Raw genomic sequence first — 55,557 nt, 5'->3', positions numbered from 1 at the left:
CGAAGCGCTATGGCATCAATGAGTAACGACACCAATTTGTTGCAGGAACGTCAGATTGTCTTCCAAGTGCCAGTTCTCGGCGATTCGGCCATCAGCGATGCGGTAGATATCGGTGGCGATGAAGTTCACTGCCTGCCCCTGCCCCTTCACCCCATTGAAGGTGCCCGTGAAGTGCCCCGTGAAGCGCAGGTGCGACACCACCCGATCACCACTAACGATCATCTGCTGCACTTCGCAATTCAGATCAGGCACGGCGCCGTGGAAAGCCGACGACGCAGCCAGGGGGCCGGCGATGCCTTGTGCTCGACCCGGTGGCAGCGCACGGTCCATGAAGTCGGGCGCCAGCGCCTCGCGGGCCAGCGCCGGATCGCCGGACGACCAGAATGTCGCGTAACGGCGTGCGGCGAGGGTCTGCGCCTGGACCTGTTCAGGCTTGGCGCCGGGATCGGCAATCAGCACTTTGGGGGTGACCAGCGCGGGCTCGGCGGCGAGCGCATTCTGGCTCAGGAAAGTGGCAGTGACAGCGGCGGCCAACAGGCCTGTGATCAGCGAGCGCATGAGGCTTCTCCAGGGGTGATGGACGGGTAATCGCTATAGCCTTCAGCAGTGCCACCGAACAGGCTGGCGTGATCAAGGGCGGCGAGCGGCAGGTCTTGCGCCAGACGCAGTGGCAAGTCAGGGTTGGCAACGAACGGTCTGCCAAACGCCACGAGGTCCGCATAGCCCTTGTCGATGACCCACTCGGCGCGGGCACGGTCATAGTTTCCCGCGACGATGATCGGGCGGGTGAAGCGTTGGCGAATCGCCTGGCGGAATGATTCGGTGAACACCGGCGCGTCGTCCCAGTCCGCTTCTACCAGGTGCAGATAACCAATGCCCTTGTCCTGCAGGTACTCGGCGGCTTCGAGGATCGTCGGCAGAATGTCAGGGCACGTCATGCCACGGGCGGTCAAAAACGGCGCGAGGCGGATGGCCGTGCGTTCGGCACCGACTTCATCGCTGACGGCGTCGATCACTTCCTTGAGAAAGCGCAGGCGGTTTTCTCGCGAGCCACCGTATTCGTCGGTGCGCGTGTTGGAAGTGGTGCGCAGAAACTGGTCGACCAGATAGCCATTGGCGCCGTGGATCTCCACGCCATCAAAACCGGCACGCATGGCCCGGCGAGCGGCCAAACGAAAGTCCTCGACGATCTGCGCGATCTCGCTACGGGTCAGCGCCCGCGGCGTCGGGCAATCGAACATCGCGCCCTGCCCGGTGGCCGGGTCGACTTTCCAGATTTGCCCGTCGAAGGCTACAGCAGACGGTGCCACCGGCAGTTCGCCTTGCTGGAACTCGGGGTGGGACAGACGGCCAACGTGCCACAGTTGCAAAAAGATCCGGCCGCCTTCGGCGTGTACGGCCTGAGTCACGCCGTGCCAGCCTTGCAACTGCGCTTCGTCATGAATGCCGGGGGTAAAGGAGTAGCCCTTGCCCTGTGGCGAGATCTGGCTCGCCTCGGTCACGATCAACGCTGCCGATGCACGCTGGGCGTAGTACTGAGCGTTAAGGGCGTTGGGAATGTCACCCGGCTGGCTGCTGCGGGCGCGAGTCATGGGGGCCATCACTACCCGGTGAGGAGCATTCAGGCCGGCGAAGGTGATGGGAGTAAACAGTGTCGAGGGTGTGGTCATGGTGAACGTTTCCTGAGCCAATGAAAGGTGATGGGCTCAGTGTGCGATCAGAGATTCGATTTGATAATTAGGCTAATCTTTGATGGATTTTCAAAAATACTGGAAGAATCATGGATAACCTTGAAGCTATCCGCCTGTTCGTCGAGGCGGCTCAGCTGGGTGGGCTTTCTGCCGCAGGCCGCAAGTTGGGCCTGTCGCCTGCCGCCGCCAGCGCGCGACTACTCAAACTTGAGGCCTCGCTCGCGACTCGCTCGCGACTCGCTTGTTTGAGCGCACGACGCGTCAGTTAAGACTCACCGATGAAGGCCGCCTGTACCTGCAACACTGCCGCCAGGCGTTGCAGTCGCTGGACGATGCCCGGGCGGCGCTGTCGGCGGAAAAGAAGGAAATTCGCGGCAAGATTCGCGTCTCCGCCACCTCGGACTTCGGCCGCCATGTGCTGCGTCCCTGGCTGGATGAGTTCACCACACGCTACCCCCAGGTCGTCCCTGCGCTGCTGCTGTCCGACTCGCTGTCGCACCTGATTGCCGACGATGTCGATCTGGTCATCCGCTTTGGCGTGCCACCGGACAGCTCGTTGATCGCACGACCGCTGGCGGCCAATCGCCGCGTGCTGTGCGCCGCGCCGAGCTATTTGAAGCGCAAGGGCACGCCCACCCATCCCGCTCAGTTGGGCGACTTCGATCATATCGTTGCCGGCCAGACCGGGTGGTCCAGCGAGTGGCGACTGCAGTGTGGCGAGGAATCACTGCTATTCAAGGTGCCTTTAGAGGCTGCGCGCGAGACCAATGACGGCGCCGTGGCCCGCCAATGGGCCATCGATGGCCACGGCATCGTACTCAAGTCGATCTGGGACGTAAGCGCCGACCTTGCAGCGGGTCGCTTGAGTCGGGTGATGCCCGACTGGCATTCGACCGAAGCGCCCGTACACGCCCTGTATCCGCAAAGTCGCTATCTGGCGCCACGGGTGCGAGCCTTGCTGGACTTTCTGCGTGAACGATTCGAAAAAGCCTCGCGGGAGATCGTTGATGCTGATCGGCATGCATGACCGTATTAATGGCCACGCCAACCGGATTCGCATGCTGGACCGACTCCTCACCTATGCCCGCTCCCACAACGACGTGTGCTTTGCCCGCAAGGACGAGATCGCTCAGTGGGTACTAGCCCATCGCGAAGACACGCCGATACTGGATCGCGGACCTGCCAGCATCAGTGGGTTGCCGGGAGTCTGAGCCCTCACTGACGTGAGGCCAGCCACTCGCGAGCGGCGATCAGCGGGTCCAATCCTTCCTTGCGAATGGCATGATCGATCCGGGTGACGACGGAGTTGCCCAAGTGCAGGTCGGCCAGGATCGCCAGGGTCTGCGCGCTCAGTCGTGGTTCGGCGTCGCGGCGTATCAGCAACGTCGCATCGTCCGCGCCACCCAGCAGCCCCATAGGTTCCTGTAATGCGCGAATACGATAGCGATGATGCAGGTATTGTGGGTGCCACAGCGGCACCACCAACCAGCGCTGCTCACGGACCGCCTGCTCATACCCGTCGAAACACGCCGCTTCGCTGCCTGGCTGAAAGTGGTAGCCCGCCTGCACCAGCCCGTAGGCCTGCACCATGGCCTGAGAAAAACGACTGATGCCCGCGCCTGGGTTAATGCCTTGCAGAGTTCTATCCATGCGCGCCAGCACCTCAGGCTTGAGGAGGTCGGCGATTTCACTCACCGCCGATTCGGGCACATAGTCTGGCACGCCCCAGATGCAGTAAGGCTGGTAAAGCACCCCAAGCTTGCGGGTGCCGCCCATCAGAGGTTCAAGGTACGCGCCGTGGCTATCCGGTAACCAGGCACTCACCAGCAGATCGAACTCCTCCTTGCCGAAGCGGCGGAACATTTCCTCATGGGGGAAGGCCGAGACGACGACCTCATGCCCTTCACGCTCCAGGATCGCCTGGACTACCGCCGCGCTGGCTTGATGAAAGGACAGGTCGATGTAACCAAGACGGATTGGTTTACTCATGTTGGCTTACCTGTAGTTGAGCCGCCTCAAGACGATAGACGCGCACCGGCCACTGGATTTTCGACTGACCGTTGTGAAACATTGCCGCACGATCGATCTGCGGTACCGGCAGGTACAGCCTGCCCTGCTTATCCAGGGTAGGCGCGTCGACCCAATGCAGGCGGGCGTCCACCAGAATGGTCTGTATTTGGTGATCCGGCGTTAGACGACGCAGGGCATTGGCCGCCAAGTCAGTGAAATACAAGTTGCCGCTGGCGTCCATGGTGGTGCCGCCCACTGGAGGCAGGTCGGCCCAGGACTTGACGTGCTGCTGCAACTGCTCGGGCGAAAGTGCAGGGTCGTTCAGCCTGCGCGTTTCGACGCGTGACCAAGGCCCTTCTAGCGACGCGAAATACAGCCATTGGCCGTCTGGACTGACCTCCAGCGGATCGGATTGCACATGCAGCGGCTGGCCATCTGGGGTGCGGACGGTTTCGCCGTCAACCACGATGTCACGGTCAGCCGGAGCGCGGGTGGACGGAGAATTGTTCAGAACTCGGCGCATTTTTCCGGTGCGCAGGTCGAGGACCACAAGGCCCGGCTCACCGGCGTCAGTCAGATAGGCATGGCTGCCAGCGAAGCGGATGTCATCGATATAGCTGTGAGTTCGGGCAATGTCGGCGGGAAACGGCAACACCCTTGTCACCTTGCCGCTGGCCAAATCAATGCGCACCAGCTTGGCCGCCCCGGGAATCACCTCACCGCCAAATCCAGTCACGCCAGCATCGACCACCCAAAGGCCCCCGTGCTGGTCACGGTGGATCGCGTTGACATTGACGAAGCGCCGGGTCGGTGAGACCGAATCACTAGTGGTATTCCACGCCGCATCCGGGTAGGGCTGCGCCTGCCCCTGCTGATCGACCACCGCCAGGGAAGCGCCGCGTGAGCCCGTCCAGCGTGGCCCCGCCACATAGACGCGACCGTCATCACCCACGGCTACAGCGTTCCAGATAGTGTCATTACTTTGTGCAACGACTTGCAAAATGGGTGGCGTGGCAGCCAGAGCAAGCGGCATAACGCTGGCCAGCAGACTAAACAGGACGGGACGAAACCCTTTCATGGGAGTGCTCGAGGTGGTGGAAGTCGTGCTATTTTCATTTACATCGAAAAATAGAAAAACAACCACATTACACAAACACTTTCTGGATTTTGACGAAAATGCTACGACTCGACGACCTTCTGATTTTCGTCCAGACCGCCGAGGCCGGCAGTTTTTCTGCCGCAGCCCGGCAGATGGACCTCACACCTTCGCTGGCCAGCAGCTGCATCCAACGTCTGGAACGGGAGTTGGACGCACGCCTGTTCGTGCGCTCGACGCGGCGCCTGCGGCTGTCGGAAGACGGTGAGCGCTACCTGCCCCATGCCCGCAGTATTCTGGCGGCAGTGGAAGGTGGCCAGCACGTATTGGCTCAGGAGCGCCGGGAAATCAGCGGCACTTTGCGTCTCTCGGCCCCCTCTGATTTCGGGCGCAACGTCCTCGCACCCTGGCTGGACGAATTCCAGCAATCACATCCGGGGCTGTCGCTACATTTGCGGATCAGCGACCAGAACGCGGACTTTTTCCAGCAATCGCTGGACGCGGTGATTCGCTACGGTGTGTTGGCCGACTCTGGCCTGGTCTCGCTGCCGCTGGCACCCGGCAACCTGCGTACGCTGTGTGCCGCACCGGCATATCTGGAACGCTTTGGCACTCCGCAGACCCCAGACGACCTGCGCCAGCACAATTGCCTGCGCTATGTGATGGGTGAGGTTACCCACGAACGGTGGAGCTTTCAGCTGCCCGACGGCGCGCAAACGGTAACGGTCACCGGCAACCGCGTCAGCGACGATGCCGACGTAGTCAGGCGCTGGGCGGTGGCCGGCCTCGGTCTGATCTACAAGTCACGCCTAGATGTATTCGCCGATCTCGAGGCTGGCCGGTTGGTAGAAATCTTTCCCACCACGTATGGAGAGCCGGCCCCGTTGCAGTTGGTCAGCTCTCATCGTACTGCTGTGACACCGGCGCTGCAGAAACTGCGGGAGTTCCTGCAGTCCTGCTGCCAGGACAGGGTGCCTGCTCCATTAGTTTAGGTACGACGATATTTCCAAATATTTTGATAATTCATCAAATAGCAGGCCAATTTTCAAACCCGCAACCCTTTTGCACAATGGAGCCACTTCATCGAAAGAGCTAGGTATCCCCATGCACCTGGATCACGCAAACAACGACATCCAGCCTTGGGTGCATTTGGCGGCTGGCTTGATCATTGAAATTGTCGTCTCTCACTAACTAGCTCCAACATCAAAAGGAAACAAATTATGAATGATTTAACCCATGCAAAAATTCTGATCGTTGGCGGTAGTTCGGGTATTGGCGCCGCTACTGCACAAGCGTTCGCAGCACGCGGTGCGCAGATAACCATCGCATCACGCAACCAGGCCAAATTGGACACGGTTGCAAACAGCATTGGCTCGAGCGTCCGTACCGTAGTGTTAGACACCACCGATGACGTAGCCGTGAGCGCGTTCTTTTCCAACGCGGAGACATTCGATCACGTCGTGATCTCAGCGGCGCAAACACCGGGTGGACCAGTGCGACAACTCGCACTGGACGATGCGTATGCCGCCATGAATAGCAAGTTCTGGGGTGCCTACCGCATTGCACGAGTCGTCAGTATAAAAGCGGGAGGATCTCTGACATTCGTTTCAGGCTATCTCAGTGGCCGTCCAAGTAAGTCGTCGGTGTTGCAAGGCGCGATCAACGCCGCACTGGAGGCGCTGTCACGAGGCCTGGCATTGGAACTGTCGCCAGTCCGTGTTAATACGGTTTCTCCCGGGCTCATTGCTACGCCGTTATGGTCGAAGCTGTCCGATGAGGCTCGCCAATCCATGTACGACAATGCCGCAGCGCGCCTGCCCGCACAGGTGGTGGGTCAGGCAGAAGATATCGCCAACGCTATCGTCTATCTGGCCAGCACGCCCTATGCAACAGGTTCAACAGTACTGGTTGACGGCGGCGCAAGCATTGCTTGAGTGAGTAGCCGCATCTTCCTTTTTAGGCCCGACATCGATGGCGTCATTAGCAGTGTTTTCACGCAGCTAGAATCGAAAACGGTCATTTCGCCCGTCGGCATTTCTAGTCCGCGTTACGGATTGCACATGTCACCAAATCCAGCGCGTCGCCTGCCCCTAGCTGTGAATTAATATTCAGGTACATCGACACGTCCTTCCGCTACCGCAACCATCTCCGGTGATAACGGTTTGTTCTTAAGCAGCAATGCCAATACCAACGCGAGCCCCATCATTGCCGTTGCGCCTTGGAACACTGAGTGAAAGGCGACAAGGATCAACTCGGGACTTGTGGCGTGAGCCATACCACTCGCCAGAACTGCGCCAAAAGTTGCGGCGCCAGTGGCACCACCCAACGTTTTGAAAAAATTCAGCGCACCCGTCGCAACCCCAAGATAGCGATACTCGACAGCGTTCTGCCCGGCCACTACGACAACCTGTATGAAGAACCCCAAGCCGATACCAATGATGGTCAAGATGAAAATGATGGGCCAAAGCGCAGTAGTGAGATGCACCCGCCCCAACATGTATAGCCCTGCCCCCGCAAGCAGCGCCCCCAAAATCGGGAAAGCTCTGTACCGACCAGTGCGTGAAATAACGACCCCAGTCACGGTCGTTGCGACAATCAGCCCTAGCAGTAAGGGAACAATACTGCTGCCAGAGACCAGGGCTGATAACCCGAACACTGTTTGCAGCATTAACGGCACAAAAAGCATGCCCACAAACAACGTTGCCGTAGATAGAAAAAATAGCGCTGATGACACAGAAAATATGGGGTTGGCAAAAAGCACCAGGGGCGTGATCGGCTCAGCTGCAGAGCGCTCGAAAAGCAGGTACGTAACGAGCGAAATCAGGCTGACAGCCGCCAACCCGAGTATCTGCCATGACCCCCATGCAAACGCGTTCCCTCCCTGAACCATGACAACCAGAAACGAGGTGGTGAAAAGAATCGAAAGAAGCGCGCCCGCAATATCCAATCGGTGTGTGCTTGTGCGAGCGGGCAGGTGTAAGCGGGCGGCAATCATGCAGAAGGCCAGCAAACCGATTGGCACATTGATCAAAAATATCCACTGCCAACTCCAGTGATCAACAATCAACCCACCCAGCACCGGCCCCAGGATAATTGCTATGGCCGGGACTATCCCCAGCGTGGCCTGATAACGCGCGCGCTCCCGTGGCGAAACCAGATCCCCGATGATTGCCATGACCAAAGAGTTGAGACCTCCACCGCCTACGCCTTGCAATGCACGAAACCCGATCAACCACAGCATGGTTGGCGCTAACGAACACAAAGCTGAACCAGCGACGAAGAGCGCGACGGCGACCTGAAACACCTTTTTCCGACCATACATGTCGCCAAGCTTGCCAAAAATAAGTGTGCTAATGGCGCTCGTGAGCAAATAGGCCGTTACGATCCAGGGAGTGTTTACACTATCGCCGAGCTCCTCGCTGATCCGGCCTAAGGCCGTGGCGATAATGGTCTGATCAAGGGTGGAAATGAATAACACCAACATCAACGGCCATAGCACGGCAGAAATGACGCCCCTTGTCGCGGGCGGTATTGCATTGATAGAGCGGGAGTCTGCGCTGGGCATATCAGTTTTTCTCAAATTGAGATCTTTCAAACCTGGGCCATCCCACCGTCTATGGCGAGAATGCTGCCCGTCATATAGGACGAATCAGCACAAGCGAGGAATAGAGCAGCACTGGCGATTTCCTCAGCGTTTCCCCAACGCTTCATCGGCACTGCGGCGCAGACGTAGGCATCCACGTCAGGTTGCTCATAGGCTCCCTGTGTCAGAGGGGTCTTGATGGCCCCGGGACTCAACACGTTGAACCGCACACGTCTGAGGGTCAGTTCTTCATCGTTGGCAAATGTACGAGCCAGGCTACGCACGGCCGCCTTGGTCGCCGCATATAACGGGTCACCCCATCGCCCCATGTCCGCGGCGGCCGATCCGGTCAGGATCACAGAAGCGCCATTCGCAAGCAGTGGCAGCGCCCGCGCGACAGTGAAAAACACACCCTTGAAGTTGAGCCCGATCATGGAGTCGAACGCAGCTTCGTCCACCTCCCTCAGTGGTGGATTGTGTGAAGTTCCAGCATTGGCAAACAAAACGTCGATATGACCATGACGCTCCGATACGGCGGCCATTACGCGGTCAATATCGGCAACGCTGGATACATCGGCCACCACACCTGAGGCTCTCGGTCCGATGGTGAGCAACGCTTCATCGAGTTTTGTGGCATCGCGTCCAACGATCACCACCGATGCCCCTTGCGCATGCATCAGATGCGCTGTTGCCAAACCAATACCGCTGGAACCACCAGTTATCAGTGCGACTTTGCCAGAGAGTTTGAGCAGCGTTTCTGTCATGAAATGATCGTCCATAGAAGTAAGTCATCATTTGATGACTTTAATATCACACGACGAATTTGCCAATGTCAACGACTGATGACAAGATGATCCAATGAACCCAAAAAAACAGTTAACCGCCTCCGACCCGAATGCGCACACGCTGCAACAAACTGTTCGTGCACGAAACGCTTCGCAAACACGACTGCGCATTCTCAGTGCCGCGCGGCGATGCTTTTCATGCAAAAGTTATGAGAATGTTGGCATACGGGAGATTGCCGCAGAGGCAGGTGTGGATGCTGCGCTGGTAAGCCGCTACTTTGGTGGTAAGGAGCAATTGTTCGCCGAAATCATTCAGGGGGCCTTCAACGTTGAAGAGCATTTGCCTACTGACCTGAACGGCATCGGTGCATTCTTGGTCGAACAGGTGCTGAACGATGAACCTACTCCTGAGGATGACGGCTTCAATCCGTTGAGTCTGCTATTGCTGGCCGCGGCAAGCCCCGAGACCTCAACCGTCGTATCGAATCGTTTCCAAAAAGAGTTTGTACAACCGTTGGCACAAACGTTGGGCGGCAGAAACGCCAACGTGCGAGCTGCGTTGATAGGTTCCTATGTGATTGGACTTGCCACTATGCGGCATTTACTTAAATCACCGGATCTCGCCCCCCCCTTGTTAGACGAGTCTGTGACATTGGTGATTAATGCCATACAGTCTTGCGTTGCTCACCCGCCTGAGTCGGACGGAAATTTCGACAATGTTGCGTCCAAAACCAGGAACTGATTGCCTAGAGTTTTTCGTAGACACAGATAATCGTCTGCTCTGGGTCCGGTCTGTGTAAAAACACCGGTGATTGTCTAGCCTTTTGATCCCCGAGATCGTATCGGTGGCGGGCGTGAAGCGATTCATCGAAGGTGAGACTCGGACGCAAGTGACGCTGCTGCCGGAGTGCCTGGACGATATGAGCTTCCAAGTGAGCGGCCGCTTCACGCCCTGAGGAATTCAGTCAAGCAAGACCGGGATCATCCCATGTCTTTCGCCAGGGGTCGCGTTCAGTCACGGACACTTTTTTGACCGCGCACCTGGAGCCATGAGCTGGCAAGGGGTATCTATTTCGAATGCCTGACAGCCTTGAGAAGGCTGGATGCTACCGGTGTTGTCGCTGGGCTGGCGACCATCGCCCTCACCATCTGCTGCCAGAAACCTTCGTGACGGAACCAATACAATTCCCTCCAACCGGAGTGGTGCAACTTTTCTGCAAGACTTGTCATCTTTTATCATCTTTTCTGACTAGTTCGGCCGCTCCCTCTTGCAGAAAAAATGCATAACTCAATGATTTATAAAGCCACGTATTCTCATCTTTTCCGAAGGCCTACAGCTTGTAGTGCTGGACGCACTCCAGCTCGGCGCGGTTCAGGCCACCCGCAGCAGGTAGAGCACAGCTTCAACAATCTGCCGATAGCTCCACACCGGCTGCGGGTTGGAAACAGCAGCACGGGAACCGCCCATTCGGCATCTGTCAAACCGACTGGCAAAAGCCAGCCACTTCGAACATAGTGCTCGCGGCGGCATCGGGCCACATGTAATCCTCCGTTGAGGCGCCGCAACACCGAATGAATTACTAATGGCTGATATCAGCCAACTTCTTTTTCGGTCACGCTCTAAGCCAAGGCGCCAAAGCTTGACCCTGATTCAGCGTTCAAGAGCCAACCCAATCAACCACTCCATGGTCGAGATCCTGATCGATGTCTTTCACCATACACTGGCTCTCCCGCTCGCAGGACATCGAAGAGAACATCTGGCGCCGCTGCTTCAAGGAAGGACAGAAAGGTCTGTTCTGGTTCCGCACGCTGGAACAGTCGAAGCTTGATGACCAGTTCCGCTTTCTGTACGGCCTGCTGCTTCGCGATGGAGAGCCGGTGGGTATCGTCCCCGCATTCGTCTTCGACTTGCCGATGAAACTGGTGGCACCTCCGGCTCTGATGCGCGTGCTCGACCTGGTAGCGGTTGGGTGGCTGCGGCGGCTGCGTTATCAGCGCACGTTCTTCATCGGTAGCGTCGCCGACGAAGAGGGGGCCATCGGGCTCGATGCGTCTGTGAGACTGGCCGATGTGGCTTTGCTCATTCACGAGGCGGCCAGGGCCAAGGCCAACCAGCTCGGCGCGCCGCTGTTGACCTGGAAGGACTTTGAGCAATCCGCGTGCGCGGCCCTGGACCCCCTGGCCGCCTCACGCCGGGCGTTCCGCATGGTGTCGTTCCCCGGCACCGTGGTGCCCATCCTACCAGGCGGCTTCGAAGCGCTTCTTGCCAAACAGAAGTCCTCGCGTCGACACCAGATGCGCAAGAAGCTGCGGCGTGGGGATGAAGGCGGCCCGGTCGTCGTCTCTGTCGTCAGCCAACCTTCGGATGAGGAGCTGCAAGAGTTGTTCGCCCTGTTCCAGCAGACCTACGAAAAGGCGACGACCCATTTCGAACGGCTCAGCATCGACTATTTTCGAGCCATCGCAGCATGCGAGGAGGCCGTGTTCGTGGTTCTGCGTGGGGAGCCCAGTGGGCGGGCCGAGGCGTTCATGCTGATGCTGAAGCAGGGCCCCCGCCTGATCAATCAGTTCATCGGCATCGACTATATGCTAGGTGAAAGCAGCTTTCTGTATTTTCGGCTGTTCGCCGCCGCTTACGACTGGGCGGCCACAACCGATGCGAAGCTGCTGCATTCGGGCCAGACCGGCTACCGCCCAAAGCTCGATCTGGGCCATCAACTGCTGCCTTTGTGGAACTACGTCCACCACCGTAATCCGCTGATAAATTACCTCTTTGCCCGGGTCTGCGCTGACGTGTCCTGGCGCACGCTGGATCCGGACTTGGCGGTGTACCTCGATGCGCACCCCGATGTCATCGAAAGAGCAGCGCTCGAGCCGGGTGACGGCAATGTGTATTCTTCCGGTATGAGTGCTATCCCCACCAAATGAGTATCCTTTCCTATCTGCTACTGGCGGCAGCCATCGTATTGGAAGTCGTCGGCCAGCTCTGCTTCAAGCACGGGCTCGCCAAGATCCCGCAAGACGACTCGGGCGATGGTCCCCTTGCATTCTGGGGTGCGGTCCTCGGCAATCCCTGGATTGGCTTGGGCGTCGCAACCTATACGCTGGAATTCGCCGTGTGGCTTGCGGTGCTGACGCTGGCACCGCTCAGCCTGGCCTTTCCGGTACTGAGCCTGAGCTACTGTGGCGTCGTTTTCGCCAGTCGCTTCATCCTTGGCGAGAAAGTCGGCCTGCGAACCATTTTGGCAATGGGACTGATCGCAATCGGAGTCGCCATTGTTTCCGTCTAGAGGCCATCCCGGATGAACCAAGCTTCCGCCCCCAAACCCGGCTTGCTCAACACGCTTACGCTGTGGGCTTTGCTGGTGACGTTCGACACCTCGGTGCAACTGCTGCTGAAAACGGCCGGCAACCGGTTGTCGGAGCCTGAGGTATCGCTCGGCTGGATCTCCAGCGCACTGGCCTCGCCGGTGGTGTGGATCGCCATCGTCTGCTACATCGCCACCTTCGGGCTATGGATGCTGATCCTGCATCGGAGCAGCCTCAGCCTCGCTTTTCCCGCCACGGCTCTGACTTATGTCGGTGTCATTTTCGGCTCGCGCTGGCTGCTGAGTGAACAAATCGATGCGCTGCAGTACTTTGGCGTCGCGCTGATCGTCTGCGGTGTTGCGATGCTGCGCGAAGAAGGTCGGTAGTCGGGTTGGCGCAATCTGCGCACGTATAAGCGATAGCCGGTTCAGGCGCCGACACTGTTGCAAAAATCAGCTTCGGTTTCCACGGTAGAAAAGCACGCGTCGGACATTGAAATCCGCGCCCTAACAAAAATAGTAGATGCCCCAGCAGATCATCTGGCGCGGAGGCAATATTGGGCGTTACAGCCAAGGTTTCCCCGATCCGCTCGATCCGAGTTACCAGCTGAGTTCTTGCCGGCTAGCGCAACGGGAAAGCTGAAAGCCGAAGAGACTCTTGACCGAAGGCTCCGGCACTCTGGATGTCTTTCGACGTTCGACCGACGATGTGCCGCGTCATTATTGATATTTATTGAATAGTGAAGCCAATCCTCGAGTATTTATCGCCACCTGTTGACATGTGAATCTGGCACCACATTCAGAACGCAGGTGCACCATGAACACCACCACCCAAGCTCAGACCCCCACTCGCCAGGTCGCCATCGTCACTGGCGCTTCCCGTGGGATCGGCGCACAGATCGCCAAACGCCTCAGCGCTGACGGCTTTGCAGTTGTCGTCAACTACGCCAGCAGCGCCAATGAAGCCGATGTCCTGGTTGCTCAACTTAACGCTGAAGGCGGCCAGGCCATTTCGGTAAAGGCTGACATCGCCAGCGTGGCCGACGTTCGTCGTCTCTTTGAAGAAACCGAACAGCAATTGGGCAAAGTCGATGTGCTGGTTAACAACGCTGGCATTCTCAAGATCCTGCCGCTGGCTGAAACCAGCGACGAGGTGTTCGACCAGACGTTCAACATCAACGCTCGCGGCACCTTCAACACCCTGCGCGAAGCGGGTGCACGGATGAATAACGGCGGTCGCATTGTCAACTTCTCCAGCACCACCCTGGCGCTGAACCTGCCGGGCTACGCCGTTTACAACGCGACCAAGGCGGCAGTCGAAGCCTTCACCCACGTGTTCGCCAAAGAACTGCGTGGTCGCAACATCACCGTCAACGCTGTCGCACCAGGCCCGGTCGCCACTGAGTTGTTCCTGCATGGCAAGAGCGAAGAGCAGATCCAGCAATTTGCCAAAATGCCGCCACTACAACGCCTGGGGCAACCCGAAGACATCGCCAACATTGTCTCCTTCCTTGTCGGTCCCGACGCTGCCTGGGTCAACGGCCAGATTTTGCGCGCCAATGGTGGTCTGGCCTGAGCCCTGCCTGGGCGATGTTCATCGGTGTTCGGTCACGGGATAGGTTACCCACACGCTGTAGCACCCACTGTATCGCCCGACCTTAACGAACAGGCGCGGGTTAAAGCGCGGAGCAAAATCTCACCCGCATTACCCGCGCAAACATGAAAGGAGCAGCAGCCATGAAACACGTCATCGTAGTCACGGGCGCATCCAGCGGTTTCGGCGCACTCACCGCACGCTCATTGGCCCGCGCGGGCCATACGGTCTACGCCAGCATGCGTGAGACTGAAGGTCGCAACGCCTCGCAGGTGGCAGAAGTCACCCGCTACGCTGCGGAACATCAGGTCGATTTGCGCAGCGTTGAGCTCGACGTTGCTTCCAGCGATTCGGTGGACGCCGGCATCGCTAACATCATCAAGGCGTGTGGCCGGCTGGATGTGATCATTCATAACGCCGGGCATATGTCGTTCGGCCCGGCGGAAGCGTTCACCGCTGAGCAGTTCGCCCAGCTATTCGACGTAAACGTATTGAGCACTCAGCGCGTCAACCGCGCAGCGCTCCCCCAGTTGCGCAAGCAAGGCAAAGGCCTGGTTCTGTGGGTTTCCTCGAGCAGCGCCCGAGGCGGTACCCCGCCTTATCTGTCACCGTACTTTGCCGCCAAGGCCGCGATGGATTCATTAGCCGTGTCCTACGCCTGTGAACTCACGCGCTGGGGTATTGAAACCTCGATTATCGTGCCTGGTGCGTTTACCAAGGGCACTAACCACTTCACCCACTCCGGCTCGCCAGCTGACAAGGAGCGTGCCGCAGAATATGACGTGGGTCCTTATGCCGGGTTGCCCGAACAGAGCCTCAACGGCCTGGCCGCACTTGAGCCTGAGGATGCGGACGTGGAAGACGTTGCCCGCGCGATCGTTGAAATCGTCGGCATGCCTCACGGCAGTCGCCCCTTCCGTCGTCATATCGACCCCTCCGAAGATGGTGCGGAAATCGTCAACGGTGTGGCTGATCGGGTGCGCGTCGAGATGTTCCGTCGCATAGGCCTGGAAGACCTGCTGTACGTCAAACAGTCGGTTTGAATCAGCCTCACGTTTCGCAAGGCCGCCTGTCACGGTGACGGGCAGCTACGCGGAAATGCATCTGGATTTCGAGGGATCTCTAGTGATCGACAAACTACGCACTTTGCGTGCATTCGCTCTACTGACTGCCTTTTTTTCCCTGGCTGCGTGCGGGCAAAAAATACAGCATGGCGCCGATACAGCTTACGAGGACAGCATCATGAGTCCTTCGGTGACCTACCTGCACCTGCTGCGTCATACACCCTTCTTTGTGGACCTCGACAAGGAGCAACTACGCTGGGTGATAGACCACTCCCACGAGTGGCAAGCCCAGCCCGGAACCGTCATCACCCGTTACGAGCAGGGAGCACCGGTGACAGATGACATTTGGGTACTGCTCGATGGCGGCTGGCAGGTTGAAGCTGACGGCGAGGTCTATCGAGCCGGTCATGCGGACCCGGGTAAATGGTACAGCGCAGCGGATGTCGCACACCCGAGCCGGCTAGTGGCGACCGAGACCAGTTACGTGATGCGGATCAAGCGCAGCGAGATGCAACAGATGTTGAATGAAGGCTTTGCCTTCAACTCACACCTGCAAGCGGGTAGCACCTACTACCGGAAACTGTTCCCCGCGCAGCCCTGAGCCATGTTGTGGAGCGACACCCGATGTTCAATGCCGATCCAGCGACTCGGCTTCGAAAACTTCCCGATAGCGCCCCGGTGTCATGCCAAACCAGCGTATGCAGGCCTTGTGAACGCTGCTTTGATCACGAAAACCCAGCAACGCGCCGATGTACTTCATGCTGCGCAGCGAGTTACGCAGGAAGTTATGCGCGAGCATCAAGCGCGCCTCATCGTGCAGCAGCGAAAAGTGCATGTCTTCATTGCCCAGGCGCCTTTGCTGGCTGCGGGCGCTCACCCCGACCACCTGGGCGATTTTGTCGAGGTCGCTGGGCACGCCTTGGGCCAGGCGCTCGGACAGCACCCGGCGGACCCGCGCAGTCATTGAGCCATTGAGTCGCTGGTTCAACCGTGTGCGCGCGTATTCGACATGCAGCACATCCAGTGCCGGGTCGGCGGTGGGCAACGCAATCGAACAATCCTCGACGCTGAAACTCAAGCTGTTATACGGCGCGCCAAACAACAGATTACTGCCCAGCAGACGTTTCAGCCGCGTGGTATCGGCGGGCCCCTTGGCCACCTGGTGCAACTGTGCAAGACCCTGGCGCCTTGCGTGATCATCGAGGGCATTGAGTCCGAAGCCGACCGGGCGCTTGCCATCGCCTGTGGCAGCGAGTGGGGACAGGGTTATCTTTTCGGTCGTCCGCAGATCGATGCCCTGGGTGCGCGGTGTCTGGTGCAACCGGTATCGGCATAACCAAATGGCCGAGACACTGATACCCACCGCTTCAGCCAACAGCGGCATCACCTTCAGTACTTCGCCGATCAGCTCCAATCCAGGGCCGAGGTGCTTGATTTGAGTTGGCGCGATGATCTCGGTTCAGAATGCTTCCTTGAAAGGCCGCAAATCCAGCTCCTGGGTCCAGGCGCTGCGCGGTTGAGTATGCAAATACCAATAGGCGTCGGCGATGTCTTCAAGTCTTAGCGACCCGTCTTCGCCCAGCTGTTCCAGACGTTCCGGCGCCCGACTGCGCAGCCGCTCACCGTCGATACCACCATCGATCACCACATGCGCGACATGCACGTTTTGGGGTCCGAACTCTCGGGCAAACGATTGACTCAGGGAGCGCAACCCGGCCTTGGCGGCCGCAAATGCCGCGAACGGTGGTTTACCGCGCAACGACGCCGTGGCTCCGGTAAGCAGCAAACTGCCGCCACCGTTGTTGAGCAAGGCACGGGTGGCCTCGCGTCCGAACAAAAAACCGCCCAGGGTCGAGGCGCGCCACGTCTGTTCAAATAGCTCCCCACTGAGTTCCAGCGTCGGTGCCGCTACTGCATTGCCGACATTGAAGATCGCCACTTTAAGCGGCCCTAATCGATTGACCTGCTGGCTGGCTTCAATGACCTCGGCTTCGATACCCGAATCCGCCAGAACGGCGACGGCACGCCCCCCTGCTGCCTGGATATCCTCGACCACAGCTTGCAACTTGTTCAGGCTTCTACCACTGACCGCGACCAGGTAACCCTCGCGTGCGAAACGTCGGGCCAGCGCGGCCCCCAGTCCGGACACTGCACCAACGCCGGCAACCCAGGCCACGCCCTCAACTCGGGACTCAGACATCAATCACCTCTTCTCATGGGACTCGTGGCCAACAATCTACCTACCGCAGCATGCGAGGAATAAGAATATCGGCATCTATGGTTATGCCTGCGGAAAACGTGTGGGCTTTCGGCACGTATCGGTGGCTTAACCATAGTCCCAACCGTTATTTAGAACTGCTGTTTAATTCCCCTACTCTCTGACCGGATCCGATAGAGAGAGAATTCATCCATGCACATCCGGTTCGCCTGGCTCCTGCCGGCGCTGATCAGCAACCTTCTGGTGGTTAACGTCGCGCTTGCGAAACAAGCGCCTGTCTACCCGGAGCAGATCAGAGTCGGTTATCAAAAGGGCAATAGCCTGGTCGTCTTGAAAAATCGCGGCACGCTGGAGAAGGCCCTCGCCGCTCATGGCGTCAAGGTGATCTGGCGTGAGTTCGCCTTCGGTCCGCCATTGGTAGAGGGCATCAACAGCGGCGACATTGACATCGGTTTCGTCGGAGCAACACCTCCCGTGATTGCTCAAGCAGGCGCGGCGCCGGATGTGACCTACGTGGGCTACACCGAACCCTATCAAGACAACTACGCGATCGTTGTCCCCAAGGACTCCAGCGCGAAACAATTGGCGGACCTGAAGGGCAAACGAATCGCTGTGGCACGCGGCTCCGCTGGGCAGTACTTGCTGATCGCCGCGCTTGAACAAGCGCAGCTCAAGCTGAGCGACGTGGATGAAGCCTACCTGGGCTACAGCGAAGGCCGCGCGGCGTTTGAACGCGGCGACGTAGCGGCCTGGGTGGTGCCTGATCCGCGCCTGGCCGACACCGAGTTGAACAGTGGCGCTCGCCCTATCGTGACCGCACGCACCCTGCCCATTCAGTACAGTTTCTATATCGCCCCACGGCCTTTCGCCAAGCGTTACCCCGAGACCCTGGCCATCGTGCTGCAAGAGCTGGACGCCACTGAGCACTATGTACAGACCCATGTGGGCGAGGTAGCCCAATTGCTCAGCGACGACACCCGGATACCGCTGCCTGTTTGGCAACGTACGCTGGCACGACAGCCCTGGGGCGTGCATTTCCCGTTGAGCGACACAGTGATCGCCAATCAACAACAGGTGGCCGACGCTTTTTATCGCAATGACCTGATCCCCAAGCCAGTGCGTGTCGCCGACGCCGTTGTGAATATTGAGGCTAACCCATGAGCAGACAACTACACCTCGGCGCCTTTCTGATGGGGGTTGGACACCACGCCAGCGCTTGGCGCGCTGCCGGGGTCGACCCTGCAAACCTGACCCGCCCGGCTTATTACAAAGCCCTGGCGCAGACGGCGGAACGCGGCAAATTCGATTTTGTATTTTTCGCCGATCGCCAGGCCTTGTCTGACCGCTACGGCAATAACCTGCAAACCAGCGTGCGTTATCTCACCAGCCCGCGCCTGGACCCGGTAGCGTTGTTGGGACTGCTGGCAGGCGCAACCTCACATATCGGTCTGGCGGCTACCGCGTCCACCACCTTCAATGACCCGTTTGCCCTGGCACGGACTTTCGCCACGCTGGATCATCTGAGCGAAGGTCGCATCGGCTGGAATATCGTCACCTCCACCAATGACGGCGAGGCGCTGAACTACAGCCGTGATCCGATTCTGGATCACGAAGTTCGCTATCGTCGAGCACGAGAGTTCGTCGAGTTGGCGCTAGGTCTGTGGGATAGCTGGGAAGATGATGTGTTTATTCACGATAAGGAAAAGGGTGAGTTTGCCAACCCGGATCGCGTGCATTACCTGAATCACAGTGGCGAATTCTTCGACGTGCGAGGACCGCTGAACGTGCCTCGTTCGCCCCAGGGCCGTCCCGTGTTGATCCAGGCGGGCTCATCCGACACCGGGCAGGATTTCGCGGCCAGCGTGGCAGACGTTATCTTCACCGCCCAACCTGACCTGGCAAAGGCTCAAGCGTTCTATAGCAACGTCAATCAGCGGCTGCTGGCCCAGGGACGAGAAGCCGGTTCGTTGAAAATCATGCCTGGGGTCATGCCCTTTGTCGGTCGCAGCCGGGAAGAAGCGCAGGAGCGTTTCGCTGAACTGGAAGAAAAGGTTCATCCACTGGCGGGATTGGCATTGCTGTCGGACAGCATGAACCACGATCTGTCGATTTACCCGCTCGACGAGCCGCTACCCGACGTTAAGGATATTCGAGGCAATCAGAGCCGTTTCAAACTGGTTCAGGAAGTCTCGCAACGTGAGGGCCTGACCTTGCGCCAATTGGGTAAACGGTTCGGCGGCAGTCGATCACATCGCGTGCTGGCCGGTACCGCCAGCAGCATCGCCGACGATCTGGAACACTGGTTCACCAGTCATGCCTGCGACGGCTTCAACGTCATGCCGCCCTACCTGCCTGACAGCCTGACTGACTTTGTTGATCAGGTGGTCCCTGAACTTCAACGCAGGGGCTTGTTCAGGCGCGAATACCAAGGAACAACGCTGCGCGAACATTTAGGACTGACAAGGCCATCGAGTCGCTTCAGTCAAAAAAACTGACTCAGCACGGGGAGGCCAATGCCCGGCGAAACCTTGTGGTTTGCCGGGCTTGATGCTCAGGCGCTACTGCTGCCCGAAGTGCTGATTCTTGAGCGTCGCACTGACGCGCTCGCGTCCATTCAACGTCTTGATGCTGCGCAAACGACCGATGGCCTGCTCAGACCAACTCGGGGTGTCCAGTCCCTGCTCACGGTAGAAGCCGGCGATGGTCTGGTCGTAGGTATCGATCAGCGTTCGTTCATGGCTGTGGCTGTACACCTCACGGTGCAGAATGGCCGATTGAGGCAGTCGCGGTTTCACTGCTGCGGGTTTTTCGGGATCCGCATAACCTACACACAAGCCAAACACCGGAAACACCAGCGGTGGTAATTGCAGTTCATCAATCACCGCTGCCAAGTCGTTGCGCAAGGCACCGATGTACACCCCGCCCAGCCCCAGCGACTCCAGCGCCACTACCGCATTTTGCGCGGCAAGCGCCGCATCGATGCTGGCAACCAGCAGACTGTCCAGATACGCCGGCGCCTCCAATTGCACGTCGCGGCGTTGGGCCTGACGCTCGATGCGCGACAGATCCGCCAACCACACCAGCAACAGCGGCGCCTGAACGATATGTGCCTGGTTGCCGGCCAACACAGCCAGACGCGACTTGCGCGCGGGGTCCTCGACCGCGATCACGCTCCAGGCCTGCAGATTGGAAGAGGTGGCGGCTGATTGTGCGGCCGCGAGCAACGTGTCCAGAGTGCCTTCAGGCAAGGGCGTGTCGAGGTAAGTGCGGACACTGCGATGACCGACCAACGATTCGATGACGTCATTCCAGAGAGCGTTAGGTTGAGGCTGGTCAAGACCGTAGCGTTGATGCGATGAGGAAGACATGCTGGTTGCTCTTTTCAAGGTGAGGACCATGCGCCGGTTTGAAACCGGACGGCAGTGGCCACAGAGGGCAAAAGTTGGTTCAAGTATCGCCGCCCCGGCACATCGGCCAACAGGCTTCGGGTGTAATCGGTTGCCGGAGACTCGAAGATTTGCTCGCAAGTACCCTGCTCCGCGACCTGTCCATGGCGCATCACCACCACGTGATCGGATATCTGCCGGACCACCGCCAAATCATGGGAGATAAACAGGTAACTCAAGCCGAGGCGCTGTTGCAGGTCCTCGAGCAACAACAGGATTTGCGCTTGAACCGAGGCATCCAGCGCAGACAAGGGTTCGTCCAGCACCAACAGTTCGGGCTCAAGTGCCAGCGCCCGGGCAATGGCTACTCGCTGCCGCTGGCCTCCGGACAACTCACCTGGGCGACTGTGCAGCAGGCGTGCGGGTAACTCGACCTGCTCCAGCAGCGCAGCGGCGCGCTGCCGACGCCAGGGGGTGTCACCGACCGCAAAGGCTTGAAGCGGCTCAATGATGATTTGTTCCAGGCTGAATCGAGGATCAAGCGACGCGTAGGGATTTTGATAGACCACCTGAATCCGACGGCGCAGAGCACGCCAGTCAGCGCGTGATGGCTGGGTAATGTCCTGTCCGTCGAACCATACCTTACCGGCGTCGGCACGTTCGAGCCCTAGAATCAGCCGTGCCGTGGTGGACTTGCCCGAACCCGATTCGCCCACCAGGCTGGTAGTGCCACGGGCGGCAACCTTGAACGAAACGTCCTTGACCGCCGCGGGTCCAGGATGGCGCCAGGACGAGAAATCCTTGGTCAGGTGTTCCGCGACCAACAACGGCTGCCCTGCCAGCGACGACGTAGCAGGTTGCCGCTGCTGGGGTGTATTGCGCAGTCTGGCGGAGGTCAGGCTCGGCGCCGCATTGAGCAACTGCCGGGTATAAGCATGCGCTGGCGCATCGAAGATCTGCCGAGCGTCGCCGCTCTCGACGATCCTGCCCTGATGCATCACCAGCAAGCGGTCGGCACGATCCAGCGCAACCCCGAGATCGTGGGTGATCAGCACCACGGCCGTGCCTCGCTCGCGGGCCAGCGCTTGCAATCGATCGAGTATTTGCCGTTGCACGCCCACATCCAGAGCGCTGGTCGGCTCGTCAGCGATGATCAAGCTGGGGGCGTTGGCTAACGCGATGGCAATCAATACCCGCTGACGCATTCCGCCGGACAGTTCATGGGGATAACGCCGGGCGACACGTTCTACATCCTGCAAGCCTACATCACGCAGCAATTGTAAGGCGCGTGATCGGGCGACCGTTCGAGCAACACCGTGGACGGTCATTGCCTCATGCAGTTGGCTGTCGATGCGCTTCACCGGGTCCAGCGACAGCGCTGGGTCCTGAGGTACAAAACCGATCTGGCGACCGCGAATGCCCTGCCATTGACGCTCGCTCGCGCCGACCAACTGTTGATCGCCGAGTCGAATACGCCCGGATTCGATGGTCGCGTTGCCCGCCAGCAAACCGACCAGCGCGGCAGCAGTCGTCGACTTGCCTGAGCCTGACTCCCCGACGATGGCCAGCAGTTCGCCCGGGTGCAGATGGAAGCTGATCTGGCTGACCCCTTCGATCCGCCCTTCGCGGCCTTGATAGCCGATGCTCAGGTCCGTGACTTCAAGCAGCGCAGCGCTGTGTGGCTCTGTCGTTACCGCGCTCATCGTCGTACTCCATGTCGATCTTGTAGTGCACGGGCAACCTGGTTGGTCGCCAACACGACGGCTGCCACTACCACCCCCGGCAAGGTGGTGTACCACCAGGCGGCAATCATGTAGTTGCGGCCTTCGGCAATCAGCAGGCCCCATTCTGGCTGCGGTGGTGGCGCACCGAACCCGAGAAAACTCAGTGCCGAAACGGACAACACTGCGCTACCGAACTCCAGGGCGGCCAAGGCCATCACTGGGCCTGCGGCATGCGCAAGGATATGCCGGCGAATAATGGACCAGGGCCCTGCACCACAGGCCGCAGCCGCTTCGACGAAGGTACTGGTGCGCCAGCGCAGGACCTCGCCCCTGACCAGTCGGGCAAAGGTCGCCACCGAAGACAAACCCACCGCCAACGCAATATTCACGGTGCCAAAACCAAGAACGGTGATCACCGCCATCGCCAACAGCAGCGACGGAATAGCCATCAATACTTCAACCAAACGCATCAGAATGGCGTCCAGTGGGCCGCCGAAAAAACCGGCGACTATGCCCAAGGCGATACCTGCGACCAGGGCGATCAGTACCGCCAGAGCAGTGGCCCGCAGTGATAACGACGCACCGTGCACGGTTCGACTGTAGAGGTCGCGCCCGAGGTGATCAGTACCGAACCAGTGTTCAACGGACGGCGCCTGCAAAGCGTGCGCCGGCACACCCAGCAACGGGTCGTAATGACTGAACACGCCGGGCCAAACGGACCAACTCAATACCAACAGCAGCACGGCGACGCCGAGTGGCAACAACGGGCGGCGTAACAGCAGACGCCCGAGTGCGGCGATTTTCCTGCTGCCCGGCAACCCCGTGGACGCCACCGTTACCGGCACGAAAAATGCCTCGCTGGGTCCTCTGCTCATCGCCCCACCCCCGATCTAGCAACGCTCATGCGCGGGTCAATCAGCGGGTACAGCACGTCAACCAGCAGATTCACCACGACAAACATCGCTGCCGCCAGCACCACAATGCCTTGAACCAGCGGAATGTCTTGCGTGCTCACCGCGCCTTGGGCCAGACGTCCAATGCCCTCGCGGGAAAACACCGTTTCGGTGACCACTGAGCCTGCCAACAGATTGCCCACGATCACCCCCGACAAACTGAGCACCGGGACGGCCGCGTTGTGCAATACATGGACCCGCTGCAAGCGTGCGGCACTCAACCCTTTAGCGCGCAAGACCTCGACAAACGGCTGCTGCAGGGTTGCCGCCATTGAGCGCGACAGCACTTGGGCAATTACGGCGGTGGTCGGAATGGCCAGCGTCAACGCCGGCAAAACCAAAGAGGCTAAACCCTGATTGCCCATCGCCGGAAACCAGTGCCAGCCAAAGGAAAACCCCTGTAGCAGCAACAAGCCGATCCAGAACGTCGGCAACGACACCGACAATGCAGGCACCCCCAGCAACAAGTCGCGCAACCAGCGCAGCCGGATCAGGCTGGCCAACATCGCCAAGCCCACACCCGCCAGCAACGAAACAGCCAACGCCAAAAAAGTCAGCGCTGCGGTCGCTGGCAACGCCTTGACCAACGCCGCTGCCACCGGTTGCCCGGTCTGGATCGAACGGCCCAAATCAAGGTGCAAGGCGCTCCATAGTGCGATGCCGTACTGCACCGGCAAGGGTTCGTCCAAGTGGTATTGAGCCCGCAACGCCGCCACTTGCTGTTGATCGACGACACTCTGTTCGCCGCTCTGGTTGAGCATGATGCTGACCGGATCACTGGGCAGCGCATACAGAATCAGAAACGACAAGCTGAACGCCGCCCACAGCACGAACAGCCCTTGACCCACCCGCGACAGCAGATAAACAACCGTATGCTGCAACGCTCGTGCGCGCGAATGGGCAGCGCTGGCGGCAACCGATGTCGTCAAAACCGGAGTGTCGCTCACGACGGTTTCCTCACTCATGGCTGCAACCAGGTGTCGAACAGTTGTAACCGCGACGACGCTTCGTAATGCAGGCCTTGAACTTTTTTGCCGTGGCCAAGAACTGTCACTAACTCGATCAGAGGAATGGCATGCCCTTCTCGCAGCAACGCTTCGCTGGCTTGATCAATCAGTGCCTGGCGGCGGGTTGGGTCCAGTGTCGCCGCCGACTCGCGCAGCAGCGGATCGATCGCTCCCGGTTGACGCTCATTGATGTTGCGCCCCGGAGACAGGAACACTGTGCGCAACACATCAGGGTCGGCACGGGTCAGGTTGAAAAACGTCAGGCTGAAATCCCCGGAAGCCTGGAGGGCCGTCACTTGGCTAATGGTCGATTTGTTCAGCCGCAAATCGATCCCAACCAGACGCAGCTGCTGCTGCACCAACTCCAGAATCGGCGTTGACTGCCAGTAGTCGAGGCGAAAGGATAGACGCTGGCCATTTTTGCTGCGGACCCCGTCTGCGCCCACCTGCCATCCCGCGTCGTCGAGCAGCTTGCGCGCACCTTGCGGGTCGTAGGCCAGCAATGCCGAATAGTCGTGATAGAACGGCGTGCTGCTGGCCAACAAGCCGGTCACCGGCTTTTGTTCGGTGGAGACGATACTTTGTAATTCGGCGCGATCTATCGCCTTGTTCAGGGCCTGGCGCACCGCTATTTCGGCAAGCAGTGGGGTCTTTTCATTGGGCGCCAAGTTGAACACCACACCGGGGTTTACCCGACTTAACAGGGTCAAGCCCTGGGCCTTCAACGTTTTCTCATCTTGCGGCGCAACGCCGGTGTTTACGTCGATCTGCCCGGACAGCAAACTGCCAAGGCGTACGCCGGACTCGGGAACGATAAGAAAATCGATGCCGTCCAGCCAGGCTTTGCCCTGATGGGTTGCCAGTGAAGACGGCCAGGCGTAATCCTCCCTGCGTTGCAGTTTTACACTCTGGTTGTGGACGAACGACTGCAGCACAAACGGTCCCGAGCCGATCAATTGACCCTGGCAGCGGTCAGCGGGCGGTACCGCCAGTGTGGTCGGCGATAACAGCCCCAGACTCATGGTCGACGTGGCTTGCAGGAACTGCGCGTTGGGTTGCTCGAACGCGACCACCACGGTGTGAGTGTCGGGGGTCTGGATCTCCTTGAGCCCAGCGAGGTAGGTTGCGCCCAGAATCGAGCGAGCGCCCAAGGCCACGATGCCTTCAAAGTTGGCCTTCACCGCTGCCGCATCCAGCACCTTGCCGTCACTGAACGTCACCCCCTCGCGCAGGTGAAAGGTAAAGCGCCGATAGTCGTTATCAACCTCCCAACTGCTCGCCAACCAAGGCACGATTTCGCCCTTTTGCGGGTCTTGATCAGTCAGTGAATCAACCAACTGTCGGCCGGTGTTAAGTGCGGTGTTATTACCGGCTTGTTGAGGGTCGACGCACAGCGGGTCACCGTCAAAAGCGACCTTCAAAATACCGCCGGAGCGAGGGCTGCCCACAACGCCGGACGCGGGTTCGTGATGCTGATCGCCACAGCCGGCAACAAGCAGGGCCAGCAGCGTCAAAGTGAATAAGGGCAGACGCCGGGCAGTGCTGGCGTTCGACATCAGATGAGGATAAACAGACATTCTGAAAAAGCGCTCCTGGTACGGATCAGGTTGATTGCTGATACCTCCACCGGGAAAGGGGTCGGTTTTAAAGAGCTTAAGCCTATAAAAACCATGGGTGAAATGCTTAATGGTTCTATACTAATTATGTTTTTTATTAATTTTATTTAAAATAATTATTACTTGTTTGCACTTTGAACGATTTACATCCGGCAATAAGAAGCGCCCCCCAAGGGCGCTGCTATGGAACGGTGCGCCTTACCGTCGAGCGTTGCGGTTAGGGATATGCGGCAGGCCTAGATTTTCCCGCAGGGTGCTGCCCTGATACTCGCGGCGGAACAACCCGCGGCGTTGCAATTCCGGCACCACACCGTCGGTGAAATCGCTGATGCCCTGATGCAAGCCTGAAAACATGACGTTGAAGCCATCCGCCGCGCCGCTCTCGAACCACTCCTGGAAGTCGTCGGCGATGCTCGCGGGCGTACCGATCAGCACCCGGTGGCCGCCAGCGGTCAGCTTGTTGAACAACTGACGGACTGTCGGCCGCTCGCGGCGGATCAGGTCGAATACCAGCTTTTGCCGGCTTTTGTGCGTGTTGGTGTCGAAGGTTTCGGGTGGCAACGGCACCAGCGAGTCGAAGGGCAACTCGGACAAGTCATAACCCAAGCTGGTAAAGCGCGAAATGGAACGCAGAAAAGACACCGGGTCGAGCAACGCCTGCGAGCGATCGTATTTGGCCTGCGCTTCGGCTTGGGTGCGCCCCACAATCGTCGAGACACCCGGCAGGACTTTCAGATGCGCCGGATCACGCCCCAGCTCCCGGGCGCGCTGCTTGATCTCTGCATAGAACGTACGGCCCTGTTCGACGGTGTGTTGGGCGGTGAAGATCAGTTCCCCTGCCCGAGCTGCCAGCGCCCGGCCGGAATCCGAGGACCCCGCCTGGGCAATCACCGGGTAGCCCTGCACCGGCCTTGCCGCATTCAGCGGTCCCTTCACTTGAAAGTGTTTGCCGTGGTGATCAAGCACGTGCATTTTTTCCACATCGAGCCAGGTTCCGGAAGTCTTGTCTTGGACGAAGGCGTCGTCTTCCCAGCTGTCCCAGAGACCGGTGACTACGTCGTAGAACTCTTCAGCCCGTTCATACCGATCCGCGTGCTGCACGTGGGCATCGAGGTTGAAATTCTCACCGCCCCCCAGTGACGTCACCAGATTCCAGCCAACCCGACCGCCGCTCAGGTGATCGATGGAGGCGAACTTGCGGGCAATGTTGTATGGCTCGTTATACGTGGTGCTGGCGGTGGCGATCAGGCCGATGCGGCGAGTGGCCAGGGCCAACGCAGGCAATAACACCAAAGGGTCCCAGCGCACGCTGTTGGGCCCTCGGGCCAGCGCCAGCGGGTCCAGTTCGATGTTCACCGTATCGTTGAAAAATACCGCGTGAAAGTGTGCCGCCTCGAGTTTCTCGGCGATCCAGCGAAAGTGCTCGAAGTCGCGAAACGAATCGGTGCCCGCCTCGGGATGGCGCCAATTGGAACCGGCGATGCCGGAACTGGGTATGAACGCGCCGAGGATTATTTGCCTGTCTGTTGTGCTCATGTTCGATCCTTGTCAGAAGTTATAAGCCAGGCGCGTGTACCAAAAGCCACCGTAGGGATCGAACGGCGAGATGCTGCCGAATCGCGGGAAGCCATTGATGTCACCTTGGGGAAAAGCGTTGTTGTCTGCCCTGACGTTGAACAGGTTATTGGCCCCCACCGCGACGGTCAGGTCTTTGGTTAGCCCGTAGGCGATGTCCAGATCGGTGAGCCATTTGGCGCCATAGGTGACGTCGTAGGTAGGGTTGGTGTCGCGGGCAGTGACTTTGTCGTAGCGCGTCACCGACGTATTGATGTCGAACTTGCCGATGTTCCAGTCGCTGCTCAGGATCAACTTGGTCTTGGGGTTGGCCACGGTCAGGTAACCCTGAGCCACGCGATCGAACAGCACCAGATTGCTACCGGCCGCAGTCAATGCAGCGGGCGTGGACTTGATGCTGTCCAATTGGGTTTTGTTGTAGTTAAACGCCAGGCCATATTTCACGTTGCCGTATTGGCCATAATCGACTCGATAGTCGGTGACCAGATCAATCCCTCGGGTGGTGGTGTCAGCGGCGTTGGTGAAGTACTTGAGTTGATACCCTGGCGCGAAACCTTCAGCTTGAAGGATTTGGTCAACACCCTTCCCCGACAAAAAGCCGGTGAGTGCAATACGGTCTTTGATCGCGATCTGGTAAGCATCCAGGGTCACGTTGGCCTGTGGCACGGGTTTATAGGTAAAACCGAGGCTAAGGTTTTGCGACTTCTCCGGGGACAGATCCGTTGCGCCCAGGGCTTTGGCCAGCTGCGAATCGACGCGCACGGTCTTAGCCTGGATGAACTGAGCGACACCATTGACTGTGTTGTATTGGTTGGAGGTCTGGGCGTACACCGATTGTGACAACGACGGTGCGCGGAAGCCGTTACTCACCGTGCCGCGAATGGCGAAGGTCGGGGTGAAGTCGTAGCGCAGCGCCAGTTTGCCGCTTCGGGTATCGCCTGAGCTGTCGTCGTACTTTTCGAAGCGTCCGGCCACGCCAACGTAGAGTTTTTCGGTGGGGTTGAAACCTAGATCCACATAGCTGGCGTAACTGTTTCGACTGGCTTGCCCGGCGTCGTCAGGCGTCAGGGTGATGGCGCCCTGAGCACCAACGGCCGCCGGCTGACCAGCCAAGGGTCCACTTGGGTAGATGTAGCCACCATTGAGATAAGACAGCTCGTCATCGGACACGGTCTTGTAGCGCTCGTGGCGATATTCCAGACCCCAGGAAACTTGCATTGGCTTGGCCAGCCCCACTTCGAACGCACGGGTCACGTCGAGGTTGTTGGTCCACTGATCGAACTCACTCGTATAGGTATTGAAATGCGTGGGGCTGCTTGGACCCAGCGACGCATTGAGCGTGTCATCCGCACCTGAATGGCCTTTATCCCGGCCGAAGGTCGAGCTCAAATCCCAGTTCCAATTGGCCGCCAGTCCTTTGGCACCGGCAGCGACCTGATAGTCGTCCTCCTTGAGGGTATAAAAGGGAGCGGTGCCGTCCGGGTAGATTTGCGGAATGATGTTGGTTGAATTCGGACGTCGGAAGTTCTGTCCGCCGCGGGCATCGCGCTGGCTCAGGGTAGAAAAGGAGTACAGCGTCAGGTCGTCGCTGAGTGGCAGCTCGGCGTTGTAGCCCACGTTGATCGCCTGGATTTTCGGCAAGCCGTTTTTTTGCACGTCCTTGTCGGCGGTCGCCTCGCGGGGATCCGCAGAGCCATCGGGTTGTTTGTAGTAGAACGACCCGGTCGCATCGCGGGCACGTACAGCGGTTTGCTGTGACTTGGCGTCCAGGGAAAGGTTGAAGAAGCCATCGTTGGGTAGCGACAGGCCTTTGTTCAGTGTCTGCCGGATCGTTCCGCCGTCGCCTTTGTAATACTCCCCATAGGAGGTACTTACCGACCCACCGTTGTCGTTTTGCTTGAGGATGATATTGATCACCCCCGCAATGGCGTCCGAGCCGTATTGCGCCGAGGCACCGTCACGCAGGACCTCGACATGATCGATCGCGCTGATCGGTATCATGTCCAGGTCAACCGGGTTGGTGCCGTAGGCCGCTGTGCTATCGAGGTTGATCACGGCACTGTTGTGGCGGCGCTTGCCATTGACCAGCACCAATACGTTAGAGCCGTTCAGCCCTCGCAGACTGTAAGGCCGGGCAATACTGTCGTTGGACGTGCCCGAGGGTCGCTGGCTGAAGGACGGCAGGGTTTTTTCCAGCGCCGTGCGCAAACTGGACGAACCGGTCTTTTCCAATTGCTGGGCACTGATCACATCGATCGGCGCCGGGCTGCTGGTCACGGTCCGCGCCTCACTGCCGCGCGAACCCGTCACAATCACGGCATCGAGGGTTTTATCGTCGTCGGCGGCCTGAGCGGCCGACAGGGCGTAGCCCGCAAATAACAGCGGTGCCAAAGGCAGGTAAGAAATCGATTTCATATCATTCAACTGTTCAAAAGGTCAGAGAAGTCACCGGACCACAGCGGTCGAACATCGACAGGCCGAGGGATCAGGTGATTTTCATAAAAGGTGTCAGCCACGTGCTGCTGTGAGGCAATGCCGCTTTCGCTTACCGCGACCAGACGGGCGGGTTGGCTGCGCAACCTGAATTGCTGGAGATAGAGGCCACGATCAATGCCCGTCAGCGTTTCGCTACGTTCGGCCCAGCGTTCAGGGTGTGCATTGACCCAGTCCCAGGTAGCCCGCTCGCGACGCAGAAAGTCGGCAACCTGGCTGCGTCGTTGCGGGTCATCCAGCACGCGTCGAGTGGTGGCGATCAGGTAATTGCCGGTGCAATAGCGATGGCTGTTTTCCAGCACCTCGCCCCCGCTCTCGCTCGCCTGAAGGACGCTGATCCCACCGGCAGCGAGGGCATCGATGTGGCCGCTGCGAAACGCCGTCAATGCGTCCTGCATGGGCAAGGGCACGGCCTCGACGTCGTCAAGGGACAGACCGTTCTGGCGCAGCATGTTGAGCACGAAGTAATGGGTGTTGGTGGCGCGCACATAGCTGATTTTCTTGCCCCGCAGGTCGGCAACGCCATGAATCCCCGCGTCCTTTCTGACGACGATGGCACTGTCGTTGATGTCGGCCTTGTACCGCGCAACAATCACTAACGGCACACTGGCAATCGAGGCAAAAATCGGCGGAATCTCACTCATGTAGGCGTAATCCAGACTCCCGCTGTTCAGCGCCTCAAGGACCAGGTTGCCACCGCTAAGGTCAACCCACTCCAGCGGGTACGGGGTATCCGCCTGTCCCGCAAGATCGATAAACGAAGCAGCCGAGCCTTTGTAACGCCAGACCCGCAAAGCACCCGGCTGCAGCGGCGAACGGTGAAACGGCAAAGAGCCGAGCACACCGCCTGCGGCCAGCGCCCCCGCGCCCACCAACAGTCGCCGACGAGAAAGAGAAACCATACGCCGCTCCCTACTTCAGTAAGTCGGGCTCTTCGGCCTTAATGCGATCCCACAGCGGCAGGAAGCTCAGCCAGCTGAACAGCTCACCGCGCGCCTTGCTCTGGGCCGTCACCGGATCGGCCGGCGGAATCACCGGGACACCCGCCGCGCGCGCCAACAAGTGCGAACGGGCGACATCTTCGGCAATGATGAATTTCCAGGCGGCGCTCTCGACGCTTTCTCCCACCGTCCACAAACCGTGGTTCTGCCAGACCAACAGGCTGTTGTGGGCAAAGGTCTTGACGAACGCCTGGGAAACGATGTCGCGGTCCTGCTCCAGGCTGCCGTCGGACTTGCGCAAGTCATGGCGACGGAACAGCACCTGGTCCTCGGTAAAGGCGCCGGCTTCGGCGGTGATTGGATCGAACAGCTGTCCCAGAGAGGACCAGGTACGGCCGTAAAACCCATGGAAATGGGCAATCCCCACCACCTCTGGACGTGCCTTCTGCAAGTCGTAATGCAGCTCCAAAGCGCTGGTATTCAACAAACCGGTGCCTTCTACCACCTGCCCGTTACCGTCAACTCGCAGCAGATCGGACACTGATATCTGCGAGAACGGAACGCCCAGCGGGTTAATCCAGTAGTGGTCGGTTTCGATCGGGTCGCGGGCTGTAAAATGCCCCGCCAGGCCGACTTCGAAACCGTAACGGGCAAACAGTCGATAGGCAGCCGCCAGCCGCTGCTTGCGGTGCAGACGCTCCTGCAATGGGTCGGCGAAACGCGGAATTTCGTTGAGGGTCAAACGATTGTCGTGGTGCGGCAGGCGTTCGATGCTGGAGGCAAAAGTGTGGGCTTCGCTCATGTGGATCTACCGATAGCAGTGCTCGATTCGTCGAGCTTATTTTTTCCCGGCGAGCGCATGCGGCACTCATTACTGGAGTGGCGGCGTCGCAAGGGTTTGATGTCGCCAGAGGTGGCGTCGGCAGGATGGGGTCAGGTCTTCATGGTCAGGGTCCCTCGCAAATGATGGGTGACGCTTAAAGGCTCTCCTCCACCGTGCGAGGGGTCGGGTCGAGCGCTGTGTTTCAGGGTTCAGGGTTTCAATCAGTCCGCTTCAGACGGCCAATGCCGGCTGAGACGCTTCGTGTTCGGCGTTACGCGCCGCAGTATGACGATTCACCGGCACTGGCAAGCCCAGGTGGCCGCGCAGGGTGTCGTGGGTGTATTCGCTGCGGAACAGTCCGCGTTCGCGCAGGATCGGCAGGACCCGATCAGTAAAGGCGGCGAATTCGCTGGGGGCGCCGATCCGCAGGTTGAAACCGTCCACCGCGCCGTCGACAAACCAGCGTTCGATTTCATTGGCCACGGTCAACGGTGAACCGACAAACGAGGTGAATTGCCCGGCAAAACGCAACGCGGCCTGGCGCAGCGTGAGGCCTTTTTCGCGGGAGACATTTTTGATGTGTTCGGCATGCCCACGATAACCATTGCTGCCCAGATCGCCCAACTCAGGAAAGGCTTCGTCCAATGGGTATTGCGAGAAGTCGTGGTAGTTGAACGGCCGCCCCAGTTGCACCAGCGCCTTGTTCAGATCGAGCTCGCCATGGCGTTCACGTTCGATGGCACGGGCTTCTTCATCCGTGTCGGCAATGATCGGCGTGATGCCTGGCAGGATCGATATATGGTCGGGATTACGTCCCGCCAACTGCGCACGACGCTTGACGTCCTGGTAGTAGTCGCGGGCGTCCTCGAAATTATCCACCCCGGCGAAAATGCCTTCAGCGTAACGGGCCGCCAACTCACGGCCCGACTCGGAAACACCTGCCTGGAAAATCACCGGTTGACCCTGACGGGAACGCGCAATATTCAACGGGCCGGTCACCGAAAAGAACTCACCCTGATGGTCGAGGCGATGTTGACGCCGGAAATCGAGAAACCTGCGGGCGCGCTTGTTCCTTGGGAAAGCATCGTCTTCATAGGAGTCCCACAAGCCCTGAACCACGTCCACATGTTCGGCGGCGCGACGGTAGCGCTCGGTGTGGTCGATGTGTTCCTCGCGACCAAAGTTCCCGGCGGCGCCCTCCAGCCCCGTGGTCACCACGTTCCAGCCGGCACGACCGCCACTGATCAGGTCCAGCGACGCGAACTGGCGGGCAACGTTGAATGGTTCGGTGTAGGACGTGGTGAGCGTTGCGACCAGACCGATGCGCGAGGTTGCGCCAGCCACCGCCGACAGCAGAGTCAGCGGTTCAAGGCGATTCAGGTAGTGCGGCGCAGAATCAGCGGTGATGTAGGGGCTGTCGATGATAAACACCAGATCAAACTTGGCCGCTTCAGCCTGCTGTGCCTGAGCGCGATACCAGTCAATGTCGACGCTGGCGTCGCCGGGAATTTCCGGGTGCAACCATTCGTTTTGCGAGGTGCCCACCCCCGTCAGGATGGCGCCGAATTTGATCTGCCGTGCGTTGGACATCGTGAATTTCCCCAAGGAAGGTCAAGCAGGATTGTGTGGTCTGGTTAGAACACTAATCGTCTGAAACCGCCTTGTGAAATTCTTTATAAGCATAAGTTAATATGCGTTTACTTTATTTGTAGTTGATAACACCATCATAAAAAAGCATATTAAATCTAAAGCCGATGGGGGCCGGTCTCGCCCCCCACACTGCTCTGCTCAAGCGCTTAGCCGTCAATTATCGCTTTGCGACCAACTCTCAATATCCCGCACCAGCTCGGTCAAATCGCGTTTACCGCCGTCATGTTGCGCCGCGACATTCCACATCTGGCGCGCGGCACTTCCCAGCCACATGGGCACGCCCAATGCCTGGCACTCCTCGACTGCGAGGCCGATGTCCTTGCACACGCTACCAATGGGGAAACCAAAATCGAACGTACCCGGCAGCACGTGCTTGGGGAATTTATCCAGGGTGGCGCCGTTTTTGCCGCTGCCGGCGTTGATCACCGACATCATGACTTCGGGGTCCAGCCCGCCCTTTACTCCGGCAACGAAGGCTTCCGAGGTAATGGCGAAGGCAGTGGTCGAGAGCATGTTGTTCAGCAGTTTGAGCAACTGTCCCTGCCCCGCCTGTTCACCCACCACAAACACTTTGCCGAACACATCGAACAACCCACGAACCTCGGCGACCGCTGCGGGCTTACCCGCAACCATCATCGCCAGTGTGCCTTTCTGCGCACCGGCCGCGCCGCCGCTGACCGGGGCATCGACGGTTTCGATATTGCGCGCCAACAGCCCGGCCGCCACTTCCTGTTCTGCCCGCGAGCCCACCGTCGACAGGTCCACCAGAATCCGCACGGCGCTGCCTTCGACGATACCCTCCGGGCCCAAGGCGACTGCCTTGAAAATCGCCGGATTGGGCAAGCTGGTGAAGATGATTTCAGCGCGGTCGGCGACTTCACGGACGCTCTTGGCCACCTGCGCGCCCAGCGCTGCCAGCTCTGCCAGCGCGACAGTGTCCTTGTCGAAGATCACCAGATGATGGCCGTGCTCGAGCAATCGCCGCGCCATCGGGCGCCCCATGACCCCTACTCCGATGAATCCCAGCAATGTGTCGGACATATCAGTTCCTCATGAATTCAAAAACCAGGGTGCCGCGTAGCCAATCGACGGCTGGCAGCAACCAAAATAAATGCTCAGCGGCCCGCGGCGAGTAGCATCAGGGCACCGGCATCTGGCGCCTGCTCCAGCGCCCACAACGCTTCGATCAGCGGCCCGACGGCACAGCTCGATCGACCGTATTCGGCGAGGTCGCGCAATTTGTTTTCCAGATCCTGATCACTGAGCGGCGCCGCGAGGCTGCCACGGGAAACATCGACTTTTCGCAACAAGACCTGGCCCGACGTCAGAAACACCCGCACCTGCGCCGCTTCCACCGGGTAGTCGGGGTTATCCACAAACACCAAGCGCGGGTACAGCGCGCGCAGCACCGGGTCAGCCACGGCTGCGTCACTGAACTGCGCCAGCCCGGCCTTCCCGGTGGTCAAGGCCACCGCAACAGCGTGTTGCGCACTGACTTGCGATTGCCGTCCTGAACCAATGTCAGGACGGTCGGTTCTTCCCGGAGCAGCGGATGGCCCGTCAGTTCAACCCGTACCACCTCGTCCATCGACCAGCTGCGCTCACGGGACAGCGCGAGACAGGCCTCGATCACCGGGTTCAACACCACGCCACAGGGATAGGGTTTGTAGGTGTTGGCCAACAGCGCCCAGCGCCCGCCCAGCCCTTCACTGACTTCGCGAAAATCCGGCCGGTCGCCCATGACGTTCAGGAAACCTCGCTCGCCTTCCAGCGGTCGTTCCGGCCCCGAAAAATCCGCGTTGGCCAGCAACGCCGAGAGCAGCCCGTTACGCGCCGAGTTACCCACGCCGATGCTCTTCGACATGCTGCCCAGGGTCTCCACCAAACCGGAAGACTGGGCGCTGGCATTGCCCATGGCCCAGACCAACTGCTGCGCGTCCAGCCCGAGTACTTTCCCCGCCCCGACAGCGGCGCCAAAAACCCCACAGGTCGAGGTGATGTGCCAGCCACGCTGGTAATGCCCAGGGGAAATCGCCATGCCCAAACGGCACTCGACTTCGACACCCAGTACGAACGCCAGCAGCAACTGTTCGCCAGTCAGGGCCATGGTTTCGGCCAAGGCAAACAAGGCTGCAGCCACCGGTGCCGTGGGGTGAATAATGGTTGGGATATGGGTGTCGTCGAAGTCGTAGACATTGGCACTCATCGCGTTCAGTGACGCCGCGTTGAGGATGTCGGTGCGCTCGGGGCGCCCGATCAGGTGCGCCTGTTGTCCCGAACGAAAACCCTCGAACAGGTGGATGGCTTTGAGCACATCCGGATCGCCGCAGCCGGCGAGGCTTACCGCGAAGTAATTCACCAGCGCACGCTTGGCTTCATGCCGCACCACTGCCGGGATATCCGCCCAATGGGTGCTCTCGATAAACTCTGCCAGTGGGCGGGTCAGGCTCGGTGCCGCGTGGTCGCGTTGAATCGGGTCTCGGTTCATGGTCATCCCCCTCAGCTCGCCAGCCAACCGTCATCCACCGGCAAGGTCGCACCGGTAATGGAGACTGCCGAGTCACTGCACAGAAACACGATCAGGTCCGCGACATGTGCCGCGTCGACGAAGCGCCCGGTACCCTGTTTGCCAATGAGGAATTCACGGGTAGCGGTGTCGCGATCCAGTTGCTTGTCTGCCATCAGCGCGCTCAGCCGGCTTTCGATGTTCGGGGTGAGTACCGAGCCGGGGCACACCGCGTTGCAAGTAATGCCCTGCCCTTGGGTTTCTACCGCAACCGCGCGGGTCAGCCCCAGCAGCGCGGTTTTGGTGGTCACGTAGTCCACACGGTTGGCGATGGCGCGGGAACCGTAAGCCGACGACATATTGAAGATGCGCCCGTAGCCGCGTTCGCGCATACCGGGCAGCGTGCGCTGGATAGCGCGAAACGCTGCCGTGAGGTTGACCGCCAAGGCCTGATCCCAACGCTCGTCGGGGAAGTCTTCGATAGTGGAAAAATGCCGAACCACCGCGTTGTTGATCAGGATGTCGATGCTGCCGGTGAGGGTTTGCGCGGCGTCCACCAGCGTGTGTACGCCCCTGGGTTCGCTGAGGTCGGCGTAAACATAACTCACCGATACGCCATGCTGTTGCGCCAGCGCCTGACAGATCGGAACCATGTCCACTGACGACTCAAGCCCGTGCAACACAATATGGCAGCCGGCGCCTGCCAGGCCTTGGGCCATGGCCAGGCCAAGGCCGTTGGAGGAGCCGGTGATCAATGCCGTTCGGCCTTTCATTGCAGCCCTCCCGCACGACCGATACGCACGGCGAACGACGGATCTTCAGGGTCCACCGGCGCAAAGCGCGTCATCACGTCAGGGTCGTGCCCCGGAATCACAACCGCACCAGGACACTCCACCAGCCACTGACGAATCTGTTCATAGCCTTGATACATCGCGGCGAGGCTGTCGAGCACGGCGAACGGGCGGTCGCGTTCCAGTTCTTCGTAATAGTGAATGGCGTCCGAAGCGAGGATCACCGGCCCATCAGGCATCTCCACCACCACCGCCAGTTGCCCCGGTGTGTGCCCGCCTACTTCATACAATTCGATCCCCGGAATCAGGGTGTTTTGCGGCGCGTCGAGGAAGGTGATGCGCCCGGCGTCGGCCAATCCCTGAATGCGCTGGATATCCAGCGCATCGGTATGGTGGCCGTACTGTGGTCGCTTGCCCATTTCCGTGTTCCAAAAATCAAACTCGCGACGGGACATCACCACTTGCGCATTGGGGTACAGGTCGAGGTTACCCGCGTGATCGTAATGGGCGTGGGTCAACACCAGTAACTTGACCTCTTTCGGGTCGATACCGAGACGGGCCAAGGCATCTGCCGGGGCGACGATGGGCTGACGCTTGCGGGCAATCGCGGCTTCGGGGCTGAAGCCGGTGTCGATGATGATGGTCTGCTCGGCGTTGCGGAAGATCCAGAAAAAGTAATCCATCGTGATCTCGGCATCCGGCTCTTTGTAGGCGCGAAAATTGTAATAACACTCGCTTTTGGTCGTCTGCCGAGTGCCGTAGCGGACGATGATCACCTCGGGATCGGTCCAATCCGGATTGACTGTTTTCATCAGTGGCGTGTTCATGTTCGGGCTCCGTGTAAAGGCAGATTCAGGTATTCAGTTCAGCAGACGGCCGCTCGACCACCGGCAATCCCGTGGCAATATCTTCCAGCGAACGGTTCTTGGTTTCCGGTCCGATGGCGCCGACGATGACCGCCTGCAGCAACAAGGTTCCGGCGATCAGCGTCACCACGCCGACGATGCCAAAGCCGCCGAACACCGCAGCAATCGCGTACGGCACCAGGATGTTCACCCCTCGGCCGATGGCATTGCATAACCCCGCGCCGCGCAGGCGCAGTTCGGTCGGAAACAGCTCGGGCACGTAGCTGGCCACGCTCAGGGACGACAGCACGTAGATACAACAGGTGATGGCGAAGCCCGACGCGATGATCGCGGTCTCGGACTGGGCGAACGGATAGGTCAGGCCAAACACCACGCCCACCAGCGAAAAAACAACGATGCCCCATTTGCGCCCCAGCCGTTCGGCCAGCGCAAAGGCGATCAGCGAACCGAGTGGCCCGCCGGCAAACATCAGGGTCGTCAACCCCAGGGAGTTGGAGACGCTGTGGCCCTGCTTCACCAGGAAGGTCGGAATCCAGCTGACGAACGCATAGTTCACGGTGAACAGCGCCACCAGTACCGTGATGCCGGTGATGGTCCGCGCCAGCAGTCGCCGCGAGAACAGATCACTGATCCGCGCAGGCGCAGCCTCGACCGTCGGCAAAGCGTTAGCCATCAACGCCGGGGCAGGCGTGGTGACACCGCAATTGGCTTCTATCCTGGCGACGATTGTTTCGGCTTCAGCATGACGGCCTTGGGAGGCGAGCCAACGGGGCGATTCAGGCATTGATTTACGCAGGAACCACACCACCAGTGCGCCGACCCCGGCGATGGCGAACATCCAGCGCCAGCCGTACTGCGGAATGATCAGCCAGCCGAGGAACGTCGCCAAAAACAGCGAGGTGTTGATGATCAGGTTAAGGATGGTGCCAAAGCGTCCACGCCACGCCGCTGGAATGAACTCGCTCAGGGTGCCGTAGCCAACGACGATCTCCGCGCCCATGCCCACGCCCATCACCAGTCGGAAGAAGATCAGCCAATAGATCGACGGCGACAGCGCTGCCGCAATCGAGGCAAATCCGTAGATGCCGAGGTTGAACTGGTAAGTGAAGCGCCGCCCGAAACGGTCGCCCAACACACCGGAGAGCCAGGCCCCGGTCATCATGCCGATGAACGTCGCGGAGACGAACGTGGCGTTGAGTGCCAGGGTCGATTCATTGTTATTGATCAGCGCGGCGAGCACGGAACCGGCGATGTAGATATCGAAGGAGTCGAAAAACATCCCGGCCGCGATCAGCCCGAGCAGACGGTAATGAAAGCCCGACAGTGAAAGTCGGTCCAGGCGTGCGCCAATGCTGGCTACTGTGTTCATCTGTTTTTCCCACGCTTTTATTGTTGTAAGTGAGGTTCTGCAAACAGGAAACGCAAACAGGATCACTGCTGCTGGTGAACGGCCTCATCGAACGCCAGTTCCAACATGGGCGCCGCCGTCAGTGCACCATGGATGCCGATCACACTGACAATCTCGAGCATTTCCATGATCTCCTCCTTGGTCGCGCCGTAGCGCAAGGCGTTACGCATGTGCAGCTTGAGGCCTGGAACGTAGAGGTGGGTGGCGGCCGCATCGAACGCGCAATAGATCAACTCCTTGATCTTTGGCGCCAGCACACCCGTGCGCCAAGGCACCGACGAGAACTCGACATAGGCGTCGAACAGCTCCGGATCGAGTTCCAGCAACCCCTCCCACGACGCATGCCAATAGCCGCGATTTTTCACGAAGCTGTCCTTGAGCGCTTCGCGTCGAGCATCCAGCGCCGGCGGACCGTTGCGCAGGCCCTCCTCTTCCAGCACCTCCAGCAACACCGGCACGCCGACGTTGGAAGCATGGATGCCAACGGTGCTGATCAGCTCCAGCACCTCCATCAATTCTTCACGGGTCGCGCCATGGGTGATCGCGATTCGCAGGTGTTCCTGGATGCCCGGCGCATACAGGTGGGTGGCCGCAGCATCGGCGGCAATCGCCATGAACGCCTGCACCTTGGGCGCAAGATGGTTCTTTTTCCGAGGCACAGCGGCGAACGCCGAATAGGCCTCGAGAAAGCCGGCATCCAGCTGCAGGATGCTGTCCCAGGCAGCATTCCAAGTACCACCCGCTTCCACGAATGCCTGTTTTGCCTGTTGTTGTTTTTGGGTAAGCATTGGCCGGTTCCTTTGTGAATGTCAGGCGTCAATCAACCCGCTGAGCGCAGGTAATCCTGATCAGAGACCGCTTCCTGCCAAGTGGTCGCGCCGATCGACGTCGCCAGATGAACCATGAAGTTGCGGGTGTTGGCGCCGTGCCAATGCCGCTCGCCGGGGCCGATCCACACCGTGTCGCCCTGACGAATGACTTGCGGCTCACTGCCCTCGACACAGATCCAGCCGCTGCCGGCGCTCACATACAGCGTCTGGCCGTGCTCATGAAAGTGCCAGTAAGTGCGCGCGCCAGGGTTGAACGACACGTTGTTGATGGTCACGCCGTCAGTCGCCGCCATCACCGGATCGGCCCAGACCACGCCCGTGAAAGTCGACGTCCGCTGCTCCGAAACGGCACCGCTGGAATTCCCGTGATTCACCTTCATACCTTGCCCTCTGTTGTGCGTTCATGCAGCCGTATGCCGCCGGACATGTCGCCAATGGCGTCCACCACCCGGTTGCTGATTTGATCGCCATAGCCCAGGGCCACTTGCAGGCCGAAACTGGCCAGCGGCCCAGACGCGTTGAGCGATGCGACGCCCAGTTCACGCGCACGCTCGATATAGAGCACCACGTCTTTGCTCATCAATTTGCCCGTCAGCCCGCCTTCCAGATAATTGCCGTCGACGATGTACGGAAAACGCTTTTGCGTGGCGAAGTTCACCCCGCTGCTGCTATTGAGTACATCGAGCAAGCGGTGCAGATCGAGGCCGGCTTTTTTGCCCGCCACCATCACTTCGGCGGTCGCGGCGAGGCTGACTGCATTGAGGAAGTTATTCAGCAGTTTGGTGGTGTGCCCGGAGCCGCTTTCGCCCATGTGAAACACCTTGCTGCTGATCGGGCCGAACACCCAGCTCAGCGACTCGACGGTCGCTGCGTCACCGCCCACCATCAGGGTCAGCACGCCCTTCTCCGCTGCCGCCGCGCCCCCGGAAATACCGGCATCGATGTACTGCACTCCGCGCTCGGCGAACAGAGCGCTCAAGCGCAAGGTCGAACTGGCAGCCGCCGTGCTCAGGTCGACGATCGTCTGGCCCTTGCGGCAATGCTGCAACAGACCGTCATCGCCCTCGACCACCGCCTCGACCACCTTGCTGTCGGGCAGCGATAACAGAATGACCTCTGCCCCCTCGGCGACCTCGCGGATCGATGCCGCTAGTTTCGCCCCCGCCGCGTGAACCCGCTCCGCCGAGGTGTCGTAACCGAGCACCGTCTGGCCCGAGTCCACCAGGCAGCGGGTCATTCGGCCGCCCATGTTGCCCAGTCCGATGAAGCCGATTGTTTGATTGCTCACAGCAACTCTCCCTCTACCCAACATTCAACGTTTCACTCAAGACAATGAGGCTCAGAAATCCACGTCTTTGGTTTCCGGCCCCATGTAGGCGCCCAGCGTGGCGATCAAGCCCCCCACGAACAGCAACACCGCCGGGGTCACCGTGAAGGGCATGACCAGCCCGAGCCAGTTCATGTAGAAGGCGTAAAAAGACGGAATGATCACTGACAGACTGAAGCCCACGCCGAAGCCCGTGGCCCGCACGTCAGTGACAAAACGTTCATTGATGTAAGTCACGATCACGCCCCAGGGCGCGGTGACCACCACCGATAACGCACACACCAGACCCATGACGACCGGCAAGGAAAGGCCGGGGACATTGGCCAGCACGTACATCACCGCTGCACCGAAGGTGGCAATGATCGGCCCGAGAATCAGGAAGAAACGCCGGCGTCCGAACTTCTGCCCCAGCATGCCGGAGCCGATGTAACTGAAGAACAGCACGCCGTAGGAAACCAGCAGCGTCGCGGTGACTTCAAAGCCGGTCAGGTGCAGGGTTTTCACCAGCAGCCCAGTGGGCAAAAAAATCGTGATGATGTTTTGCGTCAGCCAGAAGCCGGTCATCATCACCAACACTTGCAGCAAGTTGCGTCCGCTTTTACCGCGCAACAAATCCGACAACGGCAGCTTGTCTTTGGGTTTGCTGGCGTCGACTTCCCAGATCTCGGACTCGGACACCGCGAACACGTAGTACAGCGCCAGCGCGCCGGCCAGGATCGCCCCCACCACAAACGGAATGCGCCAGCCCCATTGCACATAAGGCGAGTCGAGACCGGCCAATGGAAACAGGGTAAACATCAGCATCGCCACCAGGTTGATGGTGACGTAGGCCAACGGGAATCCGGCGATGATCAAACCACCGACAAACCCTCGCTGATGCTTTTTCGAATACTCGATGGCCAGCGGCATCGCCCCGGTGTACCCGCCGCCGAGGAAGATGCCGTCGATGAAGCGCAGCAGCACCAGCAGTACATAGGACGCGACCCCGATGCTTTCATAGCCCGGCAATAGCGCAATCAACAAGGTGACCACGCCAAAGCCGCTCACCGAATAGATCGACGCCATGCGCCGGCCGGTGCGGTCGGCGATCATGCCGAACAACAGCGCGCCGATTGGCCGTCCGAGCAAGGTGGTGATGAACACTAATGACGCGAGGATGGCGTCCATGCCTGCCGAGAGATGAGCCGGCTGGAAAAAGAACAGCACCGGCGATAGAACCACCACCGGCAGGTAAATATCGAACATGTCGATGTACTCGGAGAAAAACGCACCCTTGATCGCGTTTTTTCTCTTCTTCTCAATCGACTGCTCCGTTTCAACTGACCGGGCCTGGACGTAGGTAGCCATGACGTGTCCTTATAATTATTGTTGGGACGGTGATGCGTTGAGTGAGGTCGCTCTTTGAATCAAGAGCTGCTGTGTTCAGCCTCGTAGGCCTTGATCGCGTCCGACGCCACCCGGAATGCAGCGAGGGCCAGCGGCACGCCGCAATAGACCGACGCGTGCATCAACACGGAGCGGATCTCGTCTTTCGACACCCCATTGTTGAGCGCACCTTTGACGTGGGCACCTAGCTCGTGGTGCTGACTCATGGCCGTCAACATCGCCAGGTTGATCATGCTGCGGGTCTTGAATGGCAGGGTTGGATCACCCCAGATTTCACCCCAGCACACTTCCGTCACCAGTTTCTGCATCGGGCGATTGAAGTCGTCGGCAGCGGCCCAGGATTTCTCGACATGGGCGTCGCCCAGCACTTCCTTGCGATTGTTGAAGCCTTGGGTGAAGCGGTCATTGCTTTCCATTGTCTTTCCTCGCGCAGCTTTATCGTAGTATCGAGTTATTGTCATACAATTAATGTGGCGAAATTTTTTTGCCACGGCTGTCCGCAGCAAAAAATTCGAGCCAGGTGCTCAACCGCCGGCGTAACCGACCATGGCCTTGACCTCAAGGTATTCGCGCAGGCCAAACTCGCCCCACTCACGGCCGTTACCGGACTGCTTGTAGCCGCCGAACGGCGCGGCGAAATCGGCGGGCGGATAGTTCAGATGAACACTGCCGGCTTGCAGGGCACGCCCTACATCGCGCGCACGGTTCAGGTCAGCCGACTGCACGTAGGCCGCCAAACCATAGTGGGTGCCATTAGCGATAGCGATCGCTTCGGCTTCACTGTCGTAGGCAATCATCGACAGCACCGGCCCGAAAATTTCTTCCTGGGCGATGGTCATGTCGGGGGTCACGTCGGCGAACACCGTAGGCTTGACGTAGTAGCCCAACGCAATGCCCTCGGGCAGTCCAGGGCCACCGGTAATCAACCGCGCGCCCTCATCGATGCCCGCTTGAATCAAGCGTTGCACGCGCGTGAACTGTGCCTGATTGACCACCGGCCCCAATTGCGTCGATTCCTCAGAGGTCGCGCCGACCTTGAAGGTTTCCGCCGCGCGCCTGGCGATCAGGATGGCGTCTTCCATCAGCGCACGAGGGATCAACATCCGCGTTGGAATGGAACAGGATTGGCCACTGTTAGTGAAACAGGCAGCCACCCCTTTGCTCACCGCGTCTTGCAGATCGACGTCGTCAAGCAGGATATTGGCCGACTTGCCACCCAGTTCCTGGGCCACGCGTTTGACCGTCTCGGCGGCGGATTTCGCCACCAGCACGCCGGCACGCGTCGACCCGGTAAACGACAGCATATCGATCCCCGGGTGCGCCGACATCGCGGCGCCCACGCCGGGGCCATCGCCGTTGACCAGATTGAACACACCCGCCGGCACGCCCGCCTCATCCAGCACCTCGGCGAACAGCAAGCTGCTGAGCGGTGAGTATTCGCTTGGTTTGAGGACCATGGTGCAACCGGCACCCAGCGCGGGGGCGATTTTTACCACGATCTGATTGATCGGCCAGTTCCACGGCGTGATCAACCCGCAGACACCCACCGGTTCGTAACGCAGCAAGGTACTGCCCTGGCGTTGTTCGAACTCGAAGCGCTGCAGCACCTCAATCATCTGGTTAAGGTGCAAAGAACCACGGGGCACCTGATTACGCCGGGAAAAGCTGATCGGTGCGCCCATTTCCACGCGCATCGCTTGCGCGAAATCTTCCTGACGACGCTCGTAAATAGCCACGATGCGCCGCAGCAAGGCGATACGTTCAGCGACACTGGTATTCGCGTAATCGGGCAACGCGGCACGCGCTGCGCTGACCGCGCGATCAACATCGGTTGCATTGCCTAGCGCCAGACGATCGACCACCGCTTCGGTGGAGGGGTCGATCACCTCAAACCAGGAAGGCGACGCAGGCTCCACCCAGTGTCCATCGATATAAAAAGAGGCTGCACGAGACATTTGATTCGCTCCGCTCACTCGTTTTCGTTGGCCAACAGGCGATACATTTCGGTGTGGTCGGTGGCGGGCGTCGCCCGTTGCGACACCTCATCCCACAGGTCCGTGCAGGTTTTGCCCAGTTGCATCGGGTAGCCGACACCTTCGGACAAGCCGCGGGCGATCTTCAAATCCTTGTTCATCAGCAGCATCGAAAAACCCGAGCCGAAACTGCCGCTGAGCATGAACTGCTTGGCCTTGTTTTCGGAGGTATTGCTGCGCCCGCTGGAGGCGTTCAGCACGTCGACCATCACCTCGGGTTCGATGCCAAACCGTTTGGCCACCTGCAAGGCTTCAACCGTGGCTATCAACCCGGCCGCCGATACATAGTTATTCAGGGCCTTGGCGGCATGCCCGGAACCGGCGCCGCCGATATGCAGAATGTTCTTGCCCATGGCTTCCAGCAGCGCCTGACAACGCGCCATCACGGCCGCTTCGCCGCCAACCAGAATCGCCAGGCTGCCGTCAACCGCACGTTTGACGCCGCCGGACACCGGTGCGTCGAGGTAATCGAGGCCCTGCTCTTTCAGTTTCAGCCCCAGCTCACGGGAACGGGCGGGCTCGGAAGAACTCATGTCGATGACCACCGCCCCCCTCGGCAACGCCGCCGCCCAGCCATTGGCGCCCAGCAGTACGCTTTCGACGATGGAGGAGTTGGGCAGCATGGTAATCAGCACATCGAGGGTGTTGGCGTTGCTGGCATCGAGACGCGTGGCCTTCAGCGTCGCCAGCAGTTCCTGGGTACGGCCTTCATCCGCATCCGTGAGGAAAAGTTGATAACCGGCCTTCGACAAGCAGGTGGTCATCGGCAGCCCCATCATGCCAAGCCCGATGAAGCCGATCCGTTGCGGTTGAGTCATCTCAAGTGCCCTATTGTTTTTGTCTCGGGAAATTCGCTGGCAAGCCTGAGTGCAGTCTCAGAGCATGCCCGTCGTTGGACTAAAACTATCGGACTGTCATACAATCGGTCAATAGGCTAGTCGGCCTATTTTGAAATCTTCATCTTGCCGAGGGGATGCAAATGATTGTTGAAATGCGGATTTACCACTGCGCACCAGGTCGCCTTCCCGCCTTGCACGAGCGCTTTACCAAGACCACGTTGGGGTTTTTCGAAAAGTACGGCATCGAACCGTTGGGCTTCTGGACCACGTTGGCCGGCCCGAGCAACCAGTCGCTGACCTACCTGTTGAAGTGGGCGAGCCTGGCCGAGCGTGAAGAGAAATGGAACGCCTTCCAGGCCGACGCGGAATGGATCGCCAAGCGCGCGGAAAGCGAAGCTCAAGCGATCATTGTTGAGCGCATCGAAAACCAGTTCCTGGCACCGACGGCGTATTCAGCACTGCGCTAGTGCCTGAAACCAGGGAGGGAAAGCGGGTCAGGTGTGTGCAACCACACGCCGACCTGCTGTGTTCAAGCGAGTGTATGAGCGCCGTTATGCGCCAGCAGACCCAGCACGTTTTTCGACGCATTTTCCACATGCAGCAACGCTGCCGCACACGCGCCCGCTTCGTCTCGCAACTGAATCAGACGCACGATTTCCGTGAGTTCGGCAAGGGTATGCACCATGCGCCCTTCGCGGCTGAGGGACAGCGCCCGCAACAGGCTGACGCGGTTGTTCAGTTGCTCCAGCATGCCACCGACCACCCGGTTTTCCTGTATGTCGAGCAGCACCCGGTAGAACCGTTGCTTGATGTCCAGCAACACCGTGCCTACCAGCCCGGCTGCGTGAGACTGCGCGACGAACTCGTCGAACACCGCGGCCAGCTCGACGATATTCCGGTCGCTGGCATGGCGAACGAAATTACGCACCGCCAGCACTTCCAGCGCACCCCGCACGTCATAGATCTGTACCGCATCCTCGGCACTGACCGACGCCACATACGCTCCACGGTGTGGCACTTGCTCCACCAGCCCCTCGGCCTCAAGTTGGCGCAAGGCCTCGCGCAGCGAGGTACGACTGACATCCAGTGCGGTGTAAAGCGTTTGTTCAACGAGACGGTCACCCGGTTTAAAGCGACCGGAAATGATCTCGTTGCGCAGAGCATCCTGAACCTGGTGCCGCAACGAGGACGCCTGGCGTTGAACTTTCATGGTGTATTCCCGAAAAGCCTGAGATTTTGATAAGTGTAGGGTGATCATTTCCACGAAGGGAACCGCCCAAGGCCTACCAAAGGATACGAGTGCAAATAACCAGTCCGATGGTTGGCCATGATGTAAGGGTCATGGCGATGATCACTTTCATTCAATAGGATTGTATTACAGATAGCGAAAAAAATAACACTGCGCCGCGATCCCTAGGTGCCCTGAAGCTTCAAGAACGCCGAGGAGAATGCCAGCGACCAGCCAGGACAGCCGTCGATCCAACCAGGAATGCGGAGGGTTGTGCAGTGGGCGGTGCTAGATTGGTGACCGACTCAGTCACCCCAACAACCCCTTCAACTTGGCGTATTGCAACAGCATGATGGTCTTGCCATCGCTGATCTCCCCCGTCTCGATCATGGCCAATGCATCGTCAAGGGGCAATTCGAGCACTTCGATTTCCTCGCCCTCCGCTTCAACCCCGCCGCCCTCGCTCAACTTGTCTTCATCGAAATATTCACCGACGAAGAAATACAAGCGCTCAGTGACCGAGCCTGGGCTCATGAATGCCTCGAACACCTTGCGCACTTTTTCAATGCGATAGCCGGTTTCCTCTTCGGTTTCCTTTCGGATGCAGGTCTGCGGATCGTCGTGGTCGAGTAGCCCCGCGCAGGTTTCGATGAGCATGCCGTCATGTTCGTTGACGAACGCGGGAAAGCGGAATTGCCGGGTCAGGACCACGGTTTTTTTCAGGGTGCTGTAGAGCAGAATCGTCGCGCCGTTACCTCGGTCGTAGGTTTCCCGCGACATGTTGCGCCAGGTGCCATCCCGTCCAAGAAAGTCGTAAGTGGTTTTGCGCAGAACGTACCAGTCGTCCGACAGCACTTCGACGTGCTGGATTCGTACCCGGTCCCTGGTGTCGACAGGCTGATTCATCGTGCTGCTCCTGGATAAGTGGCGTTTGCGGCGAAGGCGACGCTCCTGCCGGCTGACCTGCGATTTTGCCGCAGGCTTAACAGGAGGGCTACTTTTTCGACGGGCCCGCTTTCATCAGGTTCTCTGCCGGTGTAATGAGTAAAAAGGTTCGCCGCGAGAGATATGGGTCAACCCGGACAACCTGCGGACCCGGCGCTTTCTTAATCTGGTGGAGCAGCGTTGAGTCCTGGCTTTTTCGCAGCCTTCGGCAGCTGCTACAACGATGTCTTAGACCATCTTACGAACGTCGCAAAACTGACCTATTGATATGCGTTAAAGGTATTTAAATTTAATCTTTTATAGCTTTAAAGTCGGAACAACTTAACGCATCAGCGGAGTATTCCATGTTCAAGCGTCGTTCCGATCTACCTCGTTTCAGTCGCCTGACCGCAGGCATCTCCTTGGCCCTCAGCGTCCTGAGCGGCAGCCTGATTGCCCCCAGCGCGGCCCAGGCCGAAGGCCAATTACGCATCGCCGAACAATTCGGCGTGGTCTATCTACTGCTCAACGTCGCACGCGATCAGCAGCTGATTGAAAAACATGGCAAGCAAGACGGGGTGGACATCAAGGTTGACTGGACCCAGTTGTCTGGCGGCCCGGCCGTGAATGACGCCCTGCTCTCCGGTGCCATCGACATTGCCGGCGCCGGTGTCGGCCCTCTGCTGACCATCTGGGACCGCACCCACGGCAAGCAGAACGTCAAAGCCGTCGCGTCACTGGGTAACTTCCCGTACTACCTGGTGAGCAATAACCCGAACGTCAAAACCATCGCGGACTTCACCGAAAAAGACCGCATCGCAGTGCCCGCAGTCGGCGTCTCGGTGCAATCACGAATCTTGCAGCTCGCCTCGGCAAAACTGTGGGGCGACAGCGATTACGCCCGGCTGGACAAGTACACCGTCAACCTGCCCCACCCCGACGCCAGTGCCGCGATCAAGACCGGCGGCACCGAGTTGAGCGGACACTTCTCCAATCCGCCGTTCCAGGAACAGGAACTGCAGAACCCCAACGTGCATGTGGTACTCAACTCCTACGACGTACTGGGGCCGAATTCTCCGACCCTGTTATTCGCCACCGAGAAATTCCGCGAAGAAAACCCCAAGACCTATCAGGCCTTCGTCGAAGCCTTGGTCGAAGCCGCCGAGTACATTAAAAAAGACATACCCGGCGCGGCCGATACTTACATCCGTGTGACCAAGTCCAACGTCGATCGCGAGCAACTGATCAAGATTATTGCGAACCCGCAATTCGAATTCACCATCACCCCGAAAAACACCTACCCACTCGCTGAATTTCTCTACCGAGTGGGGGCGATCAAGACCAGGCCGGCGTCTTGGCAGGATTATTTCTTTTCCGATTCAAAGTTGCTTCAGGGTAGCTGATTCGGCGATGTGTTCCGGACCGATACGGCAACAGTCACCGTTTACGCCCGATACACCGACCGAATGACAACCAATCTCCGCCGAGCCTGTTACTTGCAGTCCACCGCCAAGTCGACTATCAACTACTGCGATAACGACAAGGAACGACTCATGACTCAATTAGCACTGAAGGCCCCAGCCGCCGAAACCCTTGCCCAGTGGCACGAGATGGTCGCAAAAAAAGATGTGAGTAGGTTGCAAGAACTGCTGCATCCACAGGCGGTGTTCTTTTCACCGATGGCCCATACGCCCTACCCCGGCGCGCCGGTGGTGGCGCTGATTCTCAACACCGTACTCAAGGTGTTCGAAGGCTTTACCTACCATCGAGAACTTGCGAGCGCGGATGGCTTGAACGTGGTCCTGGAGTTCAGCGCCACGGTCAGCGGCCGGGAACTCAAGGGCATCGACATGATTCGCTTCGACGAGAGCGGCAAGATCGTCGAGTTCGAAGTGATGGTCCGCCCCATGAGCGGCTTGCAGGCGTTGGGTGAAGAGATGGGACGCCGGCTGGCGCCGTTTCTGGCCAAGCAGTAAGGCTGCCGCTAACCACTGTAGGAGCGGGCTTGCCCGCGATGGCGACCTGTCTGGCAAACCGCATCAAGCAGATCGCAGGCAAGCCTGCTCCTACAGGGACCGCGTTTGCTGCGCGATGCGGCGCAAACCTTCCTCTACTTCCCTTCCAGCGCCGTCAAAATCCGATACGCCAGGCGCACTCGTGCCTCGTTCGGGTAGTTTTTGTTGGCGAGCACGACGATGCCGATCTTCTCGGTCGGCACGAAGGCGACGTAGGCACCAAAGCCGTTGGTGGAGCCGGTCTTGTTGATCCAGACCTTTTTCTGCGGCGCCAACGGTGGATTCAATGCAGTCACCGGATTGCTGTCAAAGGTCATTTTGCTGGCGTTACCGGCCACCAGCGTGTCCAGCTCCACCGGGTGCGGGTATTGCTCCCAGATCAAATCCTGAGTCATCGGCCCCACCGTAAAGTAGCCCGTATGGGTATCGAGCAGCGCGCTCTTGAGACTGGGCTCAAGCTTGACCATGCCCATGTTGGCTTCGACGAAATGAATCAAGTCCTTGGCGCTGGTTTTCACGCCATAGGCTTCGGCGGCGATCACACCGGGGCCGACCCGAACCGGGGCGTCGTCCTTGGCGTAGCCCTGGGCATAGAGTCCGATCTTTTTCTGCGGCACATCGAGCCAGGTGTTGGGCAAGCCGAGTGCCGGGAACAGTTGCTGCTCCATCGCCGCTTCGTAGGACATGCCCAAGCTCTTCGCCGTCGCCATCCCCAGCAGGGCGACACTCGGGTTGGCGTAGCTGCGCTCGGTGCCCGTCGGGTACTTCGGCTGCCAGCTTTTGAAATAATCCATCAACTGAGCCGTGTCCTGAATGCTGTCCGGCAACTGCAACGGGAAACCGCCCGCGGTGTGCGTGGCGAGGTTGATCAGCATGACGTTATCCAGCGGGCTGCCCTTGAGCTCTGGCAGATACTTGCCTGGACTGTCGCCGAGCGACAATTGATTATTGGCCTGAGCGTAACTGGCCAATGTCGCGGTGAAGGTTTTACTGACCGAGCCGATTTCAAACAGCGTGTCGCGGGTGATGGTCAGTTGCGTATCCCGCGATGCCACGCCGAAGTTGTAGTACCGCAACTTGCCATCGACGGTAATCGCCACCGCCACGCCGGGGATTTTATTGTCCTTCATCACCGCCGCCACCGCCTCGTTGACCAGCGTGTCAAAGGTCGGCGGAATACTGACTGCCAGTGCCAACTCACCAAAAGACGCCGTGCCGGCGATTAACAGAAGCGTTGCGCAATGCTTGCCGATGGAGCGCATGCAGGTCGTCCTTGGACTGTTATTGAGGGGCAAAAAACTACCACTCCGACGCGGGACTGTCATACATTTTGCGTCGAACATACGATAACGAACTAACTTGACTGAACTTGTCAGCACCCGCTGAACTGCTAAATTATAGAGTGCGTCCAGTCATTAACCTGCGTCACGTTACGCAGCGTTGCAGTTCATCGACCGGCATTGGGGCGCAACAATGGCAGCCCACTCCCACTGCCCGGTCCCCAGCAAATCCCTGGGCCAACGTTTCGTCAGCGACGGAGCGAACGGTATGCCCGAACACGCCTCGTCCTGGCAGCGTATCGGCCACTGGATCTCGAAGATCACCCACCATTTGCCGGCCGCGCTGATGGTTTCTGCGTTGGTGGGTATCGGTCATCACAAATATCATATGCTCGATGCCATCGACGGCTACGCCTTCCTCAGCATCGGCAATCTTGCTGCGAAGGCCGCGTCATTGGGCATTAAAAGTCATCCCACCGTGGCCGTGGTGCTGATTGATCAGAAATGGCACGAAGACAAGTACCGACAACGAGCACCGTTGGACCGCTGCCAGTTGGCGATAGATCTTGAGAGGATCTACACCCTTTTCAAACCGAAGCTGTTGGTGGTTGACCTCGACCTGTCCCCCGCCCTGCCTGTTAACGGTGACGCAGGTGGAAAAAATTCTGGCTGCGAGAGTCAACTCGAAGTCGTTCTCAACAAATATCACAAAACTCCCACCGTCCTGATGGAACCCAGCCAAGTGCTGGACACAGAGGGTCAGAAGGAAATTCAGGAATGGCGCAACCGTCTTTCACTGGTTGTGACTTTCGGCAACCCAACACTCAACCTCAGCTATGGCCTGCTTAACACTATCGGCTGTAAGGCTGACTCAATGGCGGCCGCTGCCTTTGAAAAGTACAACGAACCAGCCAAGGGAGAAAACTGCCTGGCTAAACGAGAACAGGCTCTACGTGTCAGTCCTGGTCAATACCGATCGGGCCTGAGCGCAGTGGCGGTAAGCGACCTATATACCTGCCAGGCCGAATCCAAAGGAAATGATGATCCCTATCAGTTACCGGTGGTGTTCTTCGGCGGCAGCTACGACGATAGCGATACCTACCTGACACCCGTGGGTCAGATGTACGGCGTGGAAGTCCACGCGGCAGCCTATATGTCCCTTTTGCAACCCACCGATGAAGCCAGGGAAGTGCTCGCCTTCGTCCTGGATATTGTGCTCGGCCTGTTGCTGGGTAGATTCATTGCTCGCTGCTGGCAGATTTACTTTGCGTTGCGCTTCAGCGACAGAGCCCGCAACCGACAAATGGCCCCTTACGCGATTTTCGGACTTACGCTTGGCTTGCTGGTCGTTGTTGCCTTCCTGACCGTTGTCTCCTTCTATTTACTGCGCAACTACAGCATCTGGCTGTCACCGATACCCATCGCTGTGGGGATGCTGATTGAAAGTTTTTTCAACAGTGCCATCGGCGAGGCGGTTGAAGAAGGTTATCGGCAGCGTCAGACCTTGATCGCTAGTCTGAAAGCCGCCCACGACCATGGGCCTGGCGCCTTCCAACAGCAAGTCGCCCACGAAGTTGAACAGCGCCCCCATCACGCCCACGGCCTGGAAGAGCGTGCCGCCCGCTTTTTCGTCCTTGACTTCAGGCGTTTGCGAAAGACCCATCAGTACACGGCGCTCGCCTTTCTGCTGCTGCGTCGGGCGGCGTTTTTCTTGCTACTTGCTTTCTACATTTGGGTCTCACTTCTCTGATCGATCCGAGGAACTACCATGAAACCGTCCATCCTGAAGCTGACCATCGCCATTCTGGTGTCAAGCGCATCAATGATGGCCATGGGTCAACAATGCCAAGGGCTGCAGAATCTGAAAAACGAATCCAGTGTCCTGGATAGTCTGCTGCAGTTGGTCAAGTCAGACCCCCAACAAGCCGAATGCGGCGCTCTGGTCACCGTGCTGGGCAACGTGGTCAACACCCCTAAAACCGGTGGCCGCAAGCTCGAAGAGGACCGCCCGTTCAACGCCCAGGCAGCCCAGGCTGATCTGGCCAAGGCCCAGGCCGACCCGGAAGTGCGCAAGCGCCTTGAGAAAATCAAGAAAGAAATCACCGACCCGACTCGCCGGATGATCTACGAAGCGGCGACGTTCGACGAAGAGGGTTACTACGGCGCCAGGGATTTGCGCATCAACCAACTCAAGCAACAAATCAAATGACAGGCTGGCACCTGTCGAGGAAGCCCCATGAACGCGCGCGTGGCCTTGCATGGAGTGCTGGCGCTGATGATATTGACCAGCGCCTGCAGCAGCTCACAAATGTCCAACCCCTTCGGCAGCAAGGAAGGCCCGGAGCACCTGAAGCAAATCGACAGCCTGCCACCACGGGCATTGGTGGTGCTGGACCGGCATTGCGCCGAATTGGTCCAACCCTATCGGCTGACCGATAACTTCGCCTCGCTGTCGGTGTTCGGCATCAAGGAAGGTATCAAGGCGATGCCCGGGCAGCTCACCAAATTGCTGGGTGGCAGCGCCCCCGCCACCAGTAGCACCGACACGCTCACCCAATCGGCCAAGCTGGCAGCCAAGCAACTCAACTGGATGCCTATGGATGCCGAGGTGATGTATGCCGAACGCCAGCACAAGGCGCGTCTGGAGCAGTTAATCGAGCGGGACAGTAAGCAGGGGCGCAAATTCTACCCGGCGGCTGACGCCATGCTGCGCGACATACTCGCGAGCATCCACGAACCCTATGACTACGAGTTCAAGCTGTTCATCGTCAAGAGCGACAATCACAACGCCCTGGCACTGCCGGGCGGCTACTTGTATTTGGACAAGGGCCTGTTGACCACGCCCGAGATGCAGAACAAGGCGCACTTCGCCCTCGCCCATGAAATCGCCCATGTGTTGCAGCGCCACGAGACCAAAGAGATGCAGAGCGTGGTGGTCGACTCGTTCAGCGTCAAATCAGACCTGCTGACTTTGATGAAGAATGCCCAAAGCAACCCCAAAGCGGTGGTTGACCGCATCAAACTGGAAAAAGGCCAGTTCACCCGGCACCACATCGATCAGGAACTGCAAGCCGATTCATGCGCGGTGAAAATGCTCAGTCGGGTCTATCCGGATCGCCGACAACTGGCCGCCTCGATCAATGCCTTCATCAAGGACCTGCCTCCCCCGCAGGCCAGCGACGCGCCAGCGGCGCAGAGCAACCAGGCGATGATGTTGGCTGGTAACGTGGAAGATATCGTCAAGTCACCGGCGCTACGCCACCCCAACACTCAGGAGCGCAAGGCCAACCTGGAGGAGATTTATAAAGAGGTGACAGCGACGGGAAAATGAATCCGCCCCGGTATCAGTTCACCGCTACGGCTCAACAACCAACCTGTCAAATAATTCATGTCACGGCGAACGGGCAGAAACATCGACCTCCTTAAAATGAGCTCACACCAACAAATACTGTTGGGACCGCACACTTACTGGAGAGTCACCATGAAATCCCTTAAAGCATTGTTGATGGTCGTATTGATGGGCGCTTCCGTTGCCGCGATGGCAGAAGGCGGCGGCGATAGAGTCATGGCCAATATGATCGCCGCCCGTGACGCGTCGATGGCACATTATCAGCAGACCGAACAGGCCGAAGCCGTCGCCAAAGCCCATCAAAAAGATAACCACGACAAAACAATCGCCAGCACTCAGAAACATGGCTCGGATGAACTAGAACGCTCCAACTGACAGCGTGCCGGCGACATTCGCGCAAACCTATGCCAACAGAGACGGGTCTACGGCGGAACTTTCACTTATCGCTGACATGTTTCGTACATACCTGTCTTTAACCTTTGCCCTGCCTCTCTGTTGCTCGGGGGGGTAGGTCAATTCAATGGCCGAACGCCTCAAGGATTAGCACGTAACAACCTTCGTGTCAGTCGGCTAGCCGATATGACACCGCCTGTAGATCAAATAATGGAGACATCGAATGTCAATTGACGCAATTTCGACCACCAGTCCCGCCACCCTCGCGCCAACCACCAAGGTGGCCGTGGACCTAAGAGGTCAATCTGCATCGACGCCCGCGAGCACAACCGCGAGCACCGTCGCAGCGGCTCTGAAAGAAGCCACCGAGACCGCGGCTGAAACCGCCAAGGAAGCAGGCCATGGCGATCGCCAGGCGCAAAAACTGCTGCAGAAACAACAGCACCCGGTAGCGCAAAACCAGGCTGCCGTAAAACCCGCTTCGGTGGTGAATGGCACCGGGCAGATCACAGGGGAAATCATTAACACCAAGGCGTGATGAGCGGGATGTTGTAGCGAAAAATGACCAATCCCGATGCGTTCGGGTTGGTCATTTTTAATTGAAGAATCCGTAAGCCTCGTGAATCAGATCAAGCCTTGGGCGGAGAGTTACCCGTTGCCATCTGATTCGCCCCAACTGCGCCTTCACGATTGTGCATGTGAGGCATGGCCGCAAACGCCTTGGCAAACATCGGCGCCAATAAGCTGCTGCCCAGTGCATTCAGATGATTGTCATCAAAATACAGCGGCTCGCCACCTTTGCTGCCATAACATACGTTGTCATCACACAGGTAAGGCAGCGGATCAAGAATCTGTACACCACATT

57 protein-coding genes (1 of these 57 running past the window's edge) are annotated in these 55,557 nt (G+C 58.9%); 22 read left to right on the top strand and 35 right to left on the bottom strand.

The window, feature by feature from the left end; genetic code table 11:
• Window positions 1-15: 15 nt before the first annotated feature.
• Both ACF0H7_RS08740 and ACF0H7_RS08735 read right to left on the bottom strand, forming a co-directional pair.
• Window positions 16-558, bottom strand: a complete 543-nt coding sequence (locus tag ACF0H7_RS08740; RefSeq protein WP_397452366.1) for an ester cyclase — start codon at window positions 556-558, stop codon at window positions 16-18.
• Window positions 546-1,670 carry an alkene reductase gene (locus ACF0H7_RS08735; RefSeq protein ID WP_397452365.1) on the bottom strand — a complete coding sequence of 375 codons (1,125 nt, stop codon included), beginning with the start codon at window positions 1,668-1,670 and terminating at the stop codon, window positions 546-548. The genes ACF0H7_RS08740 and ACF0H7_RS08735 overlap by 13 nt, the downstream gene beginning before the upstream one ends.
• A 110-nt stretch (window positions 1,671-1,780) precedes the next feature.
• Between ACF0H7_RS08735 and ACF0H7_RS08730 the strand changes: the two genes are divergently transcribed.
• From ACF0H7_RS08730 to ACF0H7_RS08720, 3 genes are read left to right on the top strand one after another with little or no spacing between them, the layout of a single operon-like run.
• Entirely contained in the window at window positions 1,781-1,960 is a 180-nt protein-coding gene (locus ACF0H7_RS08730; protein ID WP_397452364.1) for a LysR family transcriptional regulator, read from the top strand.
• A complete protein-coding gene (locus ACF0H7_RS08725; protein WP_397452363.1) occupies window positions 1,933-2,718 on the top strand; it encodes a LysR substrate-binding domain-containing protein in 786 nt (261 codons plus the stop codon). The genes ACF0H7_RS08730 and ACF0H7_RS08725 overlap by 28 nt, the downstream gene beginning before the upstream one ends.
• Window positions 2,711-2,902, top strand: a complete 192-nt coding sequence (locus tag ACF0H7_RS08720; RefSeq protein ID WP_397452362.1) for a hypothetical protein — start codon at window positions 2,711-2,713, stop codon at window positions 2,900-2,902. The genes ACF0H7_RS08725 and ACF0H7_RS08720 overlap by 8 nt, the downstream gene beginning before the upstream one ends.
• A 4-nt stretch (window positions 2,903-2,906) precedes the next feature.
• Here ACF0H7_RS08720 and ACF0H7_RS08715 read toward each other — a convergent pair whose 3' ends face one another.
• Together ACF0H7_RS08715 and ACF0H7_RS08710 are read right to left on the bottom strand one after the other, a co-directional pair.
• Window positions 2,907-3,680 carry a glycine betaine ABC transporter substrate-binding protein gene (locus ACF0H7_RS08715; protein WP_397452361.1) on the bottom strand — a complete coding sequence of 258 codons (774 nt, stop codon included), beginning with the start codon at window positions 3,678-3,680 and terminating at the stop codon, window positions 2,907-2,909.
• Complete coding sequence (locus ACF0H7_RS08710) at window positions 3,673-4,779, bottom strand: L-dopachrome tautomerase-related protein (protein ID WP_397452360.1); 1,107 nt, start codon at window positions 4,777-4,779, stop codon at window positions 3,673-3,675. The genes ACF0H7_RS08715 and ACF0H7_RS08710 overlap by 8 nt, the downstream gene beginning before the upstream one ends.
• A gap of 98 nt (window positions 4,780-4,877) precedes the next feature.
• Between ACF0H7_RS08710 and ACF0H7_RS08705 the strand changes: the two genes are divergently transcribed.
• Entirely contained in the window at window positions 4,878-5,789 is a 912-nt protein-coding gene (locus ACF0H7_RS08705; RefSeq protein ID WP_397452359.1) for a LysR family transcriptional regulator, read from the top strand.
• 228 nt (window positions 5,790-6,017) lie between these two features.
• Window positions 6,018-6,731 (top strand): SDR family oxidoreductase, encoded by a 714-nt coding sequence (locus ACF0H7_RS08700; RefSeq protein ID WP_397452358.1) that lies wholly within the window; start codon window positions 6,018-6,020, stop codon window positions 6,729-6,731.
• A gap of 167 nt (window positions 6,732-6,898) precedes the next feature.
• Here the strand turns inward: ACF0H7_RS08700 and ACF0H7_RS08695 are convergent, their stop codons facing one another.
• Complete coding sequence (locus ACF0H7_RS08695; RefSeq protein ID WP_397452357.1) at window positions 6,899-8,392, bottom strand: MDR family MFS transporter; 1,494 nt, start codon at window positions 8,390-8,392, stop codon at window positions 6,899-6,901.
• Window positions 8,389-9,159: an SDR family NAD(P)-dependent oxidoreductase gene (locus tag ACF0H7_RS08690; protein ID WP_397452356.1), complete on the bottom strand. Its 771-nt coding sequence runs from the start codon at window positions 9,157-9,159 to the stop codon at window positions 8,389-8,391. Before ACF0H7_RS08690 ends, ACF0H7_RS08695 begins: the two co-directional genes overlap by 4 nt.
• A gap of 79 nt (window positions 9,160-9,238) precedes the next feature.
• Here ACF0H7_RS08690 and ACF0H7_RS08685 point away from each other — a divergent pair, with 79 nt between their 5' ends.
• The 7 genes from ACF0H7_RS08685 to ACF0H7_RS08655 all read left to right on the top strand — a co-directional run bounded on the left by ACF0H7_RS08685 (window position 9,239) and on the right by ACF0H7_RS08655 (window position 15,732).
• Window positions 9,239-9,907: a TetR family transcriptional regulator gene (locus ACF0H7_RS08685; RefSeq protein WP_397452355.1), complete on the top strand. Its 669-nt coding sequence runs from the start codon at window positions 9,239-9,241 to the stop codon at window positions 9,905-9,907.
• Window positions 9,908-10,869: 962 nt separating this feature from the next.
• Complete coding sequence (locus ACF0H7_RS08680) at window positions 10,870-12,093, top strand: GNAT family N-acetyltransferase (RefSeq protein ID WP_397452354.1); 1,224 nt, start codon at window positions 10,870-10,872, stop codon at window positions 12,091-12,093.
• The gene (locus ACF0H7_RS08675) at window positions 12,090-12,455 is read left to right on the top strand and encodes a transporter (protein ID WP_397452353.1); all 366 of its coding nucleotides are present in this window, start codon (window positions 12,090-12,092) and stop codon (window positions 12,453-12,455) included. The genes ACF0H7_RS08680 and ACF0H7_RS08675 overlap by 4 nt, the downstream gene beginning before the upstream one ends.
• A gap of 12 nt (window positions 12,456-12,467) precedes the next feature.
• The gene (locus tag ACF0H7_RS08670; protein ID WP_397452352.1) at window positions 12,468-12,860 is read left to right on the top strand and encodes an EamA family transporter; all 393 of its coding nucleotides are present in this window, start codon (window positions 12,468-12,470) and stop codon (window positions 12,858-12,860) included.
• Window positions 12,861-13,290: 430 nt separating this feature from the next.
• Window positions 13,291-14,049 (top strand): SDR family oxidoreductase, encoded by a 759-nt coding sequence (locus ACF0H7_RS08665; protein WP_397452351.1) that lies wholly within the window; start codon window positions 13,291-13,293, stop codon window positions 14,047-14,049.
• Window positions 14,050-14,210: 161 nt separating this feature from the next.
• Window positions 14,211-15,110 carry an SDR family oxidoreductase gene (locus ACF0H7_RS08660; RefSeq protein ID WP_397452350.1) on the top strand — a complete coding sequence of 300 codons (900 nt, stop codon included), beginning with the start codon at window positions 14,211-14,213 and terminating at the stop codon, window positions 15,108-15,110.
• Window positions 15,111-15,309: 199 nt separating this feature from the next.
• Complete coding sequence (locus tag ACF0H7_RS08655) at window positions 15,310-15,732, top strand: hypothetical protein (RefSeq protein ID WP_397452349.1); 423 nt, start codon at window positions 15,310-15,312, stop codon at window positions 15,730-15,732.
• A 27-nt stretch (window positions 15,733-15,759) separates the two neighbouring features.
• Here the strand turns inward: ACF0H7_RS08655 and ACF0H7_RS08650 are convergent, their stop codons facing one another.
• Entirely contained in the window at window positions 15,760-16,545 is a 786-nt protein-coding gene (locus tag ACF0H7_RS08650; RefSeq protein WP_397452348.1) for a helix-turn-helix domain-containing protein, read from the bottom strand.
• 45 nt (window positions 16,546-16,590) lie between these two features.
• Window positions 16,591-17,331, bottom strand: coding sequence for an SDR family NAD(P)-dependent oxidoreductase (locus tag ACF0H7_RS08645; RefSeq protein ID WP_397452347.1), 741 nt, complete (start codon window positions 17,329-17,331; stop codon window positions 16,591-16,593).
• Between the two features lie 210 nt (window positions 17,332-17,541).
• Here ACF0H7_RS08645 and ACF0H7_RS08640 point away from each other — a divergent pair, with 210 nt between their 5' ends.
• On the top strand, window positions 17,542-18,510 hold the full coding sequence (locus tag ACF0H7_RS08640) for an aliphatic sulfonate ABC transporter substrate-binding protein (RefSeq protein WP_397452346.1): 969 nt from the start codon (window positions 17,542-17,544) through the stop codon (window positions 18,508-18,510).
• Window positions 18,507-19,844: an LLM class flavin-dependent oxidoreductase gene (locus ACF0H7_RS08635; protein WP_397452345.1), complete on the top strand. Its 1,338-nt coding sequence runs from the start codon at window positions 18,507-18,509 to the stop codon at window positions 19,842-19,844. The genes ACF0H7_RS08640 and ACF0H7_RS08635 overlap by 4 nt, the downstream gene beginning before the upstream one ends.
• A gap of 63 nt (window positions 19,845-19,907) precedes the next feature.
• Here ACF0H7_RS08635 and ACF0H7_RS08630 read toward each other — a convergent pair whose 3' ends face one another.
• The 23 genes from ACF0H7_RS08630 to ACF0H7_RS08520 all read right to left on the bottom strand — a co-directional run bounded on the left by ACF0H7_RS08630 (window position 19,908) and on the right by ACF0H7_RS08520 (window position 45,482).
• The gene (locus ACF0H7_RS08630) at window positions 19,908-20,717 is read right to left on the bottom strand and encodes an NADPH-dependent oxidoreductase (protein ID WP_397452344.1); all 810 of its coding nucleotides are present in this window, start codon (window positions 20,715-20,717) and stop codon (window positions 19,908-19,910) included.
• Window positions 20,718-20,731: 14 nt separating this feature from the next.
• Complete coding sequence (locus tag ACF0H7_RS08625) at window positions 20,732-22,438, bottom strand: dipeptide ABC transporter ATP-binding protein (protein ID WP_397452343.1); 1,707 nt, start codon at window positions 22,436-22,438, stop codon at window positions 20,732-20,734.
• Window positions 22,435-23,334, bottom strand: a complete 900-nt coding sequence (locus ACF0H7_RS08620; RefSeq protein ID WP_397452342.1) for an ABC transporter permease — start codon at window positions 23,332-23,334, stop codon at window positions 22,435-22,437. The genes ACF0H7_RS08625 and ACF0H7_RS08620 overlap by 4 nt, the downstream gene beginning before the upstream one ends.
• Window positions 23,331-24,377 (bottom strand): ABC transporter permease, encoded by a 1,047-nt coding sequence (locus ACF0H7_RS08615; protein WP_397452341.1) that lies wholly within the window; start codon window positions 24,375-24,377, stop codon window positions 23,331-23,333. The genes ACF0H7_RS08620 and ACF0H7_RS08615 overlap by 4 nt, the downstream gene beginning before the upstream one ends.
• Window positions 24,374-25,996: an ABC transporter substrate-binding protein gene (locus ACF0H7_RS08610; protein WP_397452340.1), complete on the bottom strand. Its 1,623-nt coding sequence runs from the start codon at window positions 25,994-25,996 to the stop codon at window positions 24,374-24,376. The genes ACF0H7_RS08615 and ACF0H7_RS08610 overlap by 4 nt, the downstream gene beginning before the upstream one ends.
• 237 nt (window positions 25,997-26,233) lie before the next feature.
• Entirely contained in the window at window positions 26,234-27,571 is a 1,338-nt protein-coding gene (locus ACF0H7_RS08605) for an LLM class flavin-dependent oxidoreductase (protein ID WP_397452339.1), read from the bottom strand.
• Between the two features lie 12 nt (window positions 27,572-27,583).
• Window positions 27,584-30,025 carry a TonB-dependent receptor plug domain-containing protein gene (locus ACF0H7_RS08600; protein WP_397452338.1) on the bottom strand — a complete coding sequence of 814 codons (2,442 nt, stop codon included), beginning with the start codon at window positions 30,023-30,025 and terminating at the stop codon, window positions 27,584-27,586.
• Between the two features lie 5 nt (window positions 30,026-30,030).
• Window positions 30,031-31,005 (bottom strand): ABC transporter substrate-binding protein, encoded by a 975-nt coding sequence (locus tag ACF0H7_RS08595; protein ID WP_397452337.1) that lies wholly within the window; start codon window positions 31,003-31,005, stop codon window positions 30,031-30,033.
• A gap of 10 nt (window positions 31,006-31,015) precedes the next feature.
• Window positions 31,016-31,846, bottom strand: a complete 831-nt coding sequence (locus tag ACF0H7_RS08590; protein WP_397452336.1) for a class II aldolase/adducin family protein — start codon at window positions 31,844-31,846, stop codon at window positions 31,016-31,018.
• Window positions 31,847-32,098: 252 nt separating this feature from the next.
• Window positions 32,099-33,457, bottom strand: coding sequence for an LLM class flavin-dependent oxidoreductase (locus ACF0H7_RS08585; RefSeq protein ID WP_397452335.1), 1,359 nt, complete (start codon window positions 33,455-33,457; stop codon window positions 32,099-32,101).
• A gap of 213 nt (window positions 33,458-33,670) precedes the next feature.
• Window positions 33,671-34,558 carry an NAD(P)-dependent oxidoreductase gene (locus ACF0H7_RS08580; protein ID WP_397452334.1) on the bottom strand — a complete coding sequence of 296 codons (888 nt, stop codon included), beginning with the start codon at window positions 34,556-34,558 and terminating at the stop codon, window positions 33,671-33,673.
• Window positions 34,559-34,632: 74 nt separating this feature from the next.
• The gene (locus ACF0H7_RS08575; RefSeq protein WP_397452333.1) at window positions 34,633-34,983 is read right to left on the bottom strand and encodes a hypothetical protein; all 351 of its coding nucleotides are present in this window, start codon (window positions 34,981-34,983) and stop codon (window positions 34,633-34,635) included.
• Window positions 34,980-36,005 (bottom strand): MmgE/PrpD family protein, encoded by a 1,026-nt coding sequence (locus ACF0H7_RS08570; RefSeq protein ID WP_397452332.1) that lies wholly within the window; start codon window positions 36,003-36,005, stop codon window positions 34,980-34,982. The genes ACF0H7_RS08575 and ACF0H7_RS08570 overlap by 4 nt, the downstream gene beginning before the upstream one ends.
• 11 nt (window positions 36,006-36,016) lie before the next feature.
• Window positions 36,017-36,796, bottom strand: a complete 780-nt coding sequence (locus tag ACF0H7_RS08565) for an SDR family oxidoreductase (protein WP_397452331.1) — start codon at window positions 36,794-36,796, stop codon at window positions 36,017-36,019.
• Window positions 36,793-37,641, bottom strand: a complete 849-nt coding sequence (locus ACF0H7_RS08560) for an N-acyl homoserine lactonase family protein (RefSeq protein WP_397452330.1) — start codon at window positions 37,639-37,641, stop codon at window positions 36,793-36,795. The genes ACF0H7_RS08565 and ACF0H7_RS08560 overlap by 4 nt, the downstream gene beginning before the upstream one ends.
• A 25-nt stretch (window positions 37,642-37,666) precedes the next feature.
• On the bottom strand, window positions 37,667-39,049 hold the full coding sequence (locus tag ACF0H7_RS08555; RefSeq protein WP_397452329.1) for an MFS transporter: 1,383 nt from the start codon (window positions 39,047-39,049) through the stop codon (window positions 37,667-37,669).
• A gap of 62 nt (window positions 39,050-39,111) precedes the next feature.
• Window positions 39,112-39,876: a carboxymuconolactone decarboxylase family protein gene (locus ACF0H7_RS08550; RefSeq protein ID WP_397452328.1), complete on the bottom strand. Its 765-nt coding sequence runs from the start codon at window positions 39,874-39,876 to the stop codon at window positions 39,112-39,114.
• 32 nt (window positions 39,877-39,908) lie between these two features.
• Entirely contained in the window at window positions 39,909-40,298 is a 390-nt protein-coding gene (locus ACF0H7_RS08545; RefSeq protein ID WP_397452327.1) for a cupin domain-containing protein, read from the bottom strand.
• Entirely contained in the window at window positions 40,295-41,206 is a 912-nt protein-coding gene (locus tag ACF0H7_RS08540) for an NAD(P)-dependent oxidoreductase (RefSeq protein WP_397452326.1), read from the bottom strand. Before ACF0H7_RS08540 ends, ACF0H7_RS08545 begins: the two co-directional genes overlap by 4 nt.
• A 51-nt stretch (window positions 41,207-41,257) precedes the next feature.
• Window positions 41,258-42,592, bottom strand: a complete 1,335-nt coding sequence (locus ACF0H7_RS08535; protein ID WP_397452325.1) for an MFS transporter — start codon at window positions 42,590-42,592, stop codon at window positions 41,258-41,260.
• 59 nt (window positions 42,593-42,651) lie between these two features.
• The gene (locus ACF0H7_RS08530) at window positions 42,652-43,047 is read right to left on the bottom strand and encodes a carboxymuconolactone decarboxylase family protein (protein WP_397452324.1); all 396 of its coding nucleotides are present in this window, start codon (window positions 43,045-43,047) and stop codon (window positions 42,652-42,654) included.
• A 108-nt stretch (window positions 43,048-43,155) separates the two neighbouring features.
• Complete coding sequence (locus ACF0H7_RS08525) at window positions 43,156-44,586, bottom strand: aldehyde dehydrogenase family protein (RefSeq protein ID WP_397452323.1); 1,431 nt, start codon at window positions 44,584-44,586, stop codon at window positions 43,156-43,158.
• 14 nt (window positions 44,587-44,600) lie between these two features.
• The gene (locus ACF0H7_RS08520) at window positions 44,601-45,482 is read right to left on the bottom strand and encodes an NAD(P)-dependent oxidoreductase (protein WP_397452322.1); all 882 of its coding nucleotides are present in this window, start codon (window positions 45,480-45,482) and stop codon (window positions 44,601-44,603) included.
• Window positions 45,483-45,643: 161 nt separating this feature from the next.
• On the opposite strand from ACF0H7_RS08520, the gene ACF0H7_RS08515 reads away from it, so the two are divergent.
• The gene (locus ACF0H7_RS08515) at window positions 45,644-45,970 is read left to right on the top strand and encodes an NIPSNAP family protein (RefSeq protein WP_397452321.1); all 327 of its coding nucleotides are present in this window, start codon (window positions 45,644-45,646) and stop codon (window positions 45,968-45,970) included.
• A 62-nt stretch (window positions 45,971-46,032) separates the two neighbouring features.
• Here the strand turns inward: ACF0H7_RS08515 and ACF0H7_RS08510 are convergent, their stop codons facing one another.
• On the bottom strand, window positions 46,033-46,713 hold the full coding sequence (locus ACF0H7_RS08510; protein WP_397452320.1) for a GntR family transcriptional regulator: 681 nt from the start codon (window positions 46,711-46,713) through the stop codon (window positions 46,033-46,035).
• Window positions 46,714-47,040: 327 nt separating this feature from the next.
• Complete coding sequence (gene nudK, locus ACF0H7_RS08505) at window positions 47,041-47,637, bottom strand: GDP-mannose pyrophosphatase NudK (protein WP_397452319.1); 597 nt, start codon at window positions 47,635-47,637, stop codon at window positions 47,041-47,043.
• Window positions 47,638-48,020: 383 nt separating this feature from the next.
• On the opposite strand from nudK, the gene ACF0H7_RS08500 reads away from it, so the two are divergent.
• Together ACF0H7_RS08500 and ACF0H7_RS08495 are read left to right on the top strand one after the other, a co-directional pair.
• The gene (locus ACF0H7_RS08500) at window positions 48,021-49,058 is read left to right on the top strand and encodes an ABC transporter substrate-binding protein (protein WP_397452318.1); all 1,038 of its coding nucleotides are present in this window, start codon (window positions 48,021-48,023) and stop codon (window positions 49,056-49,058) included.
• A 150-nt stretch (window positions 49,059-49,208) separates the two neighbouring features.
• On the top strand, window positions 49,209-49,631 hold the full coding sequence (locus ACF0H7_RS08495) for a nuclear transport factor 2 family protein (protein ID WP_397452317.1): 423 nt from the start codon (window positions 49,209-49,211) through the stop codon (window positions 49,629-49,631).
• 134 nt (window positions 49,632-49,765) lie between these two features.
• Here ACF0H7_RS08495 and ampC read toward each other — a convergent pair whose 3' ends face one another.
• Window positions 49,766-50,932 carry a class C beta-lactamase gene (ampC, locus tag ACF0H7_RS08490; RefSeq protein WP_397452316.1) on the bottom strand — a complete coding sequence of 389 codons (1,167 nt, stop codon included), beginning with the start codon at window positions 50,930-50,932 and terminating at the stop codon, window positions 49,766-49,768.
• 286 nt (window positions 50,933-51,218) lie between these two features.
• On the opposite strand from ampC, the gene ACF0H7_RS08485 reads away from it, so the two are divergent.
• The 5 genes from ACF0H7_RS08485 (at window position 51,219) to ACF0H7_RS08465 (ending at window position 55,230) form a co-directional block, all read left to right on the top strand.
• Window positions 51,219-52,700 carry a CHASE2 domain-containing protein gene (locus ACF0H7_RS08485; RefSeq protein WP_397452315.1) on the top strand — a complete coding sequence of 494 codons (1,482 nt, stop codon included), beginning with the start codon at window positions 51,219-51,221 and terminating at the stop codon, window positions 52,698-52,700.
• Window positions 52,701-52,718: 18 nt separating this feature from the next.
• Window positions 52,719-53,159: a hypothetical protein gene (locus tag ACF0H7_RS08480; protein WP_397452314.1), complete on the top strand. Its 441-nt coding sequence runs from the start codon at window positions 52,719-52,721 to the stop codon at window positions 53,157-53,159.
• A 27-nt stretch (window positions 53,160-53,186) separates the two neighbouring features.
• Window positions 53,187-54,281 carry a M48 family metalloprotease gene (locus ACF0H7_RS08475; RefSeq protein WP_397452313.1) on the top strand — a complete coding sequence of 365 codons (1,095 nt, stop codon included), beginning with the start codon at window positions 53,187-53,189 and terminating at the stop codon, window positions 54,279-54,281.
• Window positions 54,282-54,431: 150 nt separating this feature from the next.
• On the top strand, window positions 54,432-54,674 hold the full coding sequence (locus ACF0H7_RS08470; protein WP_397452312.1) for a co-regulatory protein PtrA N-terminal domain-containing protein: 243 nt from the start codon (window positions 54,432-54,434) through the stop codon (window positions 54,672-54,674).
• Window positions 54,675-54,915: 241 nt separating this feature from the next.
• Window positions 54,916-55,230 (top strand): hypothetical protein, encoded by a 315-nt coding sequence (locus ACF0H7_RS08465; RefSeq protein WP_397452311.1) that lies wholly within the window; start codon window positions 54,916-54,918, stop codon window positions 55,228-55,230.
• Between the two features lie 91 nt (window positions 55,231-55,321).
• Here the strand turns inward: ACF0H7_RS08465 and ACF0H7_RS08460 are convergent, their stop codons facing one another.
• Window positions 55,322-55,557 carry the 3' portion of an acyltransferase family protein gene (locus ACF0H7_RS08460; RefSeq protein ID WP_397452310.1) on the bottom strand. 1,816 nt of this gene lie beyond the right edge of the window, so 236 of the gene's 2,052 nt are visible here — the last part of the coding sequence; the start codon falls outside the window, past its right edge — the gene reads right to left on this strand; it ends in the stop codon at window positions 55,322-55,324.

This window comes from Pseudomonas sp. NA-150 (genome assembly GCF_044336365.1).
Taxonomy (GTDB): Bacteria; Pseudomonadota; Gammaproteobacteria; order Pseudomonadales; family Pseudomonadaceae; genus Aquipseudomonas.
Note: the sequence above shows the minus strand (reverse complement) of the source record. Positions and strands in the feature narration are given on the sequence as shown.

Bases quoted from the DNA above. Each gene is read 5' to 3' on its own strand.
- ACF0H7_RS08740 (WP_397452366.1), bottom strand. From the start codon at position 558: ATGCGCTCGCTGATCACAGGCCTGTTGGCCGCCGCTGTCACTGCCACT.
- ACF0H7_RS08735 (WP_397452365.1), bottom strand. From the start codon at position 1,670: ATGACCACACCCTCGACACTGTTTACTCCCATCACCTTCGCCGGCCTG.
- ACF0H7_RS08730 (WP_397452364.1), top strand. From the start codon at position 1,781: ATGGATAACCTTGAAGCTATCCGCCTGTTCGTCGAGGCGGCTCAGCTG.
- ACF0H7_RS08720 (WP_397452362.1), top strand. From the start codon at position 2,711: ATGCATGACCGTATTAATGGCCACGCCAACCGGATTCGCATGCTGGAC.
- ACF0H7_RS08715 (WP_397452361.1), bottom strand. From the start codon at position 3,680: ATGAGTAAACCAATCCGTCTTGGTTACATCGACCTGTCCTTTCATCAA.
- ACF0H7_RS08710 (WP_397452360.1), bottom strand. From the start codon at position 4,779: ATGAAAGGGTTTCGTCCCGTCCTGTTTAGTCTGCTGGCCAGCGTTATG.
- ACF0H7_RS08705 (WP_397452359.1), top strand. From the start codon at position 4,878: ATGCTACGACTCGACGACCTTCTGATTTTCGTCCAGACCGCCGAGGCC.
- ACF0H7_RS08700 (WP_397452358.1), top strand. From the start codon at position 6,018: ATGAATGATTTAACCCATGCAAAAATTCTGATCGTTGGCGGTAGTTCG.
- ACF0H7_RS08690 (WP_397452356.1), bottom strand. From the start codon at position 9,159: ATGGACGATCATTTCATGACAGAAACGCTGCTCAAACTCTCTGGCAAA.
- ACF0H7_RS08685 (WP_397452355.1), top strand. From the start codon at position 9,239: ATGAACCCAAAAAAACAGTTAACCGCCTCCGACCCGAATGCGCACACG.
- ACF0H7_RS08680 (WP_397452354.1), top strand. From the start codon at position 10,870: ATGTCTTTCACCATACACTGGCTCTCCCGCTCGCAGGACATCGAAGAG.
- ACF0H7_RS08675 (WP_397452353.1), top strand. From the start codon at position 12,090: ATGAGTATCCTTTCCTATCTGCTACTGGCGGCAGCCATCGTATTGGAA.
- ACF0H7_RS08670 (WP_397452352.1), top strand. From the start codon at position 12,468: ATGAACCAAGCTTCCGCCCCCAAACCCGGCTTGCTCAACACGCTTACG.
- ACF0H7_RS08665 (WP_397452351.1), top strand. From the start codon at position 13,291: ATGAACACCACCACCCAAGCTCAGACCCCCACTCGCCAGGTCGCCATC.
- ACF0H7_RS08660 (WP_397452350.1), top strand. From the start codon at position 14,211: ATGAAACACGTCATCGTAGTCACGGGCGCATCCAGCGGTTTCGGCGCA.
- ACF0H7_RS08655 (WP_397452349.1), top strand. From the start codon at position 15,310: ATGAGTCCTTCGGTGACCTACCTGCACCTGCTGCGTCATACACCCTTC.
- ACF0H7_RS08645 (WP_397452347.1), bottom strand. From the start codon at position 17,331: ATGTCTGAGTCCCGAGTTGAGGGCGTGGCCTGGGTTGCCGGCGTTGGT.
- ACF0H7_RS08640 (WP_397452346.1), top strand. From the start codon at position 17,542: ATGCACATCCGGTTCGCCTGGCTCCTGCCGGCGCTGATCAGCAACCTT.
- ACF0H7_RS08635 (WP_397452345.1), top strand. From the start codon at position 18,507: ATGAGCAGACAACTACACCTCGGCGCCTTTCTGATGGGGGTTGGACAC.
- ACF0H7_RS08630 (WP_397452344.1), bottom strand. From the start codon at position 20,717: ATGTCTTCCTCATCGCATCAACGCTACGGTCTTGACCAGCCTCAACCT.
- ACF0H7_RS08625 (WP_397452343.1), bottom strand. From the start codon at position 22,438: ATGAGCGCGGTAACGACAGAGCCACACAGCGCTGCGCTGCTTGAAGTC.
- ACF0H7_RS08620 (WP_397452342.1), bottom strand. From the start codon at position 23,334: ATGAGCAGAGGACCCAGCGAGGCATTTTTCGTGCCGGTAACGGTGGCG.
- ACF0H7_RS08615 (WP_397452341.1), bottom strand. From the start codon at position 24,377: ATGAGTGAGGAAACCGTCGTGAGCGACACTCCGGTTTTGACGACATCG.
- ACF0H7_RS08610 (WP_397452340.1), bottom strand. From the start codon at position 25,996: ATGTCTGTTTATCCTCATCTGATGTCGAACGCCAGCACTGCCCGGCGT.
- ACF0H7_RS08605 (WP_397452339.1), bottom strand. From the start codon at position 27,571: ATGAGCACAACAGACAGGCAAATAATCCTCGGCGCGTTCATACCCAGT.
- ACF0H7_RS08600 (WP_397452338.1), bottom strand. From the start codon at position 30,025: ATGAAATCGATTTCTTACCTGCCTTTGGCACCGCTGTTATTTGCGGGC.
- ACF0H7_RS08595 (WP_397452337.1), bottom strand. From the start codon at position 31,005: ATGGTTTCTCTTTCTCGTCGGCGACTGTTGGTGGGCGCGGGGGCGCTG.
- ACF0H7_RS08590 (WP_397452336.1), bottom strand. From the start codon at position 31,846: ATGAGCGAAGCCCACACTTTTGCCTCCAGCATCGAACGCCTGCCGCAC.
- ACF0H7_RS08585 (WP_397452335.1), bottom strand. From the start codon at position 33,457: ATGTCCAACGCACGGCAGATCAAATTCGGCGCCATCCTGACGGGGGTG.
- ACF0H7_RS08580 (WP_397452334.1), bottom strand. From the start codon at position 34,558: ATGTCCGACACATTGCTGGGATTCATCGGAGTAGGGGTCATGGGGCGC.
- ACF0H7_RS08570 (WP_397452332.1), bottom strand. From the start codon at position 36,005: ATGAACCGAGACCCGATTCAACGCGACCACGCGGCACCGAGCCTGACC.
- ACF0H7_RS08565 (WP_397452331.1), bottom strand. From the start codon at position 36,796: ATGAAAGGCCGAACGGCATTGATCACCGGCTCCTCCAACGGCCTTGGC.
- ACF0H7_RS08560 (WP_397452330.1), bottom strand. From the start codon at position 37,641: ATGAACACGCCACTGATGAAAACAGTCAATCCGGATTGGACCGATCCC.
- ACF0H7_RS08555 (WP_397452329.1), bottom strand. From the start codon at position 39,049: ATGAACACAGTAGCCAGCATTGGCGCACGCCTGGACCGACTTTCACTG.
- ACF0H7_RS08550 (WP_397452328.1), bottom strand. From the start codon at position 39,876: ATGCTTACCCAAAAACAACAACAGGCAAAACAGGCATTCGTGGAAGCG.
- ACF0H7_RS08545 (WP_397452327.1), bottom strand. From the start codon at position 40,298: ATGAAGGTGAATCACGGGAATTCCAGCGGTGCCGTTTCGGAGCAGCGG.
- ACF0H7_RS08535 (WP_397452325.1), bottom strand. From the start codon at position 42,592: ATGGCTACCTACGTCCAGGCCCGGTCAGTTGAAACGGAGCAGTCGATT.
- ACF0H7_RS08530 (WP_397452324.1), bottom strand. From the start codon at position 43,047: ATGGAAAGCAATGACCGCTTCACCCAAGGCTTCAACAATCGCAAGGAA.
- ACF0H7_RS08525 (WP_397452323.1), bottom strand. From the start codon at position 44,586: ATGTCTCGTGCAGCCTCTTTTTATATCGATGGACACTGGGTGGAGCCT.
- ACF0H7_RS08520 (WP_397452322.1), bottom strand. From the start codon at position 45,482: ATGACTCAACCGCAACGGATCGGCTTCATCGGGCTTGGCATGATGGGG.
- ACF0H7_RS08515 (WP_397452321.1), top strand. From the start codon at position 45,644: ATGATTGTTGAAATGCGGATTTACCACTGCGCACCAGGTCGCCTTCCC.
- ACF0H7_RS08510 (WP_397452320.1), bottom strand. From the start codon at position 46,713: ATGAAAGTTCAACGCCAGGCGTCCTCGTTGCGGCACCAGGTTCAGGAT.
- nudK (WP_397452319.1), bottom strand. From the start codon at position 47,637: ATGAATCAGCCTGTCGACACCAGGGACCGGGTACGAATCCAGCACGTC.
- ACF0H7_RS08500 (WP_397452318.1), top strand. From the start codon at position 48,021: ATGTTCAAGCGTCGTTCCGATCTACCTCGTTTCAGTCGCCTGACCGCA.
- ACF0H7_RS08495 (WP_397452317.1), top strand. From the start codon at position 49,209: ATGACTCAATTAGCACTGAAGGCCCCAGCCGCCGAAACCCTTGCCCAG.
- ampC (WP_397452316.1), bottom strand. From the start codon at position 50,932: ATGCGCTCCATCGGCAAGCATTGCGCAACGCTTCTGTTAATCGCCGGC.
- ACF0H7_RS08485 (WP_397452315.1), top strand. From the start codon at position 51,219: ATGCCCGAACACGCCTCGTCCTGGCAGCGTATCGGCCACTGGATCTCG.
- ACF0H7_RS08480 (WP_397452314.1), top strand. From the start codon at position 52,719: ATGAAACCGTCCATCCTGAAGCTGACCATCGCCATTCTGGTGTCAAGC.
- ACF0H7_RS08475 (WP_397452313.1), top strand. From the start codon at position 53,187: ATGAACGCGCGCGTGGCCTTGCATGGAGTGCTGGCGCTGATGATATTG.
- ACF0H7_RS08470 (WP_397452312.1), top strand. From the start codon at position 54,432: ATGAAATCCCTTAAAGCATTGTTGATGGTCGTATTGATGGGCGCTTCC.
- ACF0H7_RS08465 (WP_397452311.1), top strand. From the start codon at position 54,916: ATGTCAATTGACGCAATTTCGACCACCAGTCCCGCCACCCTCGCGCCA.